General features: G+C 36.6%; 56 protein-coding genes and 1 riboswitch (2 of these 57 cut by a window edge). Of the genes, 47 read left to right on the top strand and 9 right to left on the bottom strand.

Features of this window, described 5'->3' with window-relative positions; genetic code table 11:
- The 5 genes from GJU32_RS17920 to GJU32_RS17900 form a co-directional block, all read left to right on the top strand.
- On the top strand, positions 1 to 168 hold the 3' end of the coding sequence (locus tag GJU32_RS17920; RefSeq protein ID WP_155593290.1) for a sulfite exporter TauE/SafE family protein. It extends 609 nt beyond the left edge of the window; the window shows 168 of its 777 coding nt (coding positions 610-777); its start codon lies off the left edge, out of view; it ends in the stop codon at positions 166 to 168.
- A 13-nt stretch (positions 169 to 181) separates the two neighbouring features.
- Positions 182 to 886, top strand: coding sequence for a DsbA family oxidoreductase (locus GJU32_RS17915; protein WP_155593289.1), 705 nt, complete (start codon positions 182 to 184; stop codon positions 884 to 886).
- A 237-nt stretch (positions 887 to 1,123) separates the two neighbouring features.
- Positions 1,124 to 2,074, top strand: a complete 951-nt coding sequence (locus tag GJU32_RS17910) for a c-type cytochrome (RefSeq protein ID WP_155593288.1) — start codon at positions 1,124 to 1,126, stop codon at positions 2,072 to 2,074.
- 209 nt (positions 2,075 to 2,283) lie between these two features.
- A complete protein-coding gene (locus GJU32_RS17905; protein ID WP_155593287.1) occupies positions 2,284 to 4,272 on the top strand; it encodes an ABC1 kinase family protein in 1,989 nt (662 codons plus the stop codon).
- 348 nt (positions 4,273 to 4,620) lie between these two features.
- Positions 4,621 to 5,757 (top strand): C40 family peptidase, encoded by a 1,137-nt coding sequence (locus GJU32_RS17900; RefSeq protein WP_274381829.1) that lies wholly within the window; start codon positions 4,621 to 4,623, stop codon positions 5,755 to 5,757.
- A gap of 85 nt (positions 5,758 to 5,842) precedes the next feature.
- On the opposite strand, the gene ytvI is transcribed toward GJU32_RS17900, so the two are convergent.
- Positions 5,843 to 6,901, bottom strand: coding sequence for a sporulation integral membrane protein YtvI (ytvI, locus tag GJU32_RS17895; protein WP_155593285.1), 1,059 nt, complete (start codon positions 6,899 to 6,901; stop codon positions 5,843 to 5,845).
- A 90-nt stretch (positions 6,902 to 6,991) separates the two neighbouring features.
- On the opposite strand from ytvI, the gene GJU32_RS17890 reads away from it, so the two are divergent.
- The 19 genes from GJU32_RS17890 (at position 6,992) to GJU32_RS17800 (ending at position 24,834) form a co-directional block, all read left to right on the top strand.
- On the top strand, positions 6,992 to 7,546 hold the full coding sequence (locus GJU32_RS17890) for a hypothetical protein (RefSeq protein WP_155593284.1): 555 nt from the start codon (positions 6,992 to 6,994) through the stop codon (positions 7,544 to 7,546).
- A gap of 83 nt (positions 7,547 to 7,629) precedes the next feature.
- Entirely contained in the window at positions 7,630 to 8,175 is a 546-nt protein-coding gene (locus tag GJU32_RS17885; RefSeq protein ID WP_155593283.1) for a glutathione peroxidase, read from the top strand.
- A gap of 125 nt (positions 8,176 to 8,300) precedes the next feature.
- Positions 8,301 to 8,499: riboswitch (cobalamin riboswitch) on the top strand.
- A 163-nt stretch (positions 8,500 to 8,662) separates the two neighbouring features.
- Positions 8,663 to 9,220, top strand: a complete 558-nt coding sequence (locus tag GJU32_RS17880; protein ID WP_155593282.1) for a hypothetical protein — start codon at positions 8,663 to 8,665, stop codon at positions 9,218 to 9,220.
- Positions 9,204 to 10,154, top strand: coding sequence for an ABC transporter substrate-binding protein (locus GJU32_RS17875; protein WP_155593281.1), 951 nt, complete (start codon positions 9,204 to 9,206; stop codon positions 10,152 to 10,154). Before GJU32_RS17880 ends, GJU32_RS17875 begins: the two co-directional genes overlap by 17 nt.
- A 139-nt stretch (positions 10,155 to 10,293) precedes the next feature.
- On the top strand, positions 10,294 to 11,061 hold the full coding sequence (locus GJU32_RS17870) for a tyrosine-protein phosphatase (RefSeq protein WP_155593280.1): 768 nt from the start codon (positions 10,294 to 10,296) through the stop codon (positions 11,059 to 11,061).
- A 138-nt stretch (positions 11,062 to 11,199) separates the two neighbouring features.
- Complete coding sequence (locus GJU32_RS17865) at positions 11,200 to 12,567, top strand: MATE family efflux transporter (RefSeq protein ID WP_155593279.1); 1,368 nt, start codon at positions 11,200 to 11,202, stop codon at positions 12,565 to 12,567.
- Positions 12,568 to 12,569: 2 nt separating this feature from the next.
- Positions 12,570 to 13,403: a putative RNA methyltransferase gene (locus GJU32_RS17860; RefSeq protein ID WP_155593278.1), complete on the top strand. Its 834-nt coding sequence runs from the start codon at positions 12,570 to 12,572 to the stop codon at positions 13,401 to 13,403.
- Positions 13,404 to 13,482: 79 nt separating this feature from the next.
- On the top strand, positions 13,483 to 14,085 hold the full coding sequence (locus GJU32_RS17855) for a lysophospholipid acyltransferase family protein (protein WP_155593277.1): 603 nt from the start codon (positions 13,483 to 13,485) through the stop codon (positions 14,083 to 14,085).
- 62 nt (positions 14,086 to 14,147) lie between these two features.
- Entirely contained in the window at positions 14,148 to 14,609 is a 462-nt protein-coding gene (locus tag GJU32_RS17850; protein WP_155593276.1) for a low molecular weight protein-tyrosine-phosphatase, read from the top strand.
- 201 nt (positions 14,610 to 14,810) lie between these two features.
- Entirely contained in the window at positions 14,811 to 15,530 is a 720-nt protein-coding gene (locus tag GJU32_RS17845; RefSeq protein ID WP_155593275.1) for a YebC/PmpR family DNA-binding transcriptional regulator, read from the top strand.
- A 69-nt stretch (positions 15,531 to 15,599) separates the two neighbouring features.
- Positions 15,600 to 16,898: an arsenic transporter gene (locus tag GJU32_RS17840; RefSeq protein WP_196426736.1), complete on the top strand. Its 1,299-nt coding sequence runs from the start codon at positions 15,600 to 15,602 to the stop codon at positions 16,896 to 16,898.
- 340 nt (positions 16,899 to 17,238) lie between these two features.
- The gene (locus tag GJU32_RS17835) at positions 17,239 to 18,981 is read left to right on the top strand and encodes a methyl-accepting chemotaxis protein (RefSeq protein ID WP_155593273.1); all 1,743 of its coding nucleotides are present in this window, start codon (positions 17,239 to 17,241) and stop codon (positions 18,979 to 18,981) included.
- A 75-nt stretch (positions 18,982 to 19,056) separates the two neighbouring features.
- Positions 19,057 to 19,632 (top strand): YdcF family protein, encoded by a 576-nt coding sequence (locus tag GJU32_RS17830; RefSeq protein WP_230875085.1) that lies wholly within the window; start codon positions 19,057 to 19,059, stop codon positions 19,630 to 19,632.
- 167 nt (positions 19,633 to 19,799) lie between these two features.
- Entirely contained in the window at positions 19,800 to 21,497 is a 1,698-nt protein-coding gene (locus tag GJU32_RS17825) for a M3 family oligoendopeptidase (RefSeq protein ID WP_155593272.1), read from the top strand.
- Between the two features lie 166 nt (positions 21,498 to 21,663).
- Complete coding sequence (locus GJU32_RS17820) at positions 21,664 to 22,761, top strand: AI-2E family transporter (RefSeq protein WP_155593271.1); 1,098 nt, start codon at positions 21,664 to 21,666, stop codon at positions 22,759 to 22,761.
- A gap of 12 nt (positions 22,762 to 22,773) precedes the next feature.
- Positions 22,774 to 23,397, top strand: coding sequence for an NUDIX hydrolase (locus tag GJU32_RS17815; RefSeq protein WP_155593270.1), 624 nt, complete (start codon positions 22,774 to 22,776; stop codon positions 23,395 to 23,397).
- Positions 23,398 to 23,529: 132 nt separating this feature from the next.
- On the top strand, positions 23,530 to 23,994 hold the full coding sequence (locus GJU32_RS17810; RefSeq protein WP_155593269.1) for a hypothetical protein: 465 nt from the start codon (positions 23,530 to 23,532) through the stop codon (positions 23,992 to 23,994).
- Positions 23,995 to 24,016: 22 nt separating this feature from the next.
- On the top strand, positions 24,017 to 24,208 hold the full coding sequence (locus tag GJU32_RS17805) for a hypothetical protein (RefSeq protein ID WP_155593268.1): 192 nt from the start codon (positions 24,017 to 24,019) through the stop codon (positions 24,206 to 24,208).
- A 17-nt stretch (positions 24,209 to 24,225) separates the two neighbouring features.
- The gene (locus GJU32_RS17800; protein ID WP_155593267.1) at positions 24,226 to 24,834 is read left to right on the top strand and encodes an alpha/beta hydrolase; all 609 of its coding nucleotides are present in this window, start codon (positions 24,226 to 24,228) and stop codon (positions 24,832 to 24,834) included.
- Between the two features lie 47 nt (positions 24,835 to 24,881).
- Here the strand turns inward: GJU32_RS17800 and GJU32_RS17795 are convergent, their stop codons facing one another.
- The 3 genes from GJU32_RS17795 to GJU32_RS17785 all read right to left on the bottom strand — a co-directional run bounded on the left by GJU32_RS17795 (position 24,882) and on the right by GJU32_RS17785 (position 28,757).
- A complete protein-coding gene (locus GJU32_RS17795) occupies positions 24,882 to 26,993 on the bottom strand; it encodes an MMPL family transporter (RefSeq protein WP_155593266.1) in 2,112 nt (703 codons plus the stop codon).
- Between the two features lie 106 nt (positions 26,994 to 27,099).
- Positions 27,100 to 28,116 (bottom strand): inorganic phosphate transporter, encoded by a 1,017-nt coding sequence (locus GJU32_RS17790; RefSeq protein ID WP_155593265.1) that lies wholly within the window; start codon positions 28,114 to 28,116, stop codon positions 27,100 to 27,102.
- A gap of 20 nt (positions 28,117 to 28,136) precedes the next feature.
- Positions 28,137 to 28,757: a DUF47 domain-containing protein gene (locus GJU32_RS17785; protein WP_036128422.1), complete on the bottom strand. Its 621-nt coding sequence runs from the start codon at positions 28,755 to 28,757 to the stop codon at positions 28,137 to 28,139.
- A 422-nt stretch (positions 28,758 to 29,179) separates the two neighbouring features.
- Here GJU32_RS17785 and GJU32_RS17780 point away from each other — a divergent pair, with 422 nt between their 5' ends.
- A complete protein-coding gene (locus tag GJU32_RS17780) occupies positions 29,180 to 29,866 on the top strand; it encodes an ABC transporter ATP-binding protein (RefSeq protein ID WP_155593264.1) in 687 nt (228 codons plus the stop codon).
- Position 29,867: 1 nt separating this feature from the next.
- Positions 29,868 to 31,187, top strand: coding sequence for an ABC transporter permease (locus GJU32_RS17775; RefSeq protein WP_155593263.1), 1,320 nt, complete (start codon positions 29,868 to 29,870; stop codon positions 31,185 to 31,187).
- A 306-nt stretch (positions 31,188 to 31,493) separates the two neighbouring features.
- On the opposite strand, the gene GJU32_RS17770 is transcribed toward GJU32_RS17775, so the two are convergent.
- A complete protein-coding gene (locus GJU32_RS17770; RefSeq protein WP_155593262.1) occupies positions 31,494 to 32,654 on the bottom strand; it encodes a class I SAM-dependent methyltransferase in 1,161 nt (386 codons plus the stop codon).
- Between the two features lie 199 nt (positions 32,655 to 32,853).
- Between GJU32_RS17770 and putP the strand changes: the two genes are divergently transcribed.
- The 12 genes from putP (at position 32,854) to GJU32_RS17710 (ending at position 46,393) form a co-directional block, all read left to right on the top strand.
- Positions 32,854 to 34,341 carry a sodium/proline symporter PutP gene (gene putP / locus GJU32_RS17765; RefSeq protein ID WP_155593261.1) on the top strand — a complete coding sequence of 496 codons (1,488 nt, stop codon included), beginning with the start codon at positions 32,854 to 32,856 and terminating at the stop codon, positions 34,339 to 34,341.
- Between the two features lie 131 nt (positions 34,342 to 34,472).
- Positions 34,473 to 35,759, top strand: coding sequence for a GTPase HflX (gene hflX / locus GJU32_RS17760; RefSeq protein ID WP_155593260.1), 1,287 nt, complete (start codon positions 34,473 to 34,475; stop codon positions 35,757 to 35,759).
- A gap of 397 nt (positions 35,760 to 36,156) precedes the next feature.
- Positions 36,157 to 37,644: a peptide MFS transporter gene (locus GJU32_RS17755; RefSeq protein ID WP_155593259.1), complete on the top strand. Its 1,488-nt coding sequence runs from the start codon at positions 36,157 to 36,159 to the stop codon at positions 37,642 to 37,644.
- A gap of 205 nt (positions 37,645 to 37,849) precedes the next feature.
- Positions 37,850 to 38,995, top strand: coding sequence for a M20 peptidase aminoacylase family protein (locus GJU32_RS17750; RefSeq protein ID WP_155593258.1), 1,146 nt, complete (start codon positions 37,850 to 37,852; stop codon positions 38,993 to 38,995).
- Entirely contained in the window at positions 38,995 to 39,819 is an 825-nt protein-coding gene (locus GJU32_RS17745; protein ID WP_155593257.1) for a GNAT family N-acetyltransferase, read from the top strand. The genes GJU32_RS17750 and GJU32_RS17745 overlap by 1 nt, the downstream gene beginning before the upstream one ends.
- A gap of 21 nt (positions 39,820 to 39,840) precedes the next feature.
- A complete protein-coding gene (gene menC / locus GJU32_RS17740) occupies positions 39,841 to 40,947 on the top strand; it encodes an o-succinylbenzoate synthase (RefSeq protein ID WP_155593256.1) in 1,107 nt (368 codons plus the stop codon).
- Between the two features lie 49 nt (positions 40,948 to 40,996).
- Complete coding sequence (locus tag GJU32_RS17735) at positions 40,997 to 42,049, top strand: YkvI family membrane protein (RefSeq protein WP_155593255.1); 1,053 nt, start codon at positions 40,997 to 40,999, stop codon at positions 42,047 to 42,049.
- 285 nt (positions 42,050 to 42,334) lie between these two features.
- On the top strand, positions 42,335 to 43,285 hold the full coding sequence (locus GJU32_RS17730) for an ABC transporter permease (RefSeq protein WP_155593254.1): 951 nt from the start codon (positions 42,335 to 42,337) through the stop codon (positions 43,283 to 43,285).
- Entirely contained in the window at positions 43,278 to 44,231 is a 954-nt protein-coding gene (locus GJU32_RS17725; protein ID WP_155593253.1) for an iron chelate uptake ABC transporter family permease subunit, read from the top strand. The genes GJU32_RS17730 and GJU32_RS17725 overlap by 8 nt, the downstream gene beginning before the upstream one ends.
- Positions 44,228 to 44,989 (top strand): iron ABC transporter ATP-binding protein, encoded by a 762-nt coding sequence (locus GJU32_RS17720; RefSeq protein WP_155593252.1) that lies wholly within the window; start codon positions 44,228 to 44,230, stop codon positions 44,987 to 44,989. The genes GJU32_RS17725 and GJU32_RS17720 overlap by 4 nt, the downstream gene beginning before the upstream one ends.
- A 68-nt stretch (positions 44,990 to 45,057) precedes the next feature.
- Positions 45,058 to 46,077 carry a siderophore ABC transporter substrate-binding protein gene (locus tag GJU32_RS17715; protein ID WP_155593251.1) on the top strand — a complete coding sequence of 340 codons (1,020 nt, stop codon included), beginning with the start codon at positions 45,058 to 45,060 and terminating at the stop codon, positions 46,075 to 46,077.
- A 1-nt stretch (position 46,078) separates the two neighbouring features.
- Positions 46,079 to 46,393 (top strand): antibiotic biosynthesis monooxygenase family protein, encoded by a 315-nt coding sequence (locus GJU32_RS17710; protein WP_155593250.1) that lies wholly within the window; start codon positions 46,079 to 46,081, stop codon positions 46,391 to 46,393.
- Between the two features lie 411 nt (positions 46,394 to 46,804).
- Here GJU32_RS17710 and GJU32_RS17705 read toward each other — a convergent pair whose 3' ends face one another.
- Positions 46,805 to 47,350, bottom strand: coding sequence for a hypothetical protein (locus GJU32_RS17705; RefSeq protein ID WP_155593249.1), 546 nt, complete (start codon positions 47,348 to 47,350; stop codon positions 46,805 to 46,807).
- 143 nt (positions 47,351 to 47,493) lie between these two features.
- Here GJU32_RS17705 and GJU32_RS17700 point away from each other — a divergent pair, with 143 nt between their 5' ends.
- The 9 genes from GJU32_RS17700 (at position 47,494) to zupT (ending at position 55,118) form a co-directional block, all read left to right on the top strand.
- Positions 47,494 to 47,673 carry a hypothetical protein gene (locus GJU32_RS17700; protein WP_155593248.1) on the top strand — a complete coding sequence of 60 codons (180 nt, stop codon included), beginning with the start codon at positions 47,494 to 47,496 and terminating at the stop codon, positions 47,671 to 47,673.
- A 311-nt stretch (positions 47,674 to 47,984) separates the two neighbouring features.
- On the top strand, positions 47,985 to 48,887 hold the full coding sequence (locus GJU32_RS17695) for a polyprenyl synthetase family protein (protein ID WP_155593247.1): 903 nt from the start codon (positions 47,985 to 47,987) through the stop codon (positions 48,885 to 48,887).
- A 12-nt stretch (positions 48,888 to 48,899) separates the two neighbouring features.
- Positions 48,900 to 49,058, top strand: a complete 159-nt coding sequence (comX, locus tag GJU32_RS17690) for a competence pheromone ComX (RefSeq protein WP_155593246.1) — start codon at positions 48,900 to 48,902, stop codon at positions 49,056 to 49,058.
- Positions 49,049 to 51,352, top strand: coding sequence for a sensor histidine kinase (locus tag GJU32_RS17685; protein WP_230875084.1), 2,304 nt, complete (start codon positions 49,049 to 49,051; stop codon positions 51,350 to 51,352). The genes comX and GJU32_RS17685 overlap by 10 nt, the downstream gene beginning before the upstream one ends.
- A complete protein-coding gene (locus GJU32_RS17680) occupies positions 51,336 to 51,947 on the top strand; it encodes a response regulator transcription factor (protein WP_230875088.1) in 612 nt (203 codons plus the stop codon). Before GJU32_RS17685 ends, GJU32_RS17680 begins: the two co-directional genes overlap by 17 nt.
- Before the next feature lie 424 nt (positions 51,948 to 52,371).
- Positions 52,372 to 53,271 carry a hypothetical protein gene (locus tag GJU32_RS17675; protein ID WP_155593243.1) on the top strand — a complete coding sequence of 300 codons (900 nt, stop codon included), beginning with the start codon at positions 52,372 to 52,374 and terminating at the stop codon, positions 53,269 to 53,271.
- Between the two features lie 38 nt (positions 53,272 to 53,309).
- Positions 53,310 to 53,441 (top strand): hypothetical protein, encoded by a 132-nt coding sequence (locus GJU32_RS23640; protein ID WP_274381828.1) that lies wholly within the window; start codon positions 53,310 to 53,312, stop codon positions 53,439 to 53,441.
- An 85-nt stretch (positions 53,442 to 53,526) separates the two neighbouring features.
- Positions 53,527 to 54,135 (top strand): phosphatase PAP2 family protein, encoded by a 609-nt coding sequence (locus tag GJU32_RS17670; RefSeq protein WP_155593242.1) that lies wholly within the window; start codon positions 53,527 to 53,529, stop codon positions 54,133 to 54,135.
- Positions 54,136 to 54,308: 173 nt separating this feature from the next.
- Positions 54,309 to 55,118: a zinc transporter ZupT gene (zupT, locus tag GJU32_RS17665; RefSeq protein ID WP_155593241.1), complete on the top strand. Its 810-nt coding sequence runs from the start codon at positions 54,309 to 54,311 to the stop codon at positions 55,116 to 55,118.
- A gap of 174 nt (positions 55,119 to 55,292) precedes the next feature.
- Here the strand turns inward: zupT and GJU32_RS17660 are convergent, their stop codons facing one another.
- The 3 genes from GJU32_RS17660 to thrC all read right to left on the bottom strand — a co-directional run.
- On the bottom strand, positions 55,293 to 55,979 hold the full coding sequence (locus GJU32_RS17660; RefSeq protein WP_155593240.1) for a 2-hydroxy-3-keto-5-methylthiopentenyl-1-phosphate phosphatase: 687 nt from the start codon (positions 55,977 to 55,979) through the stop codon (positions 55,293 to 55,295).
- A gap of 112 nt (positions 55,980 to 56,091) precedes the next feature.
- Positions 56,092 to 57,006, bottom strand: a complete 915-nt coding sequence (gene thrB / locus GJU32_RS17655; protein WP_155593239.1) for a homoserine kinase — start codon at positions 57,004 to 57,006, stop codon at positions 56,092 to 56,094.
- Positions 57,003 to 57,671, bottom strand: the 3' portion of a protein-coding gene (thrC, locus tag GJU32_RS17650) for a threonine synthase (protein WP_155593238.1). The gene runs 384 nt beyond the window's last position; only the last 669 of its 1,053 coding nucleotides appear in the window; its start codon lies off the right edge, out of view; the stop codon is at positions 57,003 to 57,005. The genes thrB and thrC overlap by 4 nt, the downstream gene beginning before the upstream one ends.

The raw sequence follows: 57,671 nt of genomic DNA, 5'->3' as shown, positions 1-57,671 counted from the left end.
ACTGGACAAGTTGATTATTATCCAGCGCTCATCTTGATTGTAGCTAGTCTTCTAGCGGCTCCTCTTGGTGCGAGAGCAGGGAAAAAATTAAATACAAAGTTCTTACAAGGGATATTAGCGGTGCTTATCTTAGCAACTGCTATTAAAATTTGGGTGGATATACTATAGGAGGACTATAGCAATGAAAATTGAAGTTTTCTCTGATTTTACCTGTCCGTTTTGTTATATTGGCAAGCGAGAACTGGAACGAGCAATTGAGATTGCTGGCTATAAAGGACAAGTAGAAATTGAATATAAGGCATACCAAATAGGTCAAGATACACCGAAAGAAAATGCTCCAACCTTTTATGAAGGGTTAGCTACAAAATATAATGCAACACTTGATGAAGTGAAAGGGATGACCAAGGGCATAGCCATGAGAGCAGCGGATGTTGGTTTGCGCTATGATTTTGGAAGTATGACAACAGCGCATACAGAAAAAGCGCACCGATTAGCGAAATGGACTCAGCAATTTGGCAAAGAATCGGCTTATACGGAAGCATTAATGGCTGGTTATTTTGTATCTGGAGAGGATTTGAACAAGGACGCTTTTTTATTAAAAGTTATAGCACAATTAGATTTAGATATAGAAGAGGCCAGAGTTATTTTAGCATCTGATGATTTTAGTGTAGCGTTAGAACAAGATCGTTATGACGCACAGCAACTTGGTGTGCAAAGTGTGCCATTCTTTGTGTTTGAAAACCGTTATGGCATTAAAGGTGCAGAGCCAAATGAAGTGTTTGTGCGAACTTTACATCAAGCTGCAGAAATAGCAGGTATACAACCAACAGTTGAGCTAATTGGTAAAGGTGAGGCTGTATGTGCTAATGGGGAATGTAAACTATAGAACGTTTTAAAGGTGTCGAGTGCATAATAGTGCTCGACACCTTTTTAATCAGAAATGGATATATACTACAAGAGGTATTAAGTCTTGTTTTTTGTGTTATAGCACAAAAATAAATGGTTAATTTAACCATTTATATCATCTTAATGGTTCTAATTTATGGATGTGTGAGAAAAATCACATCCAATTAATTGTTATGTTGCTAAAATATAAGGGAAGATACAAAGGGGGGTATTATAGATGAAACCTTTAGTAGCAGGAGTAGCAGGGACAGTACTGTTAGCAGGAGCAATTTTTGTTGGGACAATTGTCAGTGACAAAATTTCTGTTGATTCGAATGTGAGTGACAAAGAAGCGACAGTGCAGACGCAATTACCAACAACAGCAGCTGCTCAGTCAGTTGTCTATGCTCCGCCAAGTATTGATGAAGTACCAGATGGACCTATGAAAGAAGCCATATTATACGGCCATGAGCTTGTCAATAACACGCATGTTGCGGCAGATGAATATGTCGGGAACCAATTATCTTGCACAAGCTGCCATGCAGGAGCTGGCTATGATGAGCAAGCATCTTCCCTAGTAGGGGTAATGGCAAATTATCCGCAATATATTGGACGCTCAGGTGGTGTTGTTACGATAGAAGAGCGTATTAATGGTTGTATGGTTCGTAGTATGAATGGTAAAAAGTTCGAAATGAATAGTGATGAGCTAGAGGCAATGGTAGCATACTTCGCATATATTTCTGAAGGTGTACCGATTGGAGCAAAACGCGAATGGGCAGGTACTAGTGATATGAAAAATGTTCCGACCCCAGATGTTGCAAATGGCGAGGAGCTGTATGCACAGTCTTGTATAGCATGTCATGCTGCTGATGGTTCTGGTACTGGTGCAAATACTGGTCCAGCATTATGGGGGGACGATTCCTTTAATGATGGAGCGGGCATGGCACGTATGTCAAAAATGGCTGGTTATATTCAAAATAATATGCCAATAGGTACAGCAGGTACTTTAACAGAGCAGGAAGCTGCTGATTTAGCGGCCTTTATTTTATCGCAAGATCGACCAGAGTGGGCAAACCATGATAAAGACTGGCCAAAAGGCGGGCGTCCAAACGACATTATAAATAAAGAAAAACGTGAACAGATTAAAGATGGTACGATTGATTGGGAAAAAGTACTGTCTACAAATTAATAGAAGGGATGCTGTCTGACAGCATCCCTTTTGTGTTCGTTAAGAAGCCTTGTAAAATTTCATTTATACGTTTCACGAAGTCCACTAAAAGCCAATTTTTTATGACCCACATAGGTAGTTTAAAATGACCTTTGTAAAAGAAAGTTGATACATAAATTTGCTATACTAGCTTATAGTAGGAAATGGAAATGGTACAGGGGGTGACACTGATGATTTTTTTGAAATTTTTAATCCAAATCCTCATAGTATCGGGTTTGATTTATATTGTTAGCGGACGATTAATTGGCTCGAATATCAATTTTGTTCGTAGAGTGTTATCTGTCGTTATTAGTGTGACACTAACATCGTTCGTTTATTGGTATTCTTATTTGCGCCATACAGACTTTATGTCAGAAACGATGATGCAAACGGTGACAGAGGTTAGCACGTTGATTTGGATTGGTAGTATGCTACTGATTTCTATGTTGCTTTATCTAGTTTTTGAGCTATTTGATCCGAGTGGTATTACAGCTGGTGATCGTCGTAACGGTCAAAAATCTTTACTATTACGACTGCGTAGCTATTGGCGACAGCAGAAGCGTTTGCGTCAGGTGTTAAAAATTGCAGTAACAAATGGTGTAGTGCAAACGATTAAATATGCGAGGCAACGCGAAAATGAAAAAGAGCTTGCAATTGCACTGCGAGCAACGTTAGAACAATGCGGTGGGTTATTTATTAAATTCGGACAAGTGCTCTCTACGCGTAAAGAATTATTTTCACCCATTTTTATAGATGAGTTAGAACGATTACAACACCGTGTGAAGCCTCTACCAGCGGAGCAAGTTGCTCAAATTTTAGAAGGTTCTCTTCCGCAATCAATGACTGAAATATTTAGTCATTTTCAAATGGAGCCCATTGCAGCAGCATCTATCGGTCAGGTGCATAAAGCACGACTCAAAAATTATGATGATGTTGTAGTCAAGCTACTGCGTCCTGAAGTAAAAGGGATAATGCGCGATGATCTTGAAATTTTAGAGGAATTTGCAAATTGGCTATCCACCAAATCCACGTGGGCAGAGTCATTAGGCTTTCGAGAGCTAGCTGGTGGATTTGCAGATGGGCTACGTGAGGAAATCCATTTAGATATTGAGGTACGTAATACATTACAGGTGAAGAATGCGCTAGTTAAAAGTGATTATAAGGTGAGAATTCCTAAGATTTATACTGCGTACAGTAATGAAAATGTGATAGTGATGGAATATATTCGCGGACGAAGCGTGGCAGAAGGGGCATCTGAATTCAATCGTTTATCTATTGATCGAAGACAATTCGCAAGAACGGTACTATATTCCTTTTTTGAACAGATGCTATTCTCGGGTATTTTTCATGCCGACCCACATCCAGGGAATATTCACATTGATGAAACAGATGGCACACCAGTCTTGCTCGATTTTGGAGCAGTTGGACGATTGGGTGCTACACAGCAAGAAGGCTTGAAGTTATTTTTGATGGGCATTCAGCTGAACGATTCAAGCATTTTATATGATGGTTTGATGTTACTAGTGGAAAATGCCGATCATGCAGAACGTGCACGAATGGAGCAGGCAATCGATCAAATTTTGCTGAAAATCTCCTATGTTGATCGCATTCCTACCGAAGAATTAATTCATGCTTTATTCACAGTGGTAAGAGATTTTGGCTTAGCTTTTTATCCCGCGGTAGGATTGGCTCTCCGTTCCCTGGTGACGCTAGATGGAACACTAAGAGTAATTGATCCACGTTTTGATATTTTTACAGAGGCCAAGGATTTTTCTGCTACTTATATGCGAGCGTCTTTTTTAAAGCCATTTAAAGAGCCTATAGCTACAAAAGAACGTCTGCAAGAAGAACTATCCATGCTTATACCAACCTTGCGTAAAATGCCGAGAAGAGTAGATCAGCTAATTCAGCGCGTTGAGAGTGGGAAAATTATTTTACATCATGATGTATTCTCTGATGAACATAATGCCCGTTTTATTACACATCTCTTTTCTCGATTTGTGCTGCTTCTAGTTGGGATTACATTTGGTATTATATCTGTAGCTCTTTTAGCCATCTCACAATTTATTCATGATTCTTATGCGGTATACTTAAACACAGCCGCTTATTTAGGTTTATTTTTATGTGCTATTTTGTTAGTGAGATTATCTATACAAGCACTAAGATCAATGAAGCAGTAGGTAGGGAATTTTTTCCCTACCTTTTTTCGTTGAAACAATCACGAGAAATATTACAAAATCATTACAAAGTAATGCCTGGGTCTAATGTCGAATTAGCTAATAATAACGTGATGTAGAATAAAGTTGTAATTTGTAGAATAATAAAACGATTATACGAATATTACAGAAATGTTTCGAGTTTTACTAATGTATTAAAAAGACGCGAAATAGTATAAAAGTTATGCCGGAAATGCTAAACTTTAAAAGGCTAAAACAAATATAAGAACAATTGATTAATATAGAAATCGTTCAAGTGATTACATAGAACATCGAGAGCGAAATTGATAGATGAAGGGAAATGAAGGTAACGTGGGTAAACGCAATAAATGGCGTAAGTCGATGGTGCTAGCATTGGCACTAGCTGGCGGCTTATTATTTAATACAGTTCAACCAACAGAAGTACATGCCGAAGAATCTTCTCAACAAATGATCGAGAAAAAGGCTGAAATAGATGCACAAGTTAAAAAATTACAAGAAGAACTAACAAACCTACAACAAGAGATCGACGCTAAAGTAAAAGTATTTAAACAAGTACAAGCTGAAATTAAAGAGGTAGATGCTAGTATTGTTGAAACACAAAAACGTATTGAGCAACGTTCTAAAATCTTAAGTGAGCGTATGGCTGCATACCAAGCACAAGATAATACTGTAGGTGTTTATTTAAACGTCGTTCTTGAAGCAAAAAGCTTTGCAGATTTAATGGACCGTGTCGTAGCGGTAAAAACATTAATGGATGCTGACCAAGAATTAGTGAATCAACAGGAAGCAGATAAAGCAAGCTTAGAGCAACAAAAAGCTACATTAGATGAAAAACAAAAAGAGCTTCAAAAACAATTCCAAGAGCTGCAACAAAAGGAAAGCGAAATGGAAGTGAAAAAGGCTGAAAACGAAGCGAAATCACTTGCATTAAAAGCTCAAATTGCAACGAAACAAGAAGAAGAACGTTTAGAAGCAGAGCGAAAAGCAGCTGAAGAAGAAGCAGCTCGTTTACGTGCGCTCCAAGCCGCAACTCCAGTTGTACAAGCAACTCAAAACAATAGTGGCGGACAACCAACACAAAATATTGTCATTGGCTCAGGTGCTGGTACTGTATCTTCAGGCGATGCTATTTCAACAGCTAAACAATTCCTAGGACGCCCATATGTTTGGGGTGGTAGTAACCCATCTACAGGTTTTGACTGTTCAGGTCTTGTGCAATGGTCATACAAACAAGCGGGTGTTTCTTTACCTCGTACAGCGTCACAGCAATATTTAGCAACACAACGTATTTCAGCAGGTGAAGCACGTGTTGGCGACTTAGTATTCTTCAGCTATGGTTCGGGTGTAGCACACGTAGGTATTTACTTAGGTAACAACACAATGATCGACGCTCAAAACAATGGTGTCGTAATTGAATCACTTGATTGGTGGAATCAATACTTAGTAGGCTTTGGTCGTATTCAATAAGCCTCTATATAATATAGACGAATGACACTATAAAAAGGTCATCTTTGTAGAGAAAAAATTACAAAGATGACCTTTTTTAATTGCGCTATATTTTGAAATTTAATTTGATGACACCTGTCTCTTTCAAGGCAATAAAGAAAATAATAACAAAGGGACCAACAAGTAAACCGATAATGCCAAATAACTGTAGACCGATAAACATGGCAATTAAGGTTGGCAAAGTGGATAAGCCAATGTGGTCTCCCATTAGTTTAGGCTCGACGACACGACGAATAATGAGTAAAATAGCAGCTAAGATGAATAATTTTACAGAAATTGATGTGTTGCCCATCAATAAATGATAGAGTCCCCATGGGGCTAAAATAATGATGGAGCCTAGGAAAGGGACAATATCTATTAACCAGATAATAATAGTCATTGTTATGGCATATTTCGGTTGAATTAATAGAAGTCCTATGAGAGTGACGCCTCCAATAATGAAGCTTACAAATAAGTGCGCCTTCATATAGCCAAATGTTGCATCTTTTAAGCGATTTAAAATAATTTTTATTTTTTTTGCAGTGTTAGGCTTTAAGTATTTATAAGTGATTTGCTTTAATTTTGGCAAATCAAGCATAAATAGGAATAGGGCAATCATATAAACGAGAAGACTAATAAATAGGCTTGGAATTTCTGAAAAGAATGCTGAAACTTTGCTATAATTAAAGAAGCTTAAAAAGGATTCTTCAATTTTCTTTATGAAATCCATTGTGGTTTTTTGAAGCGAAGCACTTACTTCAGGTGGAAAGTCTTCAGTGTATTTAGAAATATTTTCTTGCATATGAAGCCACATATCTGATAGCTTGGAAATATAATAAGGAGCCTGCTTAGACAATAAGATTATTTGCGACATAATCTGTGTAATTGAAAGATAGCAAATAATAGAAATAACAATAACACTCACTATGTAAATAAAAGCAACTGCTATTTTCCGTGACATTTTCCACCGCCTTTTAAAGAACATGACAATAGGTTCTAAGAAAAAAGCACTGATCCCTGCAAATAGTAAAGGCATGGACACTGGGATAATAAAATAGGCAGCTACAAGTAGGGATAGAATCACAATCAATCGAAAAATCAATTTCCTAGCATTAATTTTATTCATAAACTCACCTTCTTTGCGAAAAAAATTAAGTTAAGTGTACCATAAATCGAATTTTATTACGTTCTGAAACAATAAAGGTAGGGATAATTTATGGAAAAAGAGATTTTGCAACTTTTTAGTAATCTAACAGAGCTTGACCAAGATGTTCAATATGAATCTTACGAGGAATTAATGAAAATTATGCAAGAACCCGTAGATTGGACATATGCTGTCTGGGAACAGCTTGTAAAAGCTCTTACATATAATAATGGGAATGCTCGTGCACGTGCTGCACAAATTTTATGCGCTTTAGCTGCAAAAAGTGATCCGGAAGAAAGAGTATTGGAAGATTTTTTGAAGATTTGGGCTGTGACATATGATGAACAATTTGGTACTGCAAGGAGCGCATTACAAGCTATTTGGAAAATTGGACTAGCTGGTCAGGTCCAAAGGGATTTAGTTGTGTCTTATTTAGCTAAGAGATTTCAAACATGCTTAGATGAGAAACATCCTACCCTCATACGCTATGACATTATTGTCTCTTTTAAAAAGCTGTATGATCAAACAAAAGACCCAAAATTGTTAGACATTGCACATCGGTTAATTAATGAAGAGCAAGATAATAAAAATAAAAAGAAGTTTAAGTCAGCCATCCGTTCAAAATAACGAGATGGTGTTTTTTGTGCAGATTCTTTGGTTATCAGTAGCTAGTCAACTATAATAGATGAAAAAATAAAAGGGGTCATGAAATGAGCATTTATAATTATTTAATTCGAAAGCCAAATGGCGAAATCTTATCTATGGAAACATATCGTGGAAAAACGATGTTAATTGTTAACACGGCCAATCAATGTCGATTTACCTATCAATTTGAAGACTTACAAAAAATGTATGATAAATATGGGAAAGATAATTTTGTTGTTTTAGGCTTTCCTTGTGATCAATTTGGCCATCAAAATCCAGAAGATGGAGAGGAAACTACGCACCTTTGTAAGGTGAATTATGGGGTTGCATTCCCGATTTTTGAGCTTGTACAGGTGAATGGAGAGGCTACACATCCATTATTTAATTATTTAAAGCATGAAGTGGATTTTCGTGAATTTGGGAAGGCAAGCATGCAGGAGAAAATGCTTGCTGAGGCAATTGTTCAACTAGCGCCAAGCTTTTTAGACGGTCGTAATATTCGCTGGAATTTTACAAAATTTCTAGTAGATGCAAACGGAAAGACTGTTGCACGCTTCGAGCCAACAGATTCACAGCTTGATATTGAAGAAGCAATTGAAAGAATAGTATAATTTAAAAATTTCGTAAAATGTAATAGCCTATTAAATGGTTTGCATTTTTCTCATTTTTAAAGTTTCCCATCCAGAGCACAGCTATTTTTTCTTATTAATATGTGATAAACTGCTTTACAAGTGAATTATTCTTGCAGAATAAAGGTGCTAATTAGCATAATAGGGAATTCGGTGAAAAACCGAAGCTGTTTCCGCAACTGTAAGTACAGCTATTATAAAGATTTACCACTGTTTCAATGGAGATGGGAAGGTTCTTTATAATTCATTCGTTTTCTTGTAATGAGATGTACAAGCCAGGAGACCGACCTTTATTTGAACGTATAAAAACTTCTCGGAAGCTAGGAGGATATACGGCAAATACATAGGCTATGTCGGTTGATTTGGCAATCTTTATGTTATTTTCGTCGTTCCTTTCAGATAAAGGGGCGACGTTTTTTTGTTCCTTTGAAGCAAGAATTTTTCATAGAGAAAGTGGGGGGATTACAAGTTGAAAAAAGATGCACGTTATTCTTGCTATCCATTTATGCGTGAAAAGGCATCTACGGTCGATTTTGAAATTCGGACAGATAGTCTCACAACGCATATAGGAGTTGCATTAGCTGCAGTGAAAAAAGAGGATGTACAAGTTGTTGCAGATGATTTAATGCTCATTTTGCCTATGGCTTATCATGTTAATGGCTCAGTTCGAGGAAAACTAGCAGTAACAAAAGAGGATCTATCTTGGTTAAGCGAGCGCTATGATTTTTATGTTGGTCATGTGAAGGAAGAGATTCAAAGCTTTGTTTTACCTCAAGGGACGGAAGCCGCTGCCGCTTTACATCTTTGCCGTAGTGAAGCTAAAAAATCATATCGTACATTACACAAAGTAGCCGAAGAACGAGAAGTATCAACTATCCTATTTGATTATTTAGGTTTATTAGCTAATGTATGCTTTGTCATGGCTGTCTATATGAACCAGCAAGCAGGGATAGCTGAAATACCATTTATTAGTAAATCATATCCGATGAAAAAGAAAAAGGAGAATAACAATGAAGAAATTATTTAATTTTCAATGGTTGTCAGTATTACTACTAGCACTAGTTTTAGTGGGGTGTGGTACCGCTGAAGATACTAAAAATAAAGATGCTTCACAGGATACGCAACAGACTGAGCAAACAAGCTACAAAGTGACAGATGATCGCGGTGTAGAAATAGAGTTTGATGAAGTACCAAAAACAATTGTATCATTGCAACCAAGTAATACTGAGATATTATTTGCACTAGGTGTTGGCGATAAAATCGTAGGAGCAACTGAATATGACACGTATCCAGAAGCTGCACAGAAAATCGAACGTGTATCTGATTCTATGAATTTTAACAGTGAACGAATTTTGGCGTTAAATCCAGACGTTGTCATGGCTTATACTATTGGTGATAAGGATGCACTAAAACCACTTGAAGAAGCGGGAATTAAAGTGTTCGTAATTCAGTCTGCAGCTACATTTGATGATGTTTATGGAGATATCGAACAAATTGCCACTGTTATGGGTGTTGCAGAGAAAGGAAAGGCGTTAAACAAAGAGATTAAAGCGAAAATTGCTGACGTACAAGCAAAGGTGAAAGAAGTAAAAACACCAAAAAATGTTTATTTAGAGATTAGCCCTAAGCCTGAGATTTATACAGCAGGCTCTGGCACATTCCAGCAAGAAATATTAGATGTAGCCAATGTTAACAATATTTTTTCTGACCTAAAAAGTTGGGCGCCAGTATCTGAGGAAGATGTCATTGCGAAAAACCCAGAAGTTATTTTAACGACAGTAAACTATACGGAAGATCCAATAGGAGAAATTCTTGCTCGTGATGGTTGGAATACTGTGACAGCCATTCAAAACAAAGCAGTACAATCACTGGATACCGATATCTCTAATCGCCCTGGTCCACGTATTGGGGAAGCCGTAGAGCTAGTAGCAAAAGCCGTATACCCAGAGTTATTTAAATAAGAAAAGACTCAATGCTAGCTGTATTTACGGCTAGCATTTTTTATGTAGTTAGTTATTTCCTAGCGTGAAAATTGGAATTAATTTAATATGTTCTATAAAATAAAGGGTGAATGCTCAATTATTTAAGGGGGTATAGGAAATGGAAAGGTTAGATACAAAGGTTATTCCATTTGAGGCAGTCTATAATTTCCGAGATATGGGGGGATATAAGACAAGAGATGGGCGTGTTGTAAGGAATGGTTTATTTTACCGCTCAGCCGCACTTGGAAAAATGACATTGGCAGATAAAGAGCTATTTGAAACATTAAGTATTAAAACCATTTTTGATTATCGTGACAACAATGAGGCACAACATAATCCTAATCCTGTATTCTCGCAGTCTCAATATATTCAAATACCAGCGAAGGGTAATCAGGCATTTGAAATGCCAACAAATACTGGTGGTAGAGATTTTTATAAAGTTATAAGCCCTGAAATGTTCCGAGACTTTTATGCACAAATGCCTTTTAATAATGCCTCTTTTAAGGAGTTAATGAAAACTATTCAAAATCCTGATAATTTAGGGCTTGTTCACCATTGTGCCGTTGGAAAGGATCGAACAGGTATAGGGGGTGCCCTTATTTTATTAGCGTTAGATGTACCTGAAAAGACTATAATGGAAGACTATTTAGATACGAATATCTATTTACGTCCAATGGTAGAAAAAATGGCTCAATCTATTCAGCGTCAATATAATGAGCAAGAATTACAGCAATTTTATGCATTGATGTCAGCTCGCGAGGATTATTTACAAGCAGCATTGGATGCTATGGATCATCGCTATGGTTCAAAAAATGAGTTTTTAGAGCAGGAGTTTGGCCTAACAACTGAAAAGCGTAAGCAATTACAATCCTATTGCTTAACCTAAGAAGGAGCCCTTTCACAAAAAGATGTGAGAGGGATTTTTTGTGTGGAAGCGCTGTCTTCCTACAAACCTCTTTACAGTCTGAAAATTTGTGATAAGATACAATAGATTTTTAAGAAAAATATAGGAGGAGTGAAAGTATTGGCAGACACAATTAAAGAGACAAATAAGTTAAGTCTATTCCATTTAACATGGCCCATCTTCTTAGAAGTATTTTTATTTATGTTAATGGGATTAGCCGATACTTTTATGCTCAGTGCATTATCAGATAATGCTGTATCAGGGGTAGGTGCAGCCAATCAATATATCCATATAGCTATCCTGATTCTTGAAGTAGTGGGCAATGGTGCGTCCATTGTTGTCTCTCAATATTTGGGTTCAAGACGCTATTTTGAAGCAGCGAAAATTTCGGCTTTAGCCGTCACAATGAATTTGGGCGTGGGGCTTTTGATGAGTATTCTATTTTTCTTCTTTGCTAGTCATTTAATGACCATGATGAACTTGCAGGGAGAAGTACTCTACTATGCACAAAGTTACTTAGTAATCATCGGGAGCTTTATTTTCCTACAGGCTATCATTAATGCCCTTGCTGCAATTATCCGTGTACATGGTTGGACGAAACAAACGATGTATGTATCGCTTGGTATGAACGTGTTGCATGTTGTGTTGAATTACGGTCTTATTTTCGGGAATTTGGGTTTACCAGAGCTTGGTGTAAAAGGAGCAGCTATTTCTTCTGTCATTAGTCGAGGATTAGCAGTACTCGTATTTTTCTGGTTGCTGTATCAGGTAATGGAAGTTCGTGTAAAGGTACAATATTATTTCGAGTATTCAAAGGAATATGTAAGAAAGATATTAAACATCGGTTTACCATCTGCATTTGAGCAGGTTCTTTATCAGTTTTGTCAGATCATATTTTTATATTACGCGACATATTTAGGAGCAGAAACACTGGCAGCAAGACAATATGCCATGAATATTTCAATGTTTACCTATTTATTTGCAATTGCCATAGGTACAGGGACAGCAATCATTATCGGTCGACGGGTAGGTGCAGGCAAAAAAGAGGAGGCTTATCAACAGCTTTGGATAAGTGTACGTGCGGCATTTGTTTTTACGATCATTATGGTCGCTGTGGTCACGATTTTCCGCAAACAGTTCATGTATGTTTTTACAGATAATCCTGAAGTTATAGCGATTGGGGCATCTGTGTTGGCATTAAGTGTTTTACTTGAAACTGGTCGTACAATGAATATTGTTGTCATTAACTCTTTACGTGCTTCAGGGGATGCAAGATTTCCAGTGAAAATTGGGTTTCTATCGATGGTCTGCATGAGTCTGCCACTCGGTTATTTATTTGTATTCGTACTGGATTGGGGCTTGGTCGGTATTTGGCTAGCCATTTCAGCAGATGAATGGGTACGGGCAATTATCGTATACTTTAGATGGAAGAGCCGTAAATGGGAGCGATTTGCCCTTGTTTCACCAAATGAACAGAAGGAGGCATAGAAATGGGAGCACTTTCTAAACGAGCTGTAGGGGCAGCATTAATGGATCAACATATCCAGCTTTTTGCTTGTCCGGTATGTCAGCAATCGATGTATGTCTATGAGCAGGGGAGATTGGTTTGTTCCGCCAACCATTCTTTTGATATCGCCAAGCAGGGCTATGTCAATATGCTGACGCATAGTGCTACTTCTAAATATAGTAAGAGTCTTTTTGAATCTCGCAAGGCTGTAATCGATAGTGGAATCTATGATGTTGTAGAAGAGAAAATCGTTGAGCTTATTGCCTCTGCAAAAACAGTGCTTGATACTGGTTGTGGAGAAGGATCACATTTAGCGCGTATTATGAAGGATAAAAATGATCGTATAGGCATCGGTATCGATATAGCAAAGGAGGGCATAGTGGCTGCAGCACGTCATTATCCACATCAAATTTGGTGTGTAGGTGATTTGGCGAAAAGTCCTTTTGCTAAATCCGGCTTCGATGCGATTTTAAATATTTTATCTCCTGCAAATTATGAGGAGTTTAAACGTCTTCTTGCACCTAATGGCTGTATTGTAAAAGTTGTGCCCCAAAGCGGTTATTTACATGAGTTACGAGCACAACTATACGCAGATTCCAACAAAGAGACATATTCCAATGAACAGATTGTTTCACGATTCCGAGATAGTTTTAACGAGGTTAACGTAGAACGTATAACCTATACTTCACTGCTTGCGAAGGACCTTGTGCCAGCATTATTAGAGATGACACCGATGGGATGGCATAAAAAAGATGATACAGCTATTGTATTAAATGAAATTACGATTGATGTGGATCTATTAATAGGGAAAGTTTAAGATGGTCATCTACAATTGCAGTATACTTGTCTTTTCGATTACAATAGGAATAACTATTGAATAAGGTAGGAATGTAACAGTGTATAAATTAGTAGCAAATGTTGTCAAAGTAATATTAAAACTAATGGGCTCAAAGGCTCGTGTATATGGAGAAGAAAACTTGCCGAAAGAAAATGGGTTTATTATAGCTTGTACACATACAGGTTATGTTGATATTTTAAACCTTGGCGTAGCCATGTACCCTCGAGAAATTCACTTTATGGCGAAGAAGCAATTATTCGAAATGAAAGGCCTTGGTTGGCTTGTTGAGCGTTTAAATGCCTTTCCAGTGGACCGTGATAATCCAGGTCCTAGCGTTATTAAAATTCCTTCACAGTTATTGAAAGAAGGTAAAATTGTTGGGATTTTCCCATCTGGTACACGAAGTGCAGAAGGAACAGATTTAAAGCAAGGAGCGATTACAATCGCACAGCTGGCAAAAGCGCAAATTGTACCTGCTGCTTACGTGGGTGCACGTAATGCTGGAGATGTGATGAAGCGTGGCAAAGGTTATTTAATCTATGGTGAACCATTTTATGTAACGGGTAAAGGAAAAGAAGGTAGAGAGCAATTTACCCAACACCTTGAAAATGAGCTAATCTCATTAACAGAAGAATTACAAAAACGTATTGCAGTCAAATAACATACAATGGCACTCAGAATCAAAGTGATTTTGAGTGCTTTGTTGTAGGAGGATAAATAAAAATGATTCGAGTACTTTTCGTTTGCTTAGGCAACATCTGTCGATCACCAATGGCAGAGGCAGTCATGCGTGATTTGGTAGAGAAAAATCATCTAAGAGATAAAATAGAAGTAGATTCTGCTGCTACTAGTTCATGGCATATTGGTGAACCCCCGCATCGAGGCACGCAGGATAAGCTTAGAGAATATGGTATTTCCACAACAGGAATGGAAGGTCGACAGTTACAAAAGACTGATTTTGAAAGCTTTACATATATTATTGGTATGGATGAAAGCAATATTCATAATATCAGAACGATATTGAGCGACCCTCACTCACCAAAGATTTTTCATTTTTTAGATTTAACGCAATATCGCAAAGACGTCCCTGATCCTTACTATACAGATGATTTTCAAGAAACCTATGATTTGGTGCAAGAAGGCTGTCAGGCATTACTAGAAAAAATTAAGCAAGAACAGCTGTAAGGTGACGTTAAAAAACGTAAATTTTAACAGCATTTTTTCAAGAAAATATTAGCTTAAACATTGGTATATCTAGCTTTGTAAGCATCATTATGTTATTATTTGCAGAGTAAAGATACGATAAGTATTTAATTACCATTTACAGATGTGCAACTGCGTATCTATCATTTTTATAAATTTATCTTTTGAAAGAGAGTGGAAACAATGGGTCGTAAGTGGAATAACATTAAAGAAAAGAAAGCGTCTAAAGATCAAAGCACAAGCCGTATTAATGCAAAATTTGGGCGAGAAATTTATGTGGCAGCTAAATCAGGCGAACCAGATCCAGAGTCAAACCGTGCACTTAAAGTGGTGCTTGAACGCGCAAAAACATATAGTGTTCCAAAACATATTATAGAAAAAGCCATCGATAAAGCAAAAGGTGGCGGTGATGAAAACTTTGATGAATTGCGTTATGAAGGCTTTGGACCAGCAGGCACAATGATTATCGTGGATGCTTTAACAAACAATGTGAATCGTACAGCATCTGATGTTCGCGCAGCATTTGGTAAAAATAACGGAAATATGGGTGTCAGTGGATCTGTAGCTTATATGTTCGATTCAACAGCAGTTATAGGTTTAGAAGGTAAAACGGCTGATGAAGTCCTAGAAATTTTAATGGAAGCAGATATTGATGCTCGTGATATTTTGGAAGAAGAGGAAGCTGTCATTATTTATGCTGAACCGGATCAATTCTTTGCTACGCAAGAAGCATTAAAGGCTGCGGGTGTTCAAGAGTTTACAGTAGCAGAACTTTCTATGCTACCACAAACAGAAGTGGCATTAACAGGCGACGATGTAGCGAAATTTGAAAAATTAATCGATGCATTAGAAGATTTAGAAGATGTACAAAATGTCTTCCACAATGCAGATTTAGGCGAATAAACCGATAATTTAATTTAATGGAGTAAACCAGTAGCATATAAGGCTACTGGTTTTTAATTAGGGAGGAAAATGGTGGATACTGCTTTAGCAATTATTTTATTTTTAGTTACCTTGTTTTTTGTCATTGTTCAACCACGTAAATTGTCTATTGGTTGGTCAGCCTGTATCGGAGCAGCTATTGCACTACTAATTGGGGTAGTGACTTGGCATGATGTGCTAGAGGTGACTGGGATCGTTTGGAATGCCACGCTTTCATTTATTGGTATTATTTTAATTTCGCTTATATTAGATGAAATTGGCTTTTTCGAGTGGGCTGCTCTTCATATGGCACGGCTTGCTAAGGGGAGTGGAATCCGCTTATTTGTTTACATTGCATGTCTAGGGGCTATTGTGTCGGCTCTATTTGCTAATGATGGTGCTGCTTTAATATTAACGCCCATTGTTTTAGCGATGGTGAGAAAGCTGAATTTAACTGAAAAAATGATTTTTCCATTTATCATTGCTAGTGGCTTTATAGCAGATACAACATCCTTACCCTTTGTTATTAGTAATTTAACAAATATCGTATCGGCTGATTTTTTTGAAATAGGTTTTATAGATTATGCAGTTCATATGGTTGTACCGAACTTCTTTTCTTTAGTAGCAAGTATAGTAGTACTTTATATTGTTTTTCGTCGGTCCATTCCGCAAGATTATTCTCTTGAGGCAGTTGAGCACCCAAAGCAGGCAATCCGAGACCCAAGATTATTTTCGATATCTTGGTATGTGATTGCCATCCTATTAGCAGGTTTCGTGATCGGTGAACTTTTACACATTCCTGTATCCTTTATTTTATGTGGTGTGGCCTCTATTTTCTTATGGCTTGCACAGCGTAGTTCTTTCGTAGATACGAAAAGGGTTGTAAAAGGAGCTCCGTGGAATATAGTATTCTTCTCTATTGGCATGTATGTGGTTGTCTACGGTTTAAAAAATGTAGGGATGACAGGATTGCTAGCAAGTTTACTAGAGCAAGCTGTACAACAAGGCTTCGTAGTGGCAACACTCACTATGGGATTTGTTGCGGCAATTTTATCAGCTGTCATGAATAATTTACCCACTGTCATGATTGATGCCTTAGCGATTTCTGAAACAAGTGCAACTGGCATGATGAAAGAAGGGCTGATTTATGCAAATGTGATTGGCACGAATCTAGGTCCAAAAATGACACCGATTGGCTCGTTAGCGACATTGTTATGGCTACATATATTGGCTCAAAAAGGCATTAAAATTAGCTGGGGACAGTATTTTAAAATCGGCATCATTCTTACAATTCCAACATTGTTCGCTACTTTAATCGCATTAGTTATTTGGATATCCTTAATTTCATAAATTTAATGTCTAAATAGTTAGAATAATAGTACAATAAAATAAAGTTGTAACAGTTTTAGTCCAAACATCTAGAGAGGTAATAAAAACGATTAATACATTCAAACTATGATGACTTTGAAACTATTTTTCTAGGAGTATAGATCTTGTAGAAAAATAGTTTCTAATGATACATATTCCGCAATGCCGTGGGTTCACAAGTTGGAGAAAAATACTAAAATATGACAAATAAAGGTAAAATATAAAATAAATTGTGTTTTACCCATTGTTAAAATTAACAAACCATAACATAATATAATATAAATTAATATATAGTTGAACGAAGGAAATGGGGGACTAAAGTATGGGTTTTTTACGTTCAATCCAGGGGAAACTAATTATTATTTCATTAGCACTACTAATTATTCCTAGTTTTATTATTGGTTTAGTGAGTTATAGTAAGGCTAAGCATGGGATGGAGGATATTGGTGAGCAAGTAATTTACAATAGTGTTCAAAATTCTTTACAATTAATTGAACTTGCAAACGAGAGTGTTGAAAAAGGTGACATTCCTTTAGAGGTAGCACAGGAGCGAGTACGAGAAGCATTCCTTGGTCCTAAAGATAGTGAAGGCAAGCGACCAATTAATTATCCGGGTGATTTAGGAGAGTATGGCTATATCTATGTGTTGGATGAGAAAGGGACATTAACAACACATCCAACTAGAGAAGGAGATAATCTTTGGGAGGACCAAGATAGTAGCGGCAATTACTTTATACGAGAAGTAACGGAAAAGGCGCTTGATGGTGGTGGCTTTACAAAATATGAATTTGAGTTACCAGGTCAAAATGTGATAGCAGATAAAATTATTTACTCTGCAAAAGATCCATATTGGGGATGGGTTATTGCATCAGGTACATATATGCAAGATTTTAATGAAGAGGCGAATTCTCTATTATTAGTGATTGGTGTGACATTAGCGGGTGCTATTATTATAGGGACTATCATTGTTATTCTTGTTTCAAGACATCTGGCTTTACCTGTTAAAAAATTATCTAGGCGTGTACGTGAAGTCGCGAAAGGGAATTTAACTGTAGAGATTGAACATTTACAACGTTCAGATGAAATTGGTCAGTTAAATGAGGGCTTTAATGAGATGGTTGATCAACTCAAAACGCTAATCTCAGACGTGGAGGAAGCAATTGTAGAAATACAATCGACATCAGCAAACTTAACAGCGGTGGCTGAAGAGACAAATGCCTATGGTGACGAAATCGTCAAAGCTATTAATGAAGTATCGAAAGGTGCTGTACAGCAAGCATCCGAAGCGGAGGATACGAATCGAATAGCTGTCGAGTTTGCTCAACAAATTGAAGGATTGCATGATAAAAATGAATTAATGCTAGACGCATCACAGCATATGAAAAAATCAAATGAAGAAGGTTTAGTCAATATAGATAGCTTGAAAATGAAATCTCAAGAGTCTTCAACTATTATTCAGAATATTCGGTCTGTGTTTGGTAGTTTAATTGTCAAAGTGCGTGAAATTGAAGGCATTGTGGGGACGATTACTGAGATTTCAGATCAAACGAATCTTCTTGCTCTTAACGCCTCGATTGAAGCAGCACGAGCGGGTGAACATGGCAAAGGATTCGCAGTTGTTGCGGATGAAGTACGGAAGCTTGCAGATCAAACATCTATAGCGACAGAACTAGTACGCACTACTTTAAAGGGTATTGAAAGTGAAACGAACTTAGTAAATGATGAGATGGAAAAAACACATGTTATTGTGCGTCAACAAAATGATTCGGTCATGATTACAGAGTTGTCCTTTAAAGAAATTAAATTGGCTGTTGAAAAAATAATAGCAATCATAGGAGATATGACAGAGGGTGTAGAATATTTAAATAGTTCTAAGAATGGTATTATGCAATCCATCGAAAGTATTGCCATGGTTAGTGAAAAGAATGCTGCTGCTTCTGAAGAGGTAACAGCATCTGTAGATGAACAGCAACGAGCAATCCAGCTCGTAAGTGAATCTTCCAATGATCTCACTGATGAGATATCTGCACTACAAGAGTCCATTAAACGCTTTAATTTAAGATAATCATTCGGGATGCTTGGTAAACAAGCATCCTTTTTTCTTTCTTCACGTTAATAAAAGGTAAGGGAGGGGTGATTTGTGAAAAAATGGGTGATTAGAGTAAGTATTTTTCTAATTTGTATAGGAATTGTGCTTTATATTTGGTTGGGAAAAGAAATAGAGCAGGGTGTTGAACCAAATGCAGATGGCTCGGCTGACTATATGATTATACTAGGGGCAAAAGTTAAGCCTGGTGGTGTGCCATCACTTTCATTAAAAAGTCGATTAGAGGTGGCGGTTCCATATTTAACAAAGTACCCACATGTTAAGGTCATTGTGTCAGGGGGACAAGGATCAGATGAAGATCGAACAGAAGCATCTGTGATGAAAGATTATCTGGAACAAAATGGTATAGGTGCTACAAGAATTATCATAGAGGATAAGTCTACTTCCACATATGAGAATTTAGTTTTTTCTAAAGAACTAGTACCAAAAGAGACAAAGAAAATCACTATTGTTTCCAATGATTTTCATTTGAAACGTGCAAAATATCTAGCAGAGACTTTAGATTTTGAGGTAGATGTCGTAGCGGCCGAAACGCCAAAATCAGTAGAAGCAAAACTAAAAATAAGAGAAAGAGCTGCTTTACTAAAAACATATATTGTTGGCTACTAAAGCCATTATCCCTAGGCGTAATGGCTTCTGGATTTTTTAGTTTTAGTATCTAGAGCTCTCGTGTAAAAAAACACCCCCTGTTGAGCGAAGAAAATTGTTTCTTAATAGGATAGATTTGGCATATAATAGAAGTATCACGGGGTATATGATAGAAAGTGGGGACTTGAATGAAAACGTTTAAAGACTATGAATACAGCCGTCCAAATGTTGCAACGATGAAAGAGCAGCAATTAGCGCTTATCGTTCATTTTAAAAATGCACAATCGATGGACGAGCAAAGTGGTGTAATTGAACAATTAAATGCAATCAGTAATGACTTTGCCACAATGGCTAACTTAGTATATATTCGTGCTTCAATCGATACAAATGATGAATTTTATCAAGCAGAGCGCGACTATTTCGATGAAGTTGGTCCTGAACTAGAAGAAGTAACTACAGAATACTATAAAGCATTAATTGACTCACCGTTCCGTCAGCAATTAGAAGAAAAATGGGGTCAACAATTATTTGACCTAGCAACTTATCAAATTAAAGGCTTCTCACCAGAAGTGATTGATTTAATGCAAAAAGAAAACAAGTTAGTATCTGAGTACAATAAGCTTGTTGCTTCTGCACAAATCGACTTTAATGGGGAGACATTAACACTTGCTCAGCTTGGTCCGTTTGCGGAATCAACTGATCGAGAAACACGTAAGGCAGCAACTGATGCTCGTTTTGGTTTCTTTGCGGAGCATGAAGATGAATTCGACCGTTTATATGACGAGCTTGTAAAAGTCCGTCATGAAATTGCGATTAAACTAGGCTATAACAACTATGTTGAACTAGGTTATATTCGCATGAATCGAATTGATTATAACGCTGAAATGGTTAAAAAATTCCGTGATCAGGTTCGTGATTTAATTGTACCTGTTGCAACTAAGCTATATGAGCGTCAGGCCAAGCGTATTGGAATTGAAGATTTTAAATTCTATGATGAAGCACTAAACTTCCTATCAGGTAATGCTACACCAAAAGGTGATCCAGAGTGGATCGTGGCGAACGGTAAAAAAATGTATGAGGAGCTATCTCCTGAAACAGGAGAATTCTTCAACTTCATGATTGACCATGAATTAATGGACCTAGTAGCGAAGAAAGGAAAAGAGAGTGGTGGTTATTGTACGTTTATCGAAAACTATCATTCTCCATATATTTTCTCGAACTTTAACGGTACATCAGGCGACATTGATGTGTTAACTCACGAAGCTGGACATGCTTTCCAAGTTTACTCAAGCCGTAACATTGGTATTCCTGAGTATTTATGGCCAACCTACGAATCTTGTGAAATTCACTCGATGAGTATGGAATTTTTCACATGGCCTTGGATGGAGCTGTTCTTTAAAGAAGATACAGAAAAATATAAGTTTACGCATTTAAGTAGCGGTCTTTTATTCTTACCATATGGTGTTGCAGTAGATGAGTTCCAACATGTTATTTATGAAAACCCAACGATGACACCAGCTGAACGTAAAGCAGCATGGAAGAAAATTGAAGAAACATATTTACCACACCGTGAATATGATCAAAACAGCTACCTTGAAGCTGGAAGCATTTGGCAACGTCAAGGTCACATTTATGCAAGCCCGTTCTACTATATTGATTATACGTTAGCACAAATTTGTGCCTTCCAGTTCTGGAAACGTTCACGTGAAGGATTTGAAGCGGCTTGGAAAGATTATATTCATCTATGTGGTTTAGGTGGCTCTATGTCCTTTACAAAGCTTGTAAAAGAGGCAGGCTTAATTTCACCATTTGAAGATGGCTGTGTTGAATCGGTTATTGGGGAAATTGAGGCATACTTAAATTCAGTAGATGACTCGTCGCTATAATTGATCACTTAAATTCGCTACACTTCCACGAGATGCACTGTGGAAGTGAGCGAGTTTTTTTATTTTTAACCTACATATAATTTTGTTTTGTCGATAAATACTAGAATACTTGCGAAATGGTTAATATATCAGTAGTATTTTCAGTAACTGTGATAAAAGGAAGTGAATGAAAGTGACGAGGAAAGTTTGGTTTCAAGTAGGTGTAGGGATATTACTTACACTACTAATCATTAAATATTTTATAGAGATTCATTGGATTTTTTCACCACTTGTCATCATATTAAAAGCAATTTTTGTGCCTTTACTACTTGGCGGTGTCCTATATTATGTGACTGAGCCGATTCAGAGATTTTTAGAAAAACGTAGATTTCCAAGATGGGCAAGTATATTGACGATTGTGTTTGGCCTAATAGCGCTGGCAGGCGGTTTTGGCTGGATGATTGGTAATCCAATTGCCGAGCAAGTCAATAAATTAGTGAAGAATGCCCCTATGATTAGTTCTGGTATTAGTACGAGCATTCAGCAATTAACAGACTATGTGCTGCAAAATAAAGATAACTTCCCACAGCAATTAAATGATGTTATTGAAAAAATGGCGAATTCTGTACAAGATATTGCAGTAGTGGCGAGTAAAGGATTTGTTTCCTTTTTACAATCCATTGTGTCCGTGTCGTTATTAGCCATTTTAATTCCATTTTTCTTTATTTTTATGCTGAAGGATCATGAGAAATTTGCTCCATCCATCTATAAGTATTTCAGTGGAGAACGTCAACAATGGGTTAAGAAAACATTAAGTGAAATTGATGATGTATTACGTACTTATATTCAAGGTCAACTGCAAATAAGTTTTTTATTAGCACTGATTATGTATGTAGGTTATTTAATTATCGGATTAGAATATTCGTTACTGCTAGTTATCTTCGCGTTCTTTATGAATATGGTTCCATTTATTGGACCTTGGATCGCCTTTACACCAGCACTTATAGTAGCAGTTATTCAGGATCCTATTTTAGTTATTTGGGTATCCGTTGTGACGCTTGTTGCGCAACAAATTGACAGCAACTTTATCACGCCTAACGTCATGGGAAAATCACTCGATATCCATCCACTTACAGTTATTACAATTATTCTAGCAGCAGGTAATATTGCAGGTTTCATTGGTATTATTATTGCTGTACCATTCTATGCAGTATTAAAGGTTATCGTATCCAATATTTATGATCAACGTAATGCGATTAAGAAAAAAGCTACGAAGTCAGTATAGGAGTCGAAAAAAATGGAACAAGAAATTGTGAAGGTATTTAATGAGCAGCATGAGCAAATTGGTACAGCGACGAGGGCGGAAGTACATGAAAAAGGGCTTTGGCATGAGACGTTTCACTGTTGGCTTGTAAATGAAGAATATATTTATTTTCAAGTCCGTAGCTCGCAGAAAAAGGATTATCCGGGGTTGCTGGATATTACGGCAGCAGGGCATCTTTTAGCTATTGAGACAGTGGAGTCAGGTATTCGAGAAGTAAAAGAAGAATTGGGGCTCCAAATAGATGTCCATGAAGTTGTAAAAATGGGCATGACCTCTTGCAGTATCGTTTCTGAAAATATGATCGACAATGAATTTTGCCATGTCTACATATACCCTTTCAAGCATGATTGGAATTCCTTTGCATTACAGTATGAGGAAGTATCAGGTGTAGTGAGAGCAAAACTAAATGAAGCAGAGGCTTTCTTCTTGGGAGAGACGACGACACTTAATATTGAAGGCTACGAATATTTCCCTGATGGTCAACGTGTAAAAATTGTCAGACCAGTCGGTACAGCACAGTTTGTTCCCTATCGAGAATTGTACGTTGCACAAGTGATAAAATTTGCTTCCGAAAAAATATTTAACCAAACATCATAATTATAAATAGGATAAGCTACGTAATAGCTTGTCCTATTTTTTTGGCAAAAATGATTTAGAAACTACACGATATAATAGGAAAAAATGAGTTATACTGTTAGATAGATTGTAAAGAAAAGGAGCATTTTTTATATGCTAACATTTGAACAAAAACAAACGATTATTGAATCGTTTTCTGGACTAACTAAAAAGGAAATCTCATTAAAACGCTTAAATTATCATTACATGGATAGCCTTTATGAGAAGACAGTTGTAGTTGAAAAGCTACATCCAAATGGCAATGGCTTTGTCTTTGTTGGAGATTTATTACGCTATGAGCAAGAGGCTAATGATAAAGGTTTAGTGAATATTCGTGATTACGATGAGCAAAAGCTTCGTGAAATTATTGAGGATTCTATCCAGTATTTATCAGAAGAAGTAGAAGAGCAGGAGCCGATTGTAGAGATTTGGCATAGCCGAGAGGGTGGTCAATTACAGCTAGCATTTGAGCAACGTTCTTGGAATGTATACCATGGGGAAAATCTTGAAGAGGCATTTGGTACGTATGATGCTGCGAAAGAATACTTACTAGAAGAAGGCTTTCGTACAAAGAAATAAAAAATACGGGGGATCATCATAAATGAACGGGAAAAAATTAGTGGGAATTGTTATTGTTGTTGTTATTGCGGTATGTTTATTTTCAGTTTATACCATTACTAATTTTTATAAAAATCATGAAGAGCAGCCAAATCGTGAAAATCGTGAAATTAATAAGTCAAAGAGCTTGAATTTAATTTTGCCACAGGCTACAATTATCTCGAATTCAAGATAATTGAGAGGTGATTGTCAGTGCAGCACATTTTTTATAAAGGTACAGATGAAACAAAGCCGACTTTACTGTTGTTACATGGCACAGGAGGTAATGAAGAAAGTCTAATTGGCCTTGCAAAGGAAATAGATGATACAGCAAATATCTTAAGTGTTCGAGGAAATGTACTTGAGCATGGTATGCCACGTTTTTTCCGGCGATTGGCTGAAGGTATCTTTGATATTGAGGATTTAATCTTTCGTACAAAAGAGCTTAACGACTTTTTACTTGAAGCAGCACAGCAATATGGCTTTGATCGTCAACAAATTGTAGCGATAGGCTATTCAAATGGTGCTAACATTGCAGCAAGTTTATTGTTCCATTATGAAGATGCGCTAGCAGGTGCAATTCTTCATCATCCAATGGTGCCAAGACGTGGGATTGAATTACCGAAACTTTCTTCTACCCCTATTTATATTGGTGCTGGTTCAAATGATCCGATGTGTACAGCGCAAGAATCTGAGGATTTAGCAACACTTTTTACTTCGGCAGGTGCAATTGTAACGACAAAATGGTTTAATTTTGGTCATCAACTAACAATGCCTGAAGTACAAGCTGCAAAAGAATGGTATAACAGCATCTATGCTTAATTGAAAAATCCGCTTCCTTTTTATGAAGGAGGCGGATTTTAACTATATTATTTACTTTTCTTTGAGAAAGGTAGCCACCAGTTCCAATCGCCAAATAGTTTCATGAGACTAGGTACAAGCATCAGACGAATTATCGTTGCGTCAATAGCAACCGCAATGGCTATACCAACACCAATTTGTTTCACAGGCATAACATCTGTGAAGGCAAATGCTCCTGTAATAACAATCATAATAAGTGCAGCTGATGTAATAATACGGCTCGTTGAAGTTAGTCCATCAATTGTAGCTCGAGTATTATCTGCACCTTTTAAGTACTCTTCTTGGATACGTGAGATTAAAAAGACTTCGTAGTCCATACTTAAGCCGAATACAAGACAGAAAACGATGACTGGGATAATCAGTACAATTGAGCCTGCTTCAATACCAAAATGTCCGTATTGGAAAATATAAACGAGTATACCGAAGGCAGAAGAAAGCCCAATAATATTCATAATAATCGCCTTTAACGGAATTAAGACCGAACGGAATGCCAGCATTAAAATGAAAAATGTAGATACAATGATAATGGCTATTGCCAAAACAATTTTACTCGCAATTTCATCAAAGATCTCTTGGTTAAATTTAGCCGGACCACCAAGTGCAAAATCAACACCTAGGTTTTTATCCATCCAAGTTCGGGCAAACTTTTGAGCTGTAGTGGATGAACCTGCTGCATCGATGGTAATAGGGATAAATAATTGTGTATCTTTTGAAAAAGTATTCATTACTGGCTCTAACTGTTCCGCAACTTGTGGAATTGCTAAAGAAGCAGAAAGCTCCTCAGGCGTTTGAATGTTAGCAGCTGTATAGATTGTTGAAACCTTTGTTACTAGGGAGTCATTTAATAGCTTTTCTTGAATAGCATAAATTAGCTCTCTTCCTTCCGCATCTTCCCAGCCTTCTTTTCGTTCAGCTAACAAGTATAAAGTAGAGGATCCGCCGAGTTCAAACGTTTCATCTAATTTATCGTAAGCTGCACGTGCATCATATTTTGTTGGTAAGGAATCAACCTGAGGAATCGTTAGTTGGATATCCTTTAATGGGAGCATACCGATGCCAAGTAACAATAATGCTGTAATCACAATAGCGACTGGATGTTTCATGACAAAACCAGCAAAGCCGCGCCAACGATTAGCACCACCTGCTTTAACACGTATGAGACGCCATTTGTTGAGTTTATCACCTAAAAGCATCATTGTGGCAGGAAGAAGTGTTAAGCCAGAAAGTACAGCTAACAGGACTACTATAGTACCTCCTAGAGCGATATTATGAAAAATTTCTACATCTATAACGATCATAGCGCCTAAGCCAATCATGACACAGACTGCGGAGAAAATAATTGAACGTCCTGCTGTCTGTGTAGCAGTTTGAATGGCTTGTGCAACAGAGGTGTGAGTACGCTCTTCTCGGTAACGGTTGATAAACAGTAGCGCAAAGTCAATACTTAAAGCAAGGCCAAGCATCGGGACAATATTTAAGACGAAAATGGATAGATTCACACTACCACTAAGTAGCGTCATTATACCAAAGGCAGTAACGACTGTTACAACACCAATGATGATTGGCAAAATTGAAGCAACAACCGTACCAAAAGCCAATAATAGAACGATGATGGCAATTGGCAACCCAATGGCTTCAGCTGACGCCAAATCTTTTTGACTGGCCGTATTAATGTCAGCAGAAATAACCGGTCCTCCAGTAATGCTAACCCCTTCTTCTTCAATTAAAGAACGGAATTCCTCAACGATGTCAGGGAGATTTTCTACATCATTTTTTAAATGAACCATTGCATAGGCAATACCATCTTTTCGTAAAGAGGAATCTTCTAATGGTGATTGAATTGAATGAATTTCTTTTATGTTATCTAGTTTTTTTAAAGTATCTTCAATTTTCTTATCTTGAGCTGGATCAAAGACAATCAAAATCGTATCAGATGGTAGATCAAATGTTTCTGCTAGCTCATTTGTAACATAGGTATGATCTGCTTCAACGAAAAAGCCATCACCCTGAAGTTTGCCAGGAAGCTGTAAAGCAAAGTAGGCCATTGCTAGAAAAATAATAAGCCATATGGCTACGATTGCTTTAGCGTGTGCTGTAATAAAAGCTGAAAAAATTTTCATAGTTGTTTTTGTATCCCCCTTTTCAAATAGTGTAAAGGATGTGTCACATTTTGTCGTGTGACAAAGTAAAGACTCCTGTCCACTCATCGGACAGGAGTCTTCATTGTTAAAAGAATAATGATAATACGAAATAAATAATGGATGCCATAACGGCTGAGATAGGCATTGTAATAATCCAAGTAGTAACAATCTTTCGAGCCATTCCCCAGTTTACACCACGGACACGCTGTGCAGAACCAACACCCATAATAGATGAAGAAATAACATGTGTTGTAGATACTGGTAAGTGAATTAATGTAGCGCCAAAGATAACTGTAGCTGATGCTAAATCGGCTGCTACACCGTTAACGGGACGGATTTTCATGATTTTACCGCCAACTGTTTTAATAATTTTATATCCACCGATAGATGTACCTAGACCCATTGCTGTAGCCGCTGCAGCTCGTACCCAGAAAGGTATTTCATCCCCTGTATGCAAACCACCAGCAATTAAAGCCATTGTCATAATCCCCATCGCTTTTTGCGCATCGTTCGTACCATGGGTAAACGATTGAATGGCTGCAGTGAAAATTTGCATAGTGCGGAAACCTTTATTTGTTCGATATAAATTTAAATTTTTAAACCATAATTTAAAAAGCGTCATCATGATAAAGCCGGCGCAAATAGCAAGTATTGGCGAAAACACTAACGCCAAAATAATTTTAGTAAAGCCGCCATAGTTTAACACATTGAATCCTGCAGATGCGACAGCAGCACCTGCAATAGAGCCAATCAATGTGTGTGAAGAACTAGATGGAATACCGAAATACCATGTTAATAAATTCCAAATAATAGCTGAAGTTAATGCAGCTAAAATAACGACTGAACCGGTTGTGTCTCCTTCAAAGGCATTTAAAGAAAACGGATCTACAATGTCTTTTGTTAGAGCTTTCGCTACCCCTACAAAGGTAATAGCACCGACAAAGTTCATGGTTGCTGCCATGATGATCGCCACACGAGGTGGCAATGCTCTAGTGGAAACCGAAGTTGCGATAGCATTTGCTGTATCGTGGAAACCATTGATAAAGTCAAATGTTAGGGCAAAGATGACGACCAGTACGGTTAGAATGATGATTGTATTCATTGTAAAATGCCATCTCCTAATTATGCGTTACGCATGATAATTGTTTCCATAGTATTGGCTACGTTTTGACAATGATCAGCAATATCTTCAAGTTGTTCATATATATCTTTAAATTTAATGAGGCGAATCGGATCTTTTTCGTTTAAAAATAACTTTTTAATGGAAGAACGTTGTACCTCATCACACTCACGTTCATAGTCTTTAATAAGAATTGCGTGTGGACGCATACCAATTAGATTCTTCTTCTTTAACTCTTCAGTAGCTTTGACAATTTCATCAGCACTTTTAGAAATAAATCCTAAGAAAGTGCGCATTGATTCATCAATCTCAGTGAGCGAAAACATTTCAAAGTGCGCAATACAGTGCTCTGTTCCATCTAAAATGTCATCCATACGAATGGCAAATTCTAAAATGTCCTCGCGCTCAATAGGTGTCATAAATGATTTGTTTAGCATTACGATCAGTTCATGAATGAGCTTATCGCCAGCAGTTTCGTAGTTTTTCATTGTAATGCTAATCTCTTTAAGGTCAGCTACACTGTTAATACGAAAATCATTTGCGTAATGTACAGCCTCTCTCATATTTTCAGCAATTTTATGCAATGCAATAAAGAAAGGGTCTTGTTTTTTTGAGTTAAGCATGTAAATCGAATCCTCCTGGATATAAATAAATTAATCGACCTCTAAACTTTACTATCATAACAAAATCTTTAATTTATCTACATAAAAATTTCATAATCGACATAAAAATTTACATTCCTGTAATATACAATTCGTTCACAAAAAGAAAGATGGTCAAGCTGTATTTGTTTTTATAAATACAGAATAATCCTTATTATATTTGGTGATTTGACTGTATTATTAACTGTTTAGTACAGATAAGAATAAGAAAATTGATGAATGACGATAGAAATTTTATTTTCAATTGTAAAGGTAATGTAAATTCATTTATGACGAGAAGAGTGTCTTCCTATTCTTAAGAATATCTTCATTTTTATCCTTCCTCTTTATTAAGATTTGTTTTCTACAATAGAACTTGATTGAGAAAGGAGCGTTTATTCACAATGATTCAAGTTGAAAACTTACAGCATACATTTTTAATTGGTAAAAGAGGGAAGGAAAAACAGGTTCCAGTATTAAAAGGCGTGAACTTCGCGGTCAATAAAGGAGAGATTGTTGCTATTGTAGGAAAAAGTGGCTCAGGAAAATCAACCTTATTACAAGTTTTAGCTGGTTTTATGAAAGCTGAACAGGGATCGATTAAAGTGAATGGTAAGGAGACGGTTCATCTGACTGAAACAGAAAGTGCTGCGTTTCGCTTACGTCACTTCGGCTTTATTTTTCAAAACTTTCAATTGATGCCGGGTTTAACGGCTTTTGAAAATATTGAATTACCTTTAAAACTACAAGGTTTACGCAAAGCAATAAGAAATGAAAAAGTAAAAAAATTAATGGACAAGGTTGGTCTCACAGAAGTGGCAGATCATTATCCGAATGAACTTTCAGGTGGACAACAACAGCGTGTCAGTATTGCACGTGCCCTTATTACAAATCCTCCGGTATTGCTTGCAGATGAGCCAACAGGAAGTCTAGATTCAGAAACAGAGCAAGATATTTTATTGCTCATTCAAAGCTTAAATCGTGAATTGGGGCTAACCTTTGTCATTATTACCCACGATGAAGAAGTGGCTACTATAGCTCATAGACGCTTCCGTATGTATGATGGGGAACTCGTAAAGGAGGAGGCTTAACATGTTATTTAAGGATCAACTAGATTTTGTTACTCAGCATATAAAGAAAAATAAATTGCGTGTTTTTATGACGATATTAGCTGCAACGATGGGCTGTGCCTTTCTAATTGTACTAGCATCAGTTGGCTTTGGTTTACAGGAATCTCTACGCAATGAAATTCTTTCAAATGAGACAGTTACGAAAATTCAAGTGTATGGCGATAAACAATTAACCGATGAGCAAGTGCAAGAAATTAAAAAGTTAGATCATGTGGAAACAGTGCTTGAAACCATAAGTATAAATGCTTCTGCACATTCGTTTTTAGGAGACCGTGATACAACCTCTAATTTAACTTTGTCGGATATACAAGACTTTGAACAGGTAAATGGCAAGCTTGCAGAAGGAAACTATCCTTCAAAACCAAATGAAATTGTTGTAGGCTATCATTTCGCTCAAACGTTATTGAATGAGGCAGAACGTACTATCATAGCTGAAAAGAGTAAAAAGGCTGAGGCAGATGGCACATACTATGACGGCAGTGAAGAGGGCTATAAAGAGTCAATGATTGGTAAGAATATTGACTTGTCTTTAGTATCTAACATTGGCGCAAATGACGAAACAGAAAAAATGAGCTACACAATTGTTGGTGTGATGGAAAAACCTTCATACGATTGGATGGTGGATAACGCCATTCATATGGATAAAGCACAAAAGTCAGTGTTAGCTGAAAGTTTATCTAAGGTAAGCGAGATCAAAGAGGAAGAGGTATTTTTCTCCGAATTTAATATTTTTGCTGATACTTTAGAGAATGTAAAGCCACTATTAGAGAAATTAAAAGATAATGGCTATAGTGTATATTCAGTGACTGAGCAATTAGATCAAATGAATGTATTTTTCCTTGTATTGAAAATTGGTTTAATTTTCGTGGGTACAATTGCGGTGTTGATTGCTTCCATTGGGATATTTAACACAATGACTATGGCTGTTACAGAACGAACTCGTGAAATTGGTGTGTTAAAGGCGATTGGTGCGAGTCCAAAGCTTATCCAACGACTATTTTTAATGGAAAGCACGTTTATTGGGATTTTTGGTACCCTTATTGCGGTTGTCATCTCATATGCTGTCAGCTTTGCGGCTAACATAGCATTACCATTGATATTAAAGGCAGCAACAGGGGAAGATGCTTTTGCAACAAATGATATAACATTTTCTCTAATCCCGTGGCAACTAGTCATTATCGCATCGGCCATTAGTGTTGGAGTAGCGATGATTTCTGGCTATCGTCCAGCGCGCAAAGCTACAAAAATTGATGTCATTCAAGCATTACGACAAGAGCTATAATCAAATTACGTATCGGCTTAGTTGTTTTGCACAATGCGTCCAGATTTATTCTCGCTGGCGAATAGAAGCTAACCCAAAACCGTCACGTTCTGTGACAACGGTTAACCGACCTGTGTGTCGGCATTCTTAAAATCTGTGACATTCGACAGGGGTTATGCTGATTCATCAGGCGTTTGAATACCCACTGAAAAAGCAAAACAAGCATTCATCTCCCATAATAGAGAAAGATATTTGCTGAAACAAGTTAAAAGGCGGTCCAATGCTAATTGGATCGCCTTTCTATTTGGGATGAAGGACCTCGCTAAGTTATAAGTACTCTTTTAACTCATTTGCTAAAAAGGGTTTTGCATTTAGTAATTGTAAGAAGGCATCGTAGTTAACGCGTTGTTCTTTACTTGGTTTTTTACCTGTTTGATATGCTCGAATCAAAATATTTTTAGGTGTATTTTCCATATCAATAAACTCTAGTAACTGTGCCTCATAGCCAACTAACGACAAAATTTCAGCTCGAATAGCATCTGTGGCAAGTGCAGCAAAACGTTCTTTTACAAGACCGTGTTGCAACATAATATCAAGAGTTGGTGTAGTTAGTTGACGATTTAATTCATGCTGACAACATGGAACGCTTAATATTACACTTGCACCCCATTTTACAGCACGGGCTAATGCCATATCTGTGGCTACATCGCATGCATGTAGCGTTACTACCATATCAACAGCAGATTCATCGTTATAATCATTAATATCCCCTACAAGGAATTCAAGCTGGTCATAGCCTAAATCGTGTGCTATTGTAGAACATTCTTCAATAACCTCTTTTTTCAAATCTAAACCGGTGACACGAATGTCTAGACCTTTTTCGATTTTTAAATAATGATATAAAGCAAAGGTTAAGTAAGATTTGCCTGAACCAAAATCTAAAATACGAACTTGCCGATCCTGAGGTAAGTAAGTTAAAGCATCATCAATAAATTCAATGAAGCGGTTAATTTGTTTAAATTTATCGTATTTCTGTTTCTTAACTTTCCCATCTTCTGTTTGCACCCCTAATCGAATTAAAAAAGGGTATGGTTTGTCATCAGAAAGTAAATAATTTTTCTTACGATTATGGGCTAAGTTAACTTGTTTTGGTGACGTAGATTTATCGGATTTCCAAAGTACTTTATTCTTTTTTGATAATTGCACATGTACCTTCTCGGCTACGAAATCGATATGAATTTGACGATAATCCTCCAAAAGGGCTTCAAGCTTGGAAGGAAAATGAGCCAATAGAATATTTTCATGTTTTAAAATACGTTCATATTGGTATTCAATTTGTATATGGTAATTATCCTTTAACAGTATAGGCTTTATTTTTATACGTTTAATTTCATTCGATTTCATTCGTGGTTGACTGATTGTAGCAGTCACAAGTTGTTGTTGTAAAATTTGCTCAGTGAGCAGAGCTTTCATTTCTTCAAATGTCATACATTTTCGCCTACTTTATTGTGTAATAGATGGGACTAGTTTAACACATTTTATAATGTACAATGACTACTTTGGCATTCGGAACTATTTTTACAAAAAATTCTGATTAATTATAGGTAGAGTTGTATATTCATGGTATCTTTTATATAGTAATTCTTATCGAATTGGTGATACTAAAGATTGAAAAGGAGGAGAAAATATGTCTGATAACACGTATCAATTATTAGCCATTATTATTTACATGATCGCCATGCTAGCAATTGGTTGGTATGCATTTGTTAAAACATCAAATTTAACAGACTATATGCTTGGTGGTCGTTCTTTAGGTCCAGCTGTAACCGCATTAAGTGCGGGTGCTGCGGATATGTCTGGTTGGCTCCTGATGGGCTTACCGGGTGCTATATTTTTATCAGGTCTCGTGGAGGCTTGGATCGCGATTGGTCTAACAGTAGGAGCTTATTTAAACTGGTTATTGGTTGCACCAAGGTTACGGGTTTACACACAGGTTACTAATGACTCCATTACCATTCCGAGTTATTTAGATAACCGATTACGTGACAATACCAAGCTTATAAGAATTGCTTCAGGTATCATCATTTTATTATTTTTCACATTTTACGTATCATCTGGTATGGTAGCAGGAGGCAAGTTTTTCGAAAGTTCATTTGGTTATGATTATCACACAGGGTTATTAATCGTTTCAGGTGTAACAGTTGCCTATACCCTATTTGGCGGGTTTTTAGCGGTTAGTTATACAGACTTTTTACAAGGACTTATTATGTTTTTAGCACTTATAATGGTACCGCTATTTGGTGTATTTGTAACAGGTGGTATAGGGGATACAATTGCATCTATTAATGCGGTTAATCCAGATCTTTTGAATTTATTACCAGCCACTGCTACAGCGGCAGGAATTATTTCCTCACTTGCTTGGGGATTAGGTTATTTTGGACAGCCACATATTATTGTACGCTTTATGGCGATTAGCTCAGTGAAAGAGACGAAGCAGGCTCGACGTATTGGTATAGGCTGGATGATGTTAAGCTTATTCGGTGCTATTGGGACAGCTTTGGTAGGTGTTGCCTATTATGAGCAAAACGCTGGTGAGTTAAAGGACGCTGAAACAGTATTCATTGTACTTGGACAAATTTTGTTCCATCCATTTATAGCGGGTATCATGCTGGCAGCTATTTTAGCGGCTGTCATGAGTACTATTTCATCCCAATTAATCGTTACTTCTTCAGCGCTAGTAGAGGATATTTATAAAGCATTATTTAACAAAACAGCAGATGATAAACATTATGTTTTTGTTGGACGTATGGCTGTATTCGTTGTTTCGATTATTGCAGCAATTCTAGCTTGGAATCCAGATAGTTCAATCTTAAGCTTAGTTGGCTTTGCTTGGGCAGGATTTGGTGCAGCCTTCGGACCTGTTATTTTGCTTTCTTTATATTGGAGAAAATTAACGAATTATGGGGCGCTTAGTGGAATGGTAACGGGTGCTGTAACTGCGTTTATTTGGGGTAAAGTTGATGCTTTATCAAGTGCTTTGTACGAAATTGTTCCAGGTTTCTTTGTTTGTTTAATTGTTGCGGTTGTTGTCAGTATGATGACCTATAGACCAAATAAGGACATTGAAGAAGAGTTCAATCGCTCGGAAGTATTACTAAAAGAAGAAAGAAAATAGTTGAAATGCGCCTTTATATAGAGGCGCATTTTTTAGAAAAATACTGATGGCCATAATTACGATAAAAGGTTTTTATGGTAAGATGAAGTAAATTTGTCGCGGGGGCACCAGGCTTTGGTGGGAGGTTTCTAATGGATAGAATTAAGGAAGTCGATGTATTAATTGAAAAGGCCATATTAGTTGGCGTGAATTTACGAAATGACGAGCATTTTGATTATTCTATGGAAGAGCTACAAAATTTAGCAGAAGCCTTGCATGTAGAAGTGGTAGGGATTGTTACACAAAATTTGGAGCGCGTTACACCTTCACATTATGTTGGGACAGGTAAAATAGAAGAAATCAAAAATTTCTATGAGGAAGCACAAGCAAATATTGTTATTTTTAATGATGAATTGTCTCCTTCGCAAATTCGTAATTTAGAGCGTGATTTAGCAACGAAGGTCATAGATCGAACAATGCTTATTTTAGATATTTTCGGAAGACGGGCAAAAACACGAGAAGCACAAATGCAAGTGGAATTAGCACAACTGCAATATATGCTGCCACGCTTAGTGGGCTTGCATGCATCTCTAAGCCGTCAAGGTGGCGGTACTGGAGGAGGCTTTAAAAACCGTGGTGCTGGTGAAACGAAACTTGAACTGGATCGACGAAAAATTGAAGATCAGATTGCCAAAATTAAAAAGGATCTTGAGCATGTCAAGGAACAACGAGAAACGCAACGTAAACAGCGCCGTAAAAATGCACTTCCAGTTGTATCTATTGTAGGCTATACAAATGCAGGTAAATCAACGATTATGAACCAGCTACTGTCACAAATAGGACAAGAAGAGCATAAGCAGGTCTTTGAGAAGGATATGCTTTTTGCTACACTTGAAACTTCAGTTCGTCAGATTGAACTGCCTGATAAAAAGACGTTTTTGCTCACAGATACGGTTGGTTTTGTTAGTAAATTACCTCACCATTTAGTGAAAGCATTCCGATCCACATTGGAAGAGGCACGAGATGCCGACCTTTTACTCCATGTTGTGGATGTTTCAAATTCAGAGCATGGATTTATGATGGATGTAACAAATGAAACACTAAAAGCAGTTGGTGTTGAAGGAATTCCAACAATCTATGTGTATAATAAGTCTGATATTGCAAATGTTCCTTATCCAGTTGTGAGTGGTGATAATATTTGGATTTCAGCAAAACAAGGGATAGGCTTAGAGGAATTATTACAATCAATTCGTCAACACATTTTCTCTCATTATGTGACGTGTGACATGTTAATACCTTATGACCAAGGTAACGTTGTTTCTTATCTAAATGAACACGCCTCTGTCTTTAATACAGCCTATGAAGAGGACGGTACATTATTATCGCTTGAAGTAAAAGCAGCGGATTATGCAAAGTATCAACAATATGTTGTGAATTAAAAATATAGACTACCCAAAGCATGCCAAAAGATTTTTGGCATGCTTTTTGTGATTAGGGGGAATAGTAGAGTCTAGAACAAAGTGTTATGTACCTAAAAATCACAGAGAAATAGTGTGAATTAGTGAAAAATCCGAATTTTAAATATTTTAGAATAATTAAATGGTGATGAATCGTTTTCCAGTTATGAAAGAGTGAGAAAACTTAGATATATCAAAGGATTTAATAATTTCTATTATAATCAATCAGAATTTATAGAAAAATGACAAATTTTCAACATTTTTTAAAACTCTTGCTAAAGTTAAAAAAACGCTTTAGTATGATGAAACAAAGTTTTTATATCTTTAAATTAGGGTAATGATGTTTTTTAAGAATAATTTAATTGGGAGAGGGTATTGTATGTCTAGTAAAGATGAAGTTGTAAAATCTGTCCCTCAAAATGGCTTTGTTGGACACCCTAAAGGGCTCTTTACTTTGTTTTTCACAGAATTTTGGGAACGTTTCTCGTATTATGGTATGCGAGCAATTCTCATCTTCTTTATGTATTACGAACTGCATGAGGGTGGATTAGGTCTAGACCGCGGAACAGCAAACTCTATTATGGCCATCTATGGTTCACTCGTTTATATGTCTGGTATTATTGGTGGTTGGATTGCCGACCGAGTTTTAGGAACACGTAGAACCATTTTTTATGGTGGTGTGTTAATAATGATCGGTCACTTACTGCTGGCATTGCCTGGCGGTGTAAGCATGCTATTTGTTTCAATGGCATTTATCGTTATGGGGACTGGTTTATTAAAGCCAAACGTTTCAAGTATTGTTGGGGATATTTATGCTGAAACGGATAGCCGCCGTGATGCAGGTTTCTCTATTTTCTATATGGGTATTAATATGGGAGCATTCATTGCACCTTTTATTGTCGGAACAATTGGACAAAAGTATAGCTTCCACCTTGGCTTTGGTTTAGCTGGTCTTGGAATGTTGATTGGTTTAATTGTCTACAAACTAACAGAGAAAAAATATTTAGGCTTAGCGGGCTTACAAGTAAATAACCCATTAAAGCCTGAAGAACGTAAAAAAGTCTTTACACAATTCGGAATTGCAGCTTTACTTATTATTATTTTAGGTGCTATTGGTATTAAAACGGGTACATTAACAATGAATGTATTCAGTTTAATTATTACGGCTCTAGGTGTAATCATTCCAACTGTGTTCTTTGTTTATATGTATCGCAGTGAAAAGACAACTAAGGATGAGAAATCTCGCCTTCTTGCCTACATTCCGTTATTTTTATCTGCGGTAATGTTCTGGGCTATTCAAGAACAAGGGGCAACGATTTTAGCAACGTATGCAGATGAACGTACACAGTTGAGTATTGGAGGCATTCAGCTCCAATCTTCATGGTTCCAGTCGTTGAATCCATTATTTGTTATAACATTGGCGCCATTGTTTGCGATGCTATGGCTTAAATGGGGAGACAAGCAACCGACGACACCACGTAAGTTCTCTTATGCATTGTTCTTTGCAGGTCTATCGTTTTTAGTCATGATGATTCCAGCACACTTATCTGGTGGAGAAACGTTAGTTAGCCCTTTATGGCTAGTTCTGTCATTCTTCTTAGTAGTTGTTGGTGAGTTATTACTATCACCAGTAGGTTTATCTGCTACAACGAAATTGGCACCGCAAGCCTTTGCGGCACAAACCATGTCTTTATGGTTTTTAACAAGTGCAGCAGCACAAGCAATTAATGCTCAATTAGTGAGAGTGTATGAAGTTGTAAGCGAATTCACATACTTCGGATTTTTAGGATCACTATCCATCGTGGTCGGAATTTTAATATTATTGCTTTCACCGATTATTTCTAAGGCGATGAAAGGAATTAACTAAAAGAAAGATGTAAGTACAGTCTTATGAGTGACTGTACTTGCATCTTTTTTTGCTATCTAAATAAATGTCTATCTATGAAGTTTAGGGTGAAATATATTATCATAAGTAGTTATTTTGTTGAGTGAGGGTATAAGTTTCTATGTAGAAAATTATTATTTTAGTTATAATAATTTTAATAATATGAAAATTTAAGGGGTTGGAAGCCATGAAGGAAGAATTGGATTATTTGAGGCCGAGATTAATGGAGATTTTTACGCATTTACATGCAAATCCAGAAATTAGCTGGCATGAAATAGAAACGACTAATTATATCATCGAGCTATTAACAGAAGAAGGATTTTCACCGATACGTTTTAAAAATTCCACCGGTCTATACGTTGATGTGGGAAATGGAAATCCGAAAGTGGGGTTAAGAACAGATATAGATGCCTTATGGCAGGTGGTCGATGGCCATTTCCGTGCAAACCATTCCTGTGGGCATGACGGACATATGACCATGGCAATTGGAACGCTATTACTTTTAAAAGAGCTTCAGCAATCATTTAACGGTACAATCCGTGTTATTTTCCAACCTGCGGAAGAAAAGGGAACAGGAGCTTTATCAGTTTTAGAAGAAGGGGTTATTGATGACTTAGATTATTTGTTTGGTGTTCATGTAAGACCTGTTCATGAACTAGAGGATGGTACTTATTGTGCAGCCTTATATCATGGTGCCTCTCGTCTACTTGAAGGTGAAATTATAGGGGAGGATGCCCATGCAGCAAGACCGCATCTTGGCACCAATGCTATTGAAGTAGGTGCAACTATCGTCGAAGATTTACGAACCATCCATACAGATCCTATGGTACCTGTGTCTGTTAAGATGACAAAGTTTCATGCAGGGGGAGAATCAGGCAATATTATCCCTGGAAATGCGTCGTTTACTATTGATATTCGTGCACAACAAAACAATATAATGGATGATTTAGCACAAGGGGTAAAACGGGTTATTGATTCCTCTAAATTATTGCATAAGGTGCAGATTGAATTACGTACAGTTGCCAATATCGTAGCTGCTGAGGTTGATGCAAGCGCACAATATATTATGGAGCAGGCAATCATACAGGCTGCAGGATTATCGAATCTAAGAAAGCCAGTTCATACACCTGGTGGAGAAGATTTTCATCACTATGCTGTAAAGCGACCACATTTAAAATCAACAATGTTAGGCCTAGGCTGTGGGTTAACACCAGGGTTACACCATCCGAAAATGAAATTTAAACAAGCAAGACTTGTCACAGGGGTTGAAATACTAACGAGAGCCGTCTTGTTAGCATTGGAGTCAGGTCATACAAAGGAGGCGTCCGCATAATGTTAGAGAAAGTACGTATTCGCAAAGTGATGACACCTATAGAAATTGCAGAAGTTCAAAAATTGAATGCTGAAATATGGGGTAGTCAAGCAATTCCCTCCCATCAATTATTAGCTGCTGTACAAAATGGCGGATTAATAGTAGGAGCGTATTTAGAAGAAAAGTTAATTGGTTTTAATTATTGCTTCGTCGGCTATCGAAACCGAGAAATATACTTCCATTCACACATGATTGGTGTAGAAAAGGCATATCGTGAACAAGGCGTAGGTGAATTATTGAAGCACACCCAACAAGAATATGCAAAAGAAAATGGATTTCAGCTTGTCCGTTGGTTAATTGAACCGTTAGAATCACGGTTAGCTAACCTAGCATTTTTAAAACTGAATGCTATAAGCTATCAATATGATAATGATTACTATGGATCACTTCATGATGATTTTAATGAAGGGCTACCTTCAGATAGATTAGTCGTTGAGTGGTGGATCGAGCGCGATCAGATGGCAGATAGCCTGGATGAATTAGAAGAAATAGCAGAAGAGATCGTACCGTGGACTTTAACTGTCGATGGATTGCCAGTTCTTGATGTTGATAATGTATTTCAAATGGAACACGCCTATTACAAGGATGCCTATCTAGTACCAATCCCTCAATATTTACAAAAAATAAAAATCGAGAGTCCAAAACTTGCGGAGGACTGGCGTTATAAAATTCGAACAATCTTAACAACATTATTTAATCACGGTTATGCCATCGTGCGTATAAAAAAGCACCCAGAATACGTTCATAGCTATCTGTTAGTCAGACGCTCCTTATTAGCCTTATAATATAGGTAGGGAGTGATTATCGTGAGATTAGAAAAGATTACTTTAAGGCACTTAAAAATGCCTTTGAAAGCACCTTTTACAACGAGCTTTGGTACAGTCGATGAAAAAGAGCTGTTATTGATAGAAGCAAAAGATGAATCAGGGATTACGGGATGGGGAGAAACTGTTGCTTTTGTGGCACCCTGGTATACAGAAGAGACATTAAGTACAACATGGCATATGTTGAAGGATTTTTTGATACCCATCTTGTTACATAAAGAGATTAGGCATCCAGATGAGGTTATTTCATTATTTGCCCCTATCCGTCGAAATTGCATGGCGAAAGCTTCGATAGAAGGTGCTATATGGGACATCTATGCTCAACAAACGAAGCAATCACTTGCACAGGCATTAGGCGGTCAAAAGCAACGTATCGAAGTCGGGGTCAGTGTAGGTATCCAATCCTCTACTGCTCATTTAATAGAGCTGATAAAAAGCCATATTGAAAAAGGCTACAAAAGGGTGAAAGTGAAAATAAAACCTGGTTATGATGTCGAGGTGGTACGAGCAATCCGTGCTGAACTGCCTGATTTACCATTGATGGTAGATGCGAACTCTGCCTATACATTAGATGATATAAACATATTACAGCAGCTTGATGACTTCGAATTATTAATGATTGAACAACCATTAGCCACTGACGATATTGTCGATCATGCAACTTTACAGAAAAAGTTGAAAACGCCTATTTGTTTAGATGAAAGCATCACGTCTTTTGAAGATGCCAGAAGGGCAATAGAGCTTGGGAGCTGCGGTGTAATCAACATCAAAATTGGACGAGTTGGCGGTTTAACGGAAGCGAAGCGAATCCATGATTTATGTAAAGAGAACCGTATTCCAGTTTGGTGCGGTGGCATGTTAGAAGCTGGAATCGGACGAGCACATAATATTGCTTTAACATCACTGAGTCATTTTATATTGCCTGGTGATACGGCAGGTTCTAGTCATTATTGGTATGAGGATATTATTGAACCTGAAGTAATTGTTAAAGACGGCTATATTGAGGTACCCCAGTCGGTTGGTATTGGTTATGCGCCTAATATGGCTGTCATTGATAAGTTAACAATTAGTACGGAGGTCTATCAATAAGCGTTACTTAGTCAATCGTTGGATAAAGGAAAAACGAGGAGAGAACTGATTGAAAAAAAGCTTGCAAATTGGTGGTGCCTATGTAGGAATTATCGTTGGTGCAGGATTTGCATCAGGGCAGGAAATTGTCCTCTATTTTACAAGCTATGGTTTTAAAGGAATCTATGGTGCAGTGTTAGCCATGATTGGTTTCTCTATTGTTGGAATGTGTATTGCTCAAGTTAGCTCAAGACTCCGCACAGCCTCACATAAGGATTTGATTTATCAAATTTCAGGGAATACTGTTGGCTTTGTGTTGGATTTAGTTCTATCGCTTTTTTTATTTGGTGTAGCTGTTATTATGTTTGCTGGCGCAGGTGCAACATTGCAGCAAATGTTTGGACTGCCTATTTGGCTAGGAAGTATTTGCATGATTATGCTGACAGTAGCTACTGTCATGATGGATGTGAAAAGCATTATTAATATCATCGCGCTTGCCACACCTTATCTACTAACAGTTGTGTCCATTATCGCTATCTATGCCATAGCAACGATGGATCTAACCTTTGTAGAACAGGCAGTTATTGCTCAACAGGCTCAAATAAGTGCGAATAGTTGGTGGGTGACTGCTCTCTTATATATGTCATTCAATGTAGGCGTTAGTTTTTCATTATTAACTGTTATGTGTGGTTCGATACGCAATGACAAAGTAGCTGGTATGGGTGGCATTATTGGTGGCATTTTATTAGGTGCTTTAATTTTACTTATTAATTTTTCTCTTCTAGCAAAAATGAATATCATTGTTGGACTAGACATTCCGATGCTAGCACTAGCTAATGAAATTCATCCAGTTGTTGGATTATTAATGACAATTTCTCTTTTAGGGATGATCTATAATACTGCCGTAGGAATGCTTTATTCATTTATGGTAAGGTTTTTTGAGCCAAGTAGAGCAAGTTTTAGAGTAGCGGTCATTTTTATAGGTGGTCTCGGATTTCTAGCGAGTCTAGTAGGATTCACGACATTAGTAGCAAAGCTGTATGCAGTCATGGGCTATGTAGGTTTAGTATTAATCATATTCATTATTTCAGCATGGTTAAGAGGCGCTAAGAAGATTGTTTAATATAGTAATGGTAATTGAGATAAAGAATTTGTTCTCAATTACCTTTTTGTTTGGATAAAAAATTTGTAGAAATAGTGAATGATTTTAGCTGAAAAGTTTGGTGAAATTGCTGATATTTCGTTAATTAGACACGTTTTTTGGTTAATACTCAATAAAACGAGAACAATTCTCATTTGTCGGTTGACTGAGAATAAAATCATGCTTATAATGGGAATCGTGAGTAATGATAATCATTTTCACTAGAAAGTGAGTTACACACAAAAATGAAATCTACCGGGGATTACTATGAAAATAAGATATCTTTTAACAGCAACTATTGTGTTGTCTATCGTGTCGCTATTCATTGGAGTAGTAAATATAAAGCCAAGTGACCTATTAGACTTCCAATCAGAAGAAACTAGACTATTTTTAATTAGTCGTGTACCTAGACTCGTTGCAATCTTGCTAGCAGGTGCAGGTATGAGTATTGCTGGTTTAATTATGCAAAGCTTAAGTAGGAATAAGTTCGTATCACCAACGACAGCTGGTACGTTAGATGCCACTCGGTTGGGTGTATTGATTTCTATGATGTTCTTCACGAATGTCACGTATTTCCAAAAAATTTCCTTCGCTTTCATATTTGCTTTAGCCGGCACATTATTATTTATGCAAATATTAAATCGAATTAAATTTAAAGATGCGATCTTTATACCGCTTATTGGCTTAATGTATGGAAATATCTTGTCTTCCGTCACAACATTCTTTGCGTATAAGGCAAATATTATCCAAAACATTTCTGCATGGTTACAAGGAGATTTCTCATTAATCATGAAAGGCCGTTATGAACTGTTATACATAAGTGTACCAGTACTTATTTTAGCTTACATTTATGCAAATCGTTTTACAGTAGCTGGAATGGGAGAGGATTTTGCGAAAAATCTTGGACTATCCTACAAATTTGTGCTGAATTTAGGCTTGGTGTTGGTAGCTCTTATCTCTACAACAGTGGTATTAACAGTCGGTGTTATTCCATTCCTTGGTTTGATCATACCGAATATTATTTCACTGTTTAAAGGTGATAATTTGGCAAAAACATTGCCGCATACAGCATTACTTGGTATGTCTTTCTTATTGTTCTGCGATATTATTGGCCGCGTACTTATTTTCCCTTATGAAATACCAATTAGTATGACTGTTGGTGTAATTGGAAGTGCCATCTTCCTATTCATGTTGTTTAGGGGGAGAGCATATGCGTAATCGTACAAGAATGTTCATTTTACTAGGTCTTGCAGTGATAGCTATTTTACTGTATTTGTTTTGGGAGTTAAATGGTAATTATCATTATGCATTTCCACGTCGCGTAATAAAAGTGGTGGCGATGGGCTTAACAGGTATAGCTATAGCCTATTCAACAGTAGTATTCCAAACAATTACACATAATCGTATTCTCACTCCTAGTGTCATGGGATTAGATGCTTTGTATATGTTGATTCAAACATGCATCTACTTTTTCTTTGGTTCTACGTCTATATTAGTCATTAATATCTACTATAATTTCACGCTCGCTATTGTAGCCATGATTGTATTTGCTTTAATTTTTTATCGAGTATTGTTTAAAGAAGGTAAGCGACCGATTTATTTTTTACTGCTTGTGGGTATGATTGTAGGAACGTTTTTAGGTAGTATCACAACGTTCTTCCAAGTATTAATAGATCCTAATGAGTTTTTAGGGTTACAAAGTAAAATGTTTGCTAGTTTCAATAATGTTAACTCAGATTTAGTTTGGCTAGCAGGTGTCATCATTTTATTAACATTCATATATGGTTGGCGTCATATGAATCAATTAGATGTGATGTCTTTGGGGCGAGATACAGCTATTAATTTAGGTGTACCCTACGATAAGTTGGTACAACGTATGTTAATTTTAGCTTCCATATTGATTGCTGTATCGACAGCACTCGTTGGGCCAATTACATTCTTTGGTTTAATCGTTGCAAATTTATCATATCAGTATTTCAAAACATACAAGCATTCTATCTTGATTGCTGGTTCTTGTGTGATGAGTATTATTGCTTTAGTCGGTGGGCAGTGGATGGTTGAACGAGTATTCACTTTCAGTACTACACTTAGTGTCATTATTAATTTTGTGGGTGGGGTATACTTCATCTACTTATTATTAAGAGAAAGTAGGTCAGCAGGATGATTCAAGTCAAAGAAATTACGAAGTTTTTTGGGAAAAAACCTGTCGTTCAAGATGTAAGTGTTGATATTGCCTCAGGAAAAATCACATCTTTTATTGGACCGAATGGTGCAGGGAAGTCCACGCTACTTTCAATGGTGAGTCGTTTACTCAATGCAGATACTGGCGAAGTACTACTCGATAAAGCAGATGTACGTAGCTGGAAATCAGATGATTTTGCTAAGCGAGTATCGATTTTAAAGCAATCTAACTTTATGAATGTGCGTCTAACGATTCGTGAGCTTGTATCCTTTGGCCGTTTCCCTTATTCCAAGGGGAATTTAAAGGCTGAAGATGAAGAAAAGGTTGACGAAGCTATTCGCTATATGAACTTAGAAGATATACAACATAATTATTTAGATGAACTATCAGGCGGTCAACGTCAGCGTGCTTTTATCGCAATGGTTATTGCACAGGACACAGAATATATCTTACTGGACGAGCCATTGAATAATTTAGATATGAAGCACTCTGTACAGATTATGAAAATTTTACGTAAGCTGGTTGATGAGTTAGGGAAAACTGTGGTCATCGTATTACACGATATTAATTTTGCCTCTGTTTACTCAGACCATATTGTTGCGTTAAAAAATGGTCGTGTTGTCAAAAACGGCCCTACAAATGACATTATTAACTCTGACGCTTTGAAGGAAATCTATGATATGGATATCCCTGTTCAAGAGCAGGATGGCTGTCGAATTTGTGTTTATTTTAATTCGTAAAAATAGTTATAGATGGTTGTGCCATCAATTGACTATCAAATAAATTAATTAAAAGGAGAAATTTCGAAATGAAAAATTGGAAATTACTTACGGTATTAATGGCAATGATGTTATTAGTATTAGCTGCTTGCGGTTCAAAAGACGAGGCAAAAGAAGAAGATAAAGGTACTTCAACTGATAAACCAGCAGAAGAACAAAAAGAAGAATCATCTGCATATCCACTGACAATTCCAGGTAGCACAATCGAAGGACGCGATGGTAGCACTACTTTTGAAGAAGTAAAACTTGATAAAATTCCAGAAAAAGTAGTTGTTTTTGATAATGGTTTCCTAGATACATTAGATGCTTTAGGTGTTAATCCTACTGCTGTAGTACAAGATTCATTACCGTCATATTTAAGTAAATTTAAAGATAGCACATATGTAAATGCTGGTACTTTATTCGAGCCTGATTATGAAAAATTATCTGAAATCAACCCAGACATTATTTTCATCTCTGGTCGTGCGTCAGCAGCTTATGCTGAACTATCTAAAATTGCACCTACAGTATACATTGGTGTAGATAACAAAAACTTCTTAGAGTCATTCAAAGCTAATACAGAATTAGCAGGTAAAATCTTCGGTAAAGAAAAAGAAGCTACAGATGCAATTACTGCATATGAAGCAAAAGTTGAAGAAGTAAAAACGAAAGCAACTGCATCTGAAGAGAAAGCTTTAATCGTATTAGGTAGTGAAGGTGCATTATCAGCATATGGTACTGGTTCACGTTTCGGTGTGATTCACGATGTATTTGGTGTAAAAGCTGCTGATGAAAATGTTAAAGTTGGAACACATGGTGATAATGTAAGTTTTGAGTATGTACGTGATACAAATCCTGATATTTTATTTGTAGTTGACCGTGATGCAGTAGTAACTGAAAACGGTGAATCTGGTACAAAAGCTGCGATTGAAAACGAAATCGTAAGTGCAACAAACGCTGTGAAAAACGGTAAAGTGTTCTACCTAGATCCAGAAGTTTGGTATCTTTCAGGTGGCGGATTACAATCTGAAACGCTAAAAGTTGAAGATGTTTTAAAGGCGGTTAACTAATATGTTTGTACAAATTAAACGTATTGTCGTGACGGAAGGAAATTCGGATAAGGTGGTGGAACGTTTTGGTGCTAACCCAAACGAGCCATCATTGCTTGAACAACAACCTGGTTACATTGATAAGCAGGTACTTGTAAAAAAAGTTCGCCGTGGAGATGAGGAAGTGCTAGTGATGGTTCGTTGGGAATCAGAAGAAGCATGGAAAAATTGGGAGAAGAGTCCTGAACATATCGCCGGTCATAAGGCAAGCGCAGGAAAGCCAAAGCCTGAGCATATCATTGAAAGCGGACAAGAAGTTTATTATGTAAAAGGTTAATCATTTAAAGGTGTCTCAAGTCATTTGAGACGCCTTTTTTGTTATACATAAAAAAGCAGATAACGAAGAATTATCTACTTTAATCAATGTCTATATTGATTTCATTCGAAGGCTCCCTCCTCTATTGAGGGAGAAGAATGCTTTGTGGTTTTTTTCAGTGAGTGTTCAAGTGTAAAGGAACAAAGGTAAAAACAACCTATCCTGTGGCGATGAGGTGTGACCAACATCATATTGCCCCTAAGCCCTTTCGTAAGTCATACATTTTGAAGAGTGGTCTGTACGACACAGACTAGTTAACCGTTGTTATAGGGTTAACTTCTACTCGTCAGCTCGAAAATAGCTGGACACATTTTTTATCTGTGCAAAAGCAAAGCACCAGCGGCTATTAAACCGAGGCGTAATGAATATTAATTAATGCTTAATAGATGTGCCTCTCCACGCACTAAAAGTTGAATCCATATTAAAGGATATGGTGTTCTCATTAATGGACAATCCTGAGATGTTTGTATGGCATAGCTCATCCAAATCATCTTGGGTACTGTGTGAATTAGATGAATTTGTAGCCATTGCTAGCCCTCTAGCATTAAGAATTGTGTAATGTGGTGTCACATAGACAGTAGGCGAATCTAGATTTAATCCAAAGGCAAATGGATTGACTAACGGCATATTAGATAGGCTTTCGTTCGAAATTCTTATAATGCCATACTGTTCGATATATTGGTCTCTTTTTCGTTGGAATGTATCCTCAAATCCAGGGATATTACTAATAACATTTGAAAAGGTGGAAATGTTTTTATACGTTGCTAAGGTTTCTTGATATGCTTTTAACTCAGATCGAATAATAATTTGTTCAATTCGTCGTTGATCATTTGTAGGCTGCTTAATTGTAATTTCTTCAGCTGAGACAGAGATATTACATGAAAAATTAGCCGTAAGTATGAAAATAGTATCGCTCATTTTTAAGTCACTCCCAGTACAAAAAATTTCATGTTCATCAATCTATCCTGACTTTGAATAAATGGTTTTATCTTGATTCAGCAAATGCTTTTATATCGAAAGCGAAGCGTCAGGTACAGAAGTTACCTCCTCTATAGGGGTAGATGAATGCTTGTGTTGGTTTTTTTATTGGGTGTCCCCAACATCGTGTTGCAGCGGATGTAACAGATTCTAAGAGAGGGCTGCATGATACAGGTCAGTTAATCCTTGTCATATTTCGCCACGGTTTAAAGTTAACTTCTACTTGCGAGCTTAAAAAAATTGGACGCATTGTTTATCCGTGAAAGCGTAATGCCAGCGGCAATTACGCTGAGGCGTAAATTAATTATTAATCTAAGCGTAACATCTGACAGAACGCCATTTCAATGATGAGTTTACGCCACTTTCATGGCGGTACATAGTTCTACACCGCCATTTTTTTAGTATTTTTTAACAAAAATATGGCGTGGTTTGCAGAAATAACGCCACTTTTTGGCGGTATTACACTTTATCAAGGATATAATTGTATTAAACGTAGTGTATAATTGTTCCGCTAGTATTAATTCCCACTAATCTATATAATATCTATTAATATAGCAGAAGGGAGATGGGACTATTGAACAATTTAGATGAACGTATTAATGAATCATTAGACATTCTTGTGGAAAATGAGAGATTACTTGGCCAAGAGCTGATGTTGTTGTTAAAAAGCTTCATAGAAGAAAAAACATCCGTTGGTTTTTCCTTTGGTAAGTTATGTTTTTGGCATTATGAAGCATTTTCAGATGGTAAAAATGAAGATATCTACAAAGTAGCTGCAGCAATTGAACTCCTAATACTATCTTTTGATATTATTGATGATCTTCAGGATAAGGATTCGGACTATATTTGGAACAAAACGCCTGAGCTCTCTTTAAATGTTGCCTTAGCAATGCTAATTGTGGCATCTAAAGCAATAGATGAAACATCCTTTAAGCATAAAAGAGCTGCTATAAGGCTACTTGAGGAATACGCGTTAAAAAGTATAAATGGTCAGCAACTTGACTTACTAAATAATTGTCGTGATGAAGATTCGTATGTACAAATGATTACTTTGAAATCGGGTTCTTTAACAGCAATGGGTTGTTTGATTGGAGAAATGCTTGCAAAAGGGGAAATATCGAAAGAAGTTGAGGCATATGGGAAATACATAGGCATTATCCAACAAATTAAAAATGATATACAAAGCTTGAAAGCATGGGGTCCTAAAAATGACCTACTAAATAAAAGATATTCTTTGCCTATTATTTATCTTTTATCACAGAAAAATGATGTTTCAAAATCGGTTGCCAGCTATTATAATGATGATATAGTTACGATTTTGGATAATAATGCAACAGAAAACGAGTTGACAAATGGTGGGGCAATACGTTATGCCATTACAATGAAAAATGTCTATAAGTTTAAAGCCTTGAATTACCTTGAAAATGTAGCGATAAACGAGTTAGGTAAAGACTTTCTACAAAATTTAATGAGATGAGGAGAGATTAGTATGATTGATGTAATCCAGTATTTAGAACAAAATCCTAGCCTAGTTGGATTATTAAAACAACAAAAAGCCTCATTAATTGGCATTTCACCTGTTGAACAAAAAGCAATTATAGAAGCATTTAGCGGAGAGATGATTGCAGAAAATGATGTTTGGAACTAAAAACAGTGCATAGTAAATTATTTTGGCCAGCTATAATTCTCTATTTAATTCTCGGTTTCTATTTAAATTATGTGAATTATAGCGCGCCATTTATAGAAATTGAGGTAGAAAAAGAAGATGGCCAGTGGCTAGTATCTCAACTTTATTATGAAGACTGGGCGGAGAGCCAAAATATAGCCATTGGTGATGTTATTTTAACGGTAGATGAGCACCCAATTGACCATTTAAAACAGCTGAAGTATAAATCCAAAATAATATCAGCTAATGAATTAACAGTCATGAAGCCAAGTGGAAATATAATGAATATACATATTAAACATATAGATATTCCTCAACAATTTCTATATATATTAATTGTTCCGGCATGTTATTATTTTTTGACGTTATTCGTTGCGTTTTATTTACATTTCAAACAAAGAAATTCAAAGTTAGCAGACTTACTTATTCTTTTTATGTTAAGTGTTTCATTAGCATACGTAAGCAGTGGTGTCTCTGGTAGGTTAAATGCGATTGGTATTATCGTAAATCGCAGTAGTATGGTGTTATGCTTAATCTTATTATTACATTTTTTAAGAAATTATTTTTTATTTGTGAAAACGAATTGGGTATTTATGAATAATATCAAACGCTTTTATATATTTCCCTTAATCGCTTTTATACTAGGTTGTATTGGCACTATTTATCCTACTTCTAATAATATTCTTTCCAATGTTGTATTAGCTATTTTCTTAATTCTCCTTTTGATTATCTCTAGTATTTTATTAATAAGCTATTTCAAATATAGCTCGCCACAGTTGAAAATTTTATTAAGTAGTATACTAATACCGTTCCTGCCATTTCTTTTTTTATATGCACTCCCAAAAATCCTTTTTGATACGCAGATTCTTTCAGCTGAGATTTGCTCATTATTTTTATTGCTTATACCTTTTAGCTTTATTTTTACACAGGTGACTGAAAGATTATTCGATATTGAGTATCATATTACAAGATTACGCTATTATGTTATATTTTCTTTAACCTTTACTTTATGGTTTACAGTGGGACTGTACTTTATTGCAGGTCGGTATTTAACAATGACAGTTATGTCAGGAGTAGCTTTCTTTACATTTACTTCATTAGTTATACTCTTCTACGTAAAAGAAAAGGTAGATTATCGGAAACGAAAAATATTGTTTTCAACAAAAGGTGATTATATTCATCAGTTATATACGGCTGTCGATAAAATTGGCAAAACCATTAAAATCAATGAGCTTTTAGAGAAATTTGCTTACGAGGTTTCCGTACATCTTGAGTTAGAGGATGTTTTTGTCTTAACATATAACTATGATACGAATGAATTCACGACAATTGTTGGAGAAAATATTACAATACATCCTAAAATAATGGAAGAAATAAGATTGGGAGAAATACGAAGGGTCGACAAAGTTTATGTAGCTTTTCTCCATCAGGATGCGCATTATAAAAGAGCCTTAGTGCTGGGGCATAACAATACGATTCATTTAAAAGACGAGGAACTTTTGTGGCTCGAATTGCTCCTCTTGTATGTAAATAATTTTATTGAAAATACGAAGTTGGTGGAAGAACTGTTAGAGGAACTGAAGCATATGAAGCAAGCCGATGATGGTCAATTACCATGGCTAAATAAGCTACTATGGTTAAGGTTCGAAGAAGAAAAATACCAGTTAGCTCAAGAGTTACACGACACCAATTTACAGGAGCAACTTCATATAGCAAGAGAAGTAGATGTCCTGGTTAATGCAAAAAATACAACTGATATTCAGGGGGAACTTGCAAAAATTCATATACAAATGGTTACATCCTTACATGAATTAAGGTCCTACTGTGAAAATCTAAAACCTCCTTTACTAGACACATTAGGTTTAAATGCCGCATTAGAAAAGTTAATTCGGAAAGTTCAAGAGAGAGCTAACTTCTTACTAATTTACACGATTGATCGTCTATACTTAGAAGATGAGCGCATGAATTTAATGATCTATCGTTTGTTCCAAGAGCTACTAAATAATGCCTTAAAACATTCTTATGCAACATCCGTTGAAATACATCTAAAAGAGAAGAATGATGGCTTTGAAATCATTTATAGTGATGATGGCGTAGGATGTAACGTGGAGGACATTATCGTAGCAGAATCGATGGGCATTCGAGGTATGCAGGAGCGTGTGAAAGCATTTAATGGCCATTTTTATATTGACTCACACATAAATAAAGGGATGTCTATTAGGATAACGGTTAAAGAAGGGAGTGAAGCACTTGATTACGATGCTCATAGTGGATGATCACCCTATAGTATTAGAGGGTACTAAAAACTTGTTTCAAGAGAATGAAGATATTATTATTGATACTGAAAGCGATGCTACGTGTGTCATTCAAAGAATAAAAAATAAGCCATACGATATCTATTTAATTGATATTAATATGCCATTAGAAAATGGAATCAACTTAGCCCGTAATATTAAAGCTATTCAGTCAAATGCTTCAGTTATTCTTTATACAGGTGATGATATCACGGATTATTATCCACTCATTTTAGAAAGAAAAATAGAAGGTATTTTGGCTAAAACAGCCTCTAAAGAGCAAATTTTACGAACAGTTCGGGCGATAGCTAATGGTGAAATCGTTTTACCGAAAAATTTCTTAGATTTTCTAGATGATAAATTTAAACTGCAAAATGTTAAAGATATCCTTTTAAATGAAAAGGAAAAGAAAATTTTAAGACTCATTGCTGAGGGGCATACGAATAAAGCTATCGCTATTGAACTGAATATTCCTCAACGAACTACGGAGAGGTATTTAACTCAACTCTTTTCTTTGCTAAATGTAGATTCACGAACAGAAGCTGTTAATCTTGCTGAAAGAATGAATTTACTCTAAGCTTCTTCTATGCTATACTGTTGGTATATTTTTCTATTAAAAGGGAACTTTTGGGTGGGCAATATCCTATATATTTCCTAAGTAAAACAAATCCATATTTTTGTGCTAAATATCCTATGAAAAATTAGAAACACCGCCAAAAAAGTGGCGGTGTTTTTTTGTGACCGCCAAATCACGCCAAAATTTACCTGAATCACGCCAAAAAAATGGCGTAAACCCGAAGTTGAAATAACGGTGTGAGTACTGGTACCCTTAGATTAACAATGGTTAAGTAGATTTACTATAGTGGATAGTATACAAATGATTTTATTATAATAAGCAGCCTGTCTATCTATGAATTAAGTAGCGTTAGTAGATTGTAGAATGTTACTAGCTAGTCAATATACTTCACCATAAAACTTTATATAAAAGGTAGGCGTGTATTGTGAAAGTAGAACTTGAAAATTTGTTTTCTATAGCTGAAACTAGTCAAGATCAAGTTATTAACGTTTATAATCGTCATGGTATTGCGATTGGTGCGCCTGAAATTAGAAAAAGAAATTTAAAAACAAAATTTAATCCTATTTTTACATTAAATGAAGACGTAACATACGAGCAGGTAACAGCTCTATATGAATCGTTAGAACGCGAATTTGGTATTGTTTCAATAGGAGAACGTTTTTATTTTGAATTTTCAGATATCGAATATGAACGGGCATCATTATTTACTTTAAATTCAACAGGTAATTCACCAGAAATGTTTTTAGAGGATAAAGGGACACTATTTTCTTTGAGTACACATTGTAAATATTGTGGACTTATGGATAAAGAGCAGTTATCGCCTATAGTAATAGATACTACCCAGATGAAGGATCGTCATTTAGTCCATGTAAATGGTTATTGGGTTGCCTCTGAAGAACTGGTGTTACTAATGAAGAAAGAAAATCTAGAAGGCTATGAACTTTTAGAAGTTATCCATAAAGGGCCAGAGGAAGAAAAACAACTAGCTTATCAAATTATTCCTACACAAATGCTACCTGAGTGTAGCAAGGATAGAGTTAAATTATACTTTGCAACTGAACAACCTCCGTGTAACTGTGGTCTAAATGGAGTGATTAATGGTCCTGATATTTATCATCATGAAGATTTAAAGAATGTAAAAGGTGATGTGTTTTACTCAGCTGATTTTAGTCATGATGGAAGATATCTTTATAGAAAGACGTTATTCAGTAAAAGATTTAGAGAAGCTATTATAAATAGTGGCATTTCCCGTGAAGTTAGAGGAGAAAAGGATCCAAACTTTGGTCCAAAAGACTGGCTCTTTGATCCAGTGCTAATCAAGTAACCGAAGTTGGACAGTAAAAGGATAAGGGAGTGTTTATGATGTTTAGAAAAATACTACCTATAGTAGCCATTTTATTCATTGTTGCATTGGCCGTTTCCAATTATTTCGAAAAACCAGAAGTAGCGTCCATTATTATTACTCAAGCGTACATGCTTGCAAATTTTTCTTAAAACGAAAGCCTATTTTCCCTCAGGATAGTTCTATTTGTGTTATGATGTGGGAGACCAAAGCATGAGTGTTTTTTGAGGTGAAGGAATGAAAAAATGGGCATATCCATTAGCAATCATAACGCTAATCATATTTATTGTATTAAGAACTACTTTTCAAAGTGAATTGATGACTAAGTTTGATGCAAAAATGGCGGAGATCCTTTTTGGTAATCGGTTTATTGAGGTCTTTCATTATATAGGCGAGCCTAAATTTGTTGTCACTGTTGCAGTAGTTTTAATGGTGTATTTGGCTTGGAAGGTAAAAAATTATAGAGGCATGCTATTTGTTGTTTTAACTTTTGCAGCAGGTAATGTTTTGAATCAATTACTAAAAAAATGGGTGCAAAGACCACGACCTGAAATAGAGGATCAACTGACATCCTTTAGCTTTCCATCTGGACATGCTATGACAGGTATTTTGTACTTATTCACAATTGCTTATATTTTTGCTGAAAACAATAGTAAAAGCCGTAAAACCGTTCTGTGGCTTGGAGCGACGATACTAATGGTACTAATCGGATTATCACGTATTGCAGGAGCACGACATTTTGCTACGGATGTGCTTGCTGGTTGGAGCATGGGATATACTTGGTTTATCATCTGTGTCATCTGGTATGAACGTCGCAAACGAACGTTTCAATCGAATCATAAATAAAAGGTGAAAGCAGCATCAGCATGAACTGATACTGCTTTTTTCTGTTCTGATGATGATTAAGCATTATTTCACTAATGTTAAGAATGATATTTGCCTCATAAAAAAGAATTGCGCATAGGAAACTTCTACGTTAAGATGAGTACAATAAGAAAAAGAGAAAAGGAAGAAGGGAAATGGAAGGAAACGTTTTACTGGCATTAGGATTGACTCTTTTTGCCGGACTTGCAACGGGTGTAGGTAGTTTAATAGCATTTTTTACATCAAGAACAAATACAAAGTTTTTATCACTAGCACTAGGTTTTTCAGCAGGGGTAATGATATACGTATCCCTAGTAGAGATTTTTGTTAAAGCGAAAGATGCTTTAACCAATGCATTAGGCACAACAAATGGCTATTGGATGACAATCCTCGGATTTTTTGGTGGGATGTTATTTATTGCTTTAATAGATAAATTTATTCCTAAAGCTACTAATCCTCATGAAGTAAAACTAGTTGAAGATGTGAATGCTGTAAAGCCCCAGGTTAATGAAGAGCATTTGATGAAGATGGGCATTTTTACTGCTCTTGCCATTGGAATTCATAATTTTCCTGAGGGAATCGCTACATTTATGGCGGCTATTAATGATCCGAATATTGGGATTGCTATTGCCATTGCAGTAGCCATTCATAATATTCCAGAGGGGATTGCTGTATCTGTCCCGATCTTCTTTGCAACAGGCAATCGTCGAAAAGCATTTAAGTTATCATTTTTATCAGGATTAGCAGAGCCTGTTGGTGCACTAGTAGCATTCCTACTCCTTATGCCATTTTTAACGGATGTTATGTTTGGAATCGTTTTCGCTGGCGTTGCAGGGATCATGGTCTTTATTTCATTGGACGAATTATTACCAGCAGCACAGAGATATGATGAGACACATTTATCGATGTATGGTTTAGTAGCGGGAATGGCGGTCATGGCCGTTAGCTTAGTGTTATTAGCATAATCAATTACGTTTTAGCCTTATTGCGTCCCAATTTTTTAGCTGATGAGTAGAGGTTAACCTAGCTCTTAAAATCGTGACATCCGCTAGAGGTATTGGCACAACATGTTGTTCATCAAAATAATAGGAAAAGGGAGCCATCTTTGTGAAAGAGGCTCCTTTCCTATTTCTTCTACATTAAGTTGTAGTAACAGCTTTTTTTGATTGTACAAGCTCTTGTACAATGTTTAGACAATCATGAAAAGTAGTAAAAGATTTATATGGAACGTGAAGCTCCTCACAGCGCTCAATGAGATGATCTCTAGCAAGAACAATATCTGCTAGTTTAGCTGCCTCAAAATCTGAAAGAGAGTCACCAATAACGATTTTAAAATGATCTTTCTCGGCAACTTTCCGCATAACGCTAGGCTTGCAACAGCCGCAACCCTGTGTGCTATATTTAGCGCATTCCTCGTCACAGCTATTTGGATAAATAAGTTTTATTTGTTCACCAGAAAAGTCTGCTTTATTACAGTAAATGCCTGAAAATGGTCCATATTTTTCAACTAAAGGCTCAATGAAAAAATCGATCCCGCCACTTACAATATAAAATGGGATGTTGTTGTCTTGAGCATAGCGAACAAAATCTCCAAATCCCTCACGAATTACCGCTGAATCCATAAGATATTGAATTACTTCATCTCTTTGTTTAGTAGAAAGTAGATGAAACATAGCTGAAAGCCCATCTTTAAATGAAACCGTTTGTTCCATCATGGCTTGGGCAATTTTTTCAGATTCCTCTGGTGCAAATTCAGTCATAAGTGAAAAAATATTATCAGTTTCTGTTATTGTGCCATCAAAATCACAGAATATAATTGGTTTCAACATAGTTCCCCCTTAGAAAAGCACGTATCCTAGTAGTATATAAAATATCTACCTCTATACTTCTATAATATTAGTTTTATACGTACTTGCTTTCAAGAAAAAACGCCTACTATTATAGTAGACGTTTCATACATTCATCGACTTGTACACCGTGTTCATCCGCTTTTGTTAAAATAACTTGATGCTCTGGGAATTGATCTTTCATTAACTGAACAAAGTCAGAAGCAATAGCAGAAGGAATAATAGAAATTAATGTCGGACCAGCTCCGCTTAAAGCCGTACCGTATGCACCGTTAGCTTTTGCAGCCGTACGAATTTCTGAGTACGCAGGAATTAACTTTGCACGAAACGGTTCATGGAATAAATCAGCTTCCATGTAACGACCAGCACGCTCAAAATCTCGTGCCATTAAGGAAGCTGCTAACATATTAGCATTCGCAGAAGCATAGACAGCATAAGCTCGATTAAATTGCTCTGGTAAAACAGAACGGGATTCACTCGTTTTTAACTCAATATCTGGCACATATACCACAAAGGATGCATCGATATCATTGATATGAAATGTATCGACGATTCCTTTTTCATCCATCGAGGAAATAGTTAATCCTCCAAGGACAGAAGCGGTTGCGTTATCTGGATGTCCTTCAATTTGTGAGGATAAGTTGAGCTTATCTTGAACAGTTAACCCAAGTTCACATACTTGGTTAGCAAGTTCAATACCTGCAACAATAACTGCTGCACTGCTTCCAAGACCACGTGCTAACGGGAGTTCACTAGCCATCTCCACACGACAAGCAGGTAATTGTTTACCATATTGATCGGCAATTTTTTTTGCAATGACGTATAGTAAGTGTTCTTCAAGCTCAAACTCTTTAGGACCATTATCATCGAGATGGATAATAACCCATTCATCTTGTAACGTGACGGAAAGCTTTAAGTAAAGAGACAAGCCAAGTCCTATTGAATCAAAGCCTGGTCCTAAATTGGCTGTGCTTCCAGGAACTGAGATTTGCCACATTTTACTCATAGTACACCCTCAATGTATGCACGAATTTCTTTCTCATCATTTTTGAGAGATACTACTTCCACAGATGATACATTCATAGCTGTATCAGGATCTTTTAGTCCATTCCCTGTGAAGATTGTTACAACTTTAGCGCCTTGTGGAATTTTACCGTTTTCTACCGATTTAATAACACCAGCTAAGGAAGCAGCTGAACCAGGTTCAACGAAAATACCTTCTGTATTAGCGATTAATTTATAAGCAGCTACAATTTCTTCGTCTGTAACTGAATCAATAATACCGTTAGATTCATCTCGAGCAGCTTCTGCAAATTTCCAACTAGCAGGATTACCAATTCTAATGGCAGTTGCAACTGTTTCAGGCTTAGCAATAGGTTCTCCCTTGACGATTGCCGCAGCACCTTCAGCTTCAAATCCATACATTTTTGGTAGACCGCAATCTTTTGCAGCATTGTATTCTTTAAAGCCTTTCCAGTACGCTGTAATATTACCTGCATTACCTACTGGAATACACAAATAATCAGGTGCCGAACCAAGTGCATCTACAATTTCAAATGAAGCAGTTTTTTGACCTTCAATACGGTATGGATTTACTGAGTTTACAAGTGCGACAGGCGTTGTTTCACTTACTTGGCGAACAATAGTGAGAGCATCATCAAAGTTACCGTC

It is taken from the genome of Lysinibacillus cavernae, from assembly GCF_009724685.1.
GTDB lineage: Bacteria > Bacillota > Bacilli > Bacillales_A > Planococcaceae > Lysinibacillus > Lysinibacillus cavernae.
Note: the sequence above shows the minus strand (reverse complement) of the source record. Positions and strands in the feature narration are given on the sequence as shown.

Excerpts from the sequence above, each read along its gene's own strand:
- GJU32_RS17890 (WP_155593284.1), top strand. The coding sequence starts at position 6,992 with ATGGAAAAAGAGATTTTGCAACTTTTTAGTAATCTAACAGAGCTTGAC.
- GJU32_RS17700 (WP_155593248.1), top strand. The coding sequence starts at position 47,494 with ATGAATGCTTGTGTTGGTTTTTTTATTGGGTGTCCCCAACATCGTGTT.
- hflX (WP_155593260.1), top strand. The coding sequence starts at position 34,473 with ATGGATAGAATTAAGGAAGTCGATGTATTAATTGAAAAGGCCATATTA.
- GJU32_RS17775 (WP_155593263.1), top strand. The coding sequence starts at position 29,868 with ATGTTATTTAAGGATCAACTAGATTTTGTTACTCAGCATATAAAGAAA.
- GJU32_RS17780 (WP_155593264.1), top strand. The coding sequence starts at position 29,180 with ATGATTCAAGTTGAAAACTTACAGCATACATTTTTAATTGGTAAAAGA.
- GJU32_RS23640 (WP_274381828.1), top strand. The coding sequence starts at position 53,310 with ATGTTTAGAAAAATACTACCTATAGTAGCCATTTTATTCATTGTTGCA.
- GJU32_RS17795 (WP_155593266.1), bottom strand. The coding sequence starts at position 26,993 with ATGAAAATTTTTTCAGCTTTTATTACAGCACACGCTAAAGCAATCGTA.
- GJU32_RS17915 (WP_155593289.1), top strand. The coding sequence starts at position 182 with ATGAAAATTGAAGTTTTCTCTGATTTTACCTGTCCGTTTTGTTATATT.
- comX (WP_155593246.1), top strand. The coding sequence starts at position 48,900 with ATGATTGATGTAATCCAGTATTTAGAACAAAATCCTAGCCTAGTTGGA.
- GJU32_RS17785 (WP_036128422.1), bottom strand. The coding sequence starts at position 28,757 with ATGCTTAACTCAAAAAAACAAGACCCTTTCTTTATTGCATTGCATAAA.
- thrB (WP_155593239.1), bottom strand. The coding sequence starts at position 57,006 with ATGAGTAAAATGTGGCAAATCTCAGTTCCTGGAAGCACAGCCAATTTA.
- GJU32_RS17680 (WP_230875088.1), top strand. The coding sequence starts at position 51,336 with ATGCTCATAGTGGATGATCACCCTATAGTATTAGAGGGTACTAAAAAC.
- GJU32_RS17820 (WP_155593271.1), top strand. The coding sequence starts at position 21,664 with ATGAAAGTGACGAGGAAAGTTTGGTTTCAAGTAGGTGTAGGGATATTA.
- GJU32_RS17790 (WP_155593265.1), bottom strand. The coding sequence starts at position 28,116 with ATGAATACAATCATCATTCTAACCGTACTGGTCGTCATCTTTGCCCTA.
- GJU32_RS17850 (WP_155593276.1), top strand. The coding sequence starts at position 14,148 with ATGATTCGAGTACTTTTCGTTTGCTTAGGCAACATCTGTCGATCACCA.
- GJU32_RS17875 (WP_155593281.1), top strand. The coding sequence starts at position 9,204 with ATGAAGAAATTATTTAATTTTCAATGGTTGTCAGTATTACTACTAGCA.
- GJU32_RS17770 (WP_155593262.1), bottom strand. The coding sequence starts at position 32,654 with ATGACATTTGAAGAAATGAAAGCTCTGCTCACTGAGCAAATTTTACAA.
- GJU32_RS17750 (WP_155593258.1), top strand. The coding sequence starts at position 37,850 with ATGAAGGAAGAATTGGATTATTTGAGGCCGAGATTAATGGAGATTTTT.
- GJU32_RS17885 (WP_155593283.1), top strand. The coding sequence starts at position 7,630 with ATGAGCATTTATAATTATTTAATTCGAAAGCCAAATGGCGAAATCTTA.
- putP (WP_155593261.1), top strand. The coding sequence starts at position 32,854 with ATGTCTGATAACACGTATCAATTATTAGCCATTATTATTTACATGATC.
- GJU32_RS17840 (WP_196426736.1), top strand. The coding sequence starts at position 15,600 with ATGGTGGATACTGCTTTAGCAATTATTTTATTTTTAGTTACCTTGTTT.
- GJU32_RS17860 (WP_155593278.1), top strand. The coding sequence starts at position 12,570 with ATGGGAGCACTTTCTAAACGAGCTGTAGGGGCAGCATTAATGGATCAA.
- GJU32_RS17705 (WP_155593249.1), bottom strand. The coding sequence starts at position 47,350 with ATGAGCGATACTATTTTCATACTTACGGCTAATTTTTCATGTAATATC.
- GJU32_RS17670 (WP_155593242.1), top strand. The coding sequence starts at position 53,527 with ATGAAAAAATGGGCATATCCATTAGCAATCATAACGCTAATCATATTT.
- GJU32_RS17835 (WP_155593273.1), top strand. The coding sequence starts at position 17,239 with ATGGGTTTTTTACGTTCAATCCAGGGGAAACTAATTATTATTTCATTA.
- GJU32_RS17715 (WP_155593251.1), top strand. The coding sequence starts at position 45,058 with ATGAAAAATTGGAAATTACTTACGGTATTAATGGCAATGATGTTATTA.
- zupT (WP_155593241.1), top strand. The coding sequence starts at position 54,309 with ATGGAAGGAAACGTTTTACTGGCATTAGGATTGACTCTTTTTGCCGGA.
- GJU32_RS17730 (WP_155593254.1), top strand. The coding sequence starts at position 42,335 with ATGAAAATAAGATATCTTTTAACAGCAACTATTGTGTTGTCTATCGTG.
- GJU32_RS17910 (WP_155593288.1), top strand. The coding sequence starts at position 1,124 with ATGAAACCTTTAGTAGCAGGAGTAGCAGGGACAGTACTGTTAGCAGGA.
- GJU32_RS17825 (WP_155593272.1), top strand. The coding sequence starts at position 19,800 with ATGAAAACGTTTAAAGACTATGAATACAGCCGTCCAAATGTTGCAACG.
- GJU32_RS17905 (WP_155593287.1), top strand. The coding sequence starts at position 2,284 with ATGATTTTTTTGAAATTTTTAATCCAAATCCTCATAGTATCGGGTTTG.
- GJU32_RS17725 (WP_155593253.1), top strand. The coding sequence starts at position 43,278 with ATGCGTAATCGTACAAGAATGTTCATTTTACTAGGTCTTGCAGTGATA.
- GJU32_RS17745 (WP_155593257.1), top strand. The coding sequence starts at position 38,995 with ATGTTAGAGAAAGTACGTATTCGCAAAGTGATGACACCTATAGAAATT.
- GJU32_RS17870 (WP_155593280.1), top strand. The coding sequence starts at position 10,294 with ATGGAAAGGTTAGATACAAAGGTTATTCCATTTGAGGCAGTCTATAAT.
- GJU32_RS17710 (WP_155593250.1), top strand. The coding sequence starts at position 46,079 with ATGTTTGTACAAATTAAACGTATTGTCGTGACGGAAGGAAATTCGGAT.
- ytvI (WP_155593285.1), bottom strand. The coding sequence starts at position 6,901 with ATGAATAAAATTAATGCTAGGAAATTGATTTTTCGATTGATTGTGATT.
- GJU32_RS17815 (WP_155593270.1), top strand. The coding sequence starts at position 22,774 with ATGGAACAAGAAATTGTGAAGGTATTTAATGAGCAGCATGAGCAAATT.
- GJU32_RS17755 (WP_155593259.1), top strand. The coding sequence starts at position 36,157 with ATGTCTAGTAAAGATGAAGTTGTAAAATCTGTCCCTCAAAATGGCTTT.
- GJU32_RS17805 (WP_155593268.1), top strand. The coding sequence starts at position 24,017 with ATGAACGGGAAAAAATTAGTGGGAATTGTTATTGTTGTTGTTATTGCG.
- GJU32_RS17810 (WP_155593269.1), top strand. The coding sequence starts at position 23,530 with ATGCTAACATTTGAACAAAAACAAACGATTATTGAATCGTTTTCTGGA.
- GJU32_RS17845 (WP_155593275.1), top strand. The coding sequence starts at position 14,811 with ATGGGTCGTAAGTGGAATAACATTAAAGAAAAGAAAGCGTCTAAAGAT.
- GJU32_RS17720 (WP_155593252.1), top strand. The coding sequence starts at position 44,228 with ATGATTCAAGTCAAAGAAATTACGAAGTTTTTTGGGAAAAAACCTGTC.